The 57,671-nt window shown below is 43.8% G+C and carries 51 protein-coding genes, 2 pseudogenes and 1 riboswitch (1 of these 54 cut by a window edge); of the genes and pseudogenes, 12 read left to right on the top strand and 41 right to left on the bottom strand.

Going from position 1 to position 57,671, the window contains the following annotated elements; translation table 11 throughout:
• The 18 genes and pseudogenes from ABDB98_RS03305 to ABDB98_RS03220 form a co-directional block, all read right to left on the bottom strand.
• On the bottom strand, window positions 1-109 hold the 5' portion of the coding sequence (locus ABDB98_RS03305; RefSeq protein ID WP_076982558.1) for a Fur-regulated basic protein FbpA. The gene continues 65 nt to the left of window position 1, outside the view; 109 of the gene's 174 nt are visible here — the first part of the coding sequence; its start codon is at window positions 107-109; its stop codon lies off the left edge, out of view.
• A 137-nt stretch (window positions 110-246) separates the two neighbouring features.
• The gene (locus tag ABDB98_RS03300; RefSeq protein ID WP_045926631.1) at window positions 247-1,029 is read right to left on the bottom strand and encodes a hypothetical protein; all 783 of its coding nucleotides are present in this window, start codon (window positions 1,027-1,029) and stop codon (window positions 247-249) included.
• 197 nt (window positions 1,030-1,226) lie between these two features.
• Entirely contained in the window at window positions 1,227-2,549 is a 1,323-nt protein-coding gene (locus ABDB98_RS03295) for an NCS2 family permease (RefSeq protein WP_060963404.1), read from the bottom strand.
• Between the two features lie 131 nt (window positions 2,550-2,680).
• Window positions 2,681-2,782, bottom strand: a riboswitch (purine riboswitch).
• Window positions 2,783-2,904: 122 nt separating this feature from the next.
• Window positions 2,905-4,347 (bottom strand): DUF4179 domain-containing protein, encoded by a 1,443-nt coding sequence (locus ABDB98_RS03290; protein WP_438421357.1) that lies wholly within the window; start codon window positions 4,345-4,347, stop codon window positions 2,905-2,907.
• Window positions 4,329-4,862 (bottom strand): sigma-70 family RNA polymerase sigma factor, encoded by a 534-nt coding sequence (locus ABDB98_RS03285; protein ID WP_438421356.1) that lies wholly within the window; start codon window positions 4,860-4,862, stop codon window positions 4,329-4,331. Before ABDB98_RS03285 ends, ABDB98_RS03290 begins: the two co-directional genes overlap by 19 nt.
• A 103-nt stretch (window positions 4,863-4,965) precedes the next feature.
• Window positions 4,966-6,507, bottom strand: a complete 1,542-nt coding sequence (gene guaA / locus ABDB98_RS03280; RefSeq protein ID WP_007408887.1) for a glutamine-hydrolyzing GMP synthase — start codon at window positions 6,505-6,507, stop codon at window positions 4,966-4,968.
• Window positions 6,508-6,670: 163 nt separating this feature from the next.
• Window positions 6,671-8,878 (bottom strand): DUF4129 domain-containing transglutaminase family protein, encoded by a 2,208-nt coding sequence (locus ABDB98_RS03275; RefSeq protein ID WP_438421355.1) that lies wholly within the window; start codon window positions 8,876-8,878, stop codon window positions 6,671-6,673.
• Between the two features lie 18 nt (window positions 8,879-8,896).
• Window positions 8,897-10,081, bottom strand: a complete 1,185-nt coding sequence (locus ABDB98_RS03270) for a DUF58 domain-containing protein (RefSeq protein ID WP_438421354.1) — start codon at window positions 10,079-10,081, stop codon at window positions 8,897-8,899.
• Entirely contained in the window at window positions 10,081-11,043 is a 963-nt protein-coding gene (locus ABDB98_RS03265; protein ID WP_438421353.1) for an AAA family ATPase, read from the bottom strand. The genes ABDB98_RS03270 and ABDB98_RS03265 overlap by 1 nt, the downstream gene beginning before the upstream one ends.
• A 138-nt stretch (window positions 11,044-11,181) precedes the next feature.
• A pseudogene (locus ABDB98_RS03260) lies at window positions 11,182-11,522 on the bottom strand (cation transporter dimerization domain-containing protein); the annotation flags it as partial.
• A gap of 19 nt (window positions 11,523-11,541) precedes the next feature.
• Entirely contained in the window at window positions 11,542-13,026 is a 1,485-nt protein-coding gene (locus ABDB98_RS03255; protein ID WP_438422106.1) for an ABC transporter substrate-binding protein, read from the bottom strand.
• Window positions 13,019-13,738 (bottom strand): aspartate/glutamate racemase family protein, encoded by a 720-nt coding sequence (locus tag ABDB98_RS03250; RefSeq protein WP_060963411.1) that lies wholly within the window; start codon window positions 13,736-13,738, stop codon window positions 13,019-13,021. Before ABDB98_RS03250 ends, ABDB98_RS03255 begins: the two co-directional genes overlap by 8 nt.
• Window positions 13,739-13,870: 132 nt before the next feature.
• The gene (locus tag ABDB98_RS03245; protein WP_438421352.1) at window positions 13,871-14,896 is read right to left on the bottom strand and encodes a TauD/TfdA family dioxygenase; all 1,026 of its coding nucleotides are present in this window, start codon (window positions 14,894-14,896) and stop codon (window positions 13,871-13,873) included.
• Window positions 14,897-14,959: 63 nt separating this feature from the next.
• Window positions 14,960-16,204 (bottom strand): ATP-grasp domain-containing protein, encoded by a 1,245-nt coding sequence (locus tag ABDB98_RS03240; RefSeq protein WP_438421351.1) that lies wholly within the window; start codon window positions 16,202-16,204, stop codon window positions 14,960-14,962.
• A gap of 25 nt (window positions 16,205-16,229) precedes the next feature.
• Window positions 16,230-17,477 (bottom strand): MFS transporter, encoded by a 1,248-nt coding sequence (locus ABDB98_RS03235; RefSeq protein WP_438421350.1) that lies wholly within the window; start codon window positions 17,475-17,477, stop codon window positions 16,230-16,232.
• Window positions 17,464-18,726: an ATP-grasp domain-containing protein gene (locus ABDB98_RS03230; protein ID WP_438421349.1), complete on the bottom strand. Its 1,263-nt coding sequence runs from the start codon at window positions 18,724-18,726 to the stop codon at window positions 17,464-17,466. The genes ABDB98_RS03235 and ABDB98_RS03230 overlap by 14 nt, the downstream gene beginning before the upstream one ends.
• A gap of 84 nt (window positions 18,727-18,810) precedes the next feature.
• Window positions 18,811-19,854, bottom strand: coding sequence for an amino acid--tRNA ligase-related protein (locus ABDB98_RS03225; RefSeq protein WP_438421348.1), 1,044 nt, complete (start codon window positions 19,852-19,854; stop codon window positions 18,811-18,813).
• 280 nt (window positions 19,855-20,134) lie between these two features.
• Window positions 20,135-20,445 (bottom strand): annotated as a pseudogene (locus ABDB98_RS03220) (transporter); the annotation flags it as partial.
• A gap of 212 nt (window positions 20,446-20,657) precedes the next feature.
• Between ABDB98_RS03220 and gabP the strand changes: the two are divergent.
• From gabP to ABDB98_RS03200, 4 genes are all read left to right on the top strand, one after another.
• On the top strand, window positions 20,658-22,043 hold the full coding sequence (gene gabP / locus ABDB98_RS03215) for a GABA permease (protein WP_060963417.1): 1,386 nt from the start codon (window positions 20,658-20,660) through the stop codon (window positions 22,041-22,043).
• A gap of 108 nt (window positions 22,044-22,151) precedes the next feature.
• Window positions 22,152-23,690: an outer spore coat copper-dependent laccase CotA gene (gene cotA, locus ABDB98_RS03210; RefSeq protein WP_438421347.1), complete on the top strand. Its 1,539-nt coding sequence runs from the start codon at window positions 22,152-22,154 to the stop codon at window positions 23,688-23,690.
• 207 nt (window positions 23,691-23,897) lie between these two features.
• The gene (locus ABDB98_RS03205; RefSeq protein ID WP_029575254.1) at window positions 23,898-24,113 is read left to right on the top strand and encodes a cold-shock protein; all 216 of its coding nucleotides are present in this window, start codon (window positions 23,898-23,900) and stop codon (window positions 24,111-24,113) included.
• A gap of 98 nt (window positions 24,114-24,211) precedes the next feature.
• Entirely contained in the window at window positions 24,212-24,370 is a 159-nt protein-coding gene (locus tag ABDB98_RS03200; RefSeq protein WP_047476356.1) for a hypothetical protein, read from the top strand.
• 33 nt (window positions 24,371-24,403) lie between these two features.
• On the opposite strand, the gene ABDB98_RS03195 is transcribed toward ABDB98_RS03200, so the two are convergent.
• Both ABDB98_RS03195 and ABDB98_RS03190 read right to left on the bottom strand, forming a co-directional pair.
• On the bottom strand, window positions 24,404-25,447 hold the full coding sequence (locus ABDB98_RS03195) for a TolB family protein (RefSeq protein ID WP_438421346.1): 1,044 nt from the start codon (window positions 25,445-25,447) through the stop codon (window positions 24,404-24,406).
• Window positions 25,448-25,512: 65 nt separating this feature from the next.
• The gene (locus ABDB98_RS03190) at window positions 25,513-25,881 is read right to left on the bottom strand and encodes an RlpA-like double-psi beta-barrel domain-containing protein (RefSeq protein WP_016937044.1); all 369 of its coding nucleotides are present in this window, start codon (window positions 25,879-25,881) and stop codon (window positions 25,513-25,515) included.
• A 360-nt stretch (window positions 25,882-26,241) separates the two neighbouring features.
• On the opposite strand from ABDB98_RS03190, the gene ABDB98_RS03185 reads away from it, so the two are divergent.
• From ABDB98_RS03185 to ABDB98_RS03170, 4 genes are all read left to right on the top strand, one after another.
• A complete protein-coding gene (locus ABDB98_RS03185) occupies window positions 26,242-27,282 on the top strand; it encodes a 2,3-butanediol dehydrogenase (protein WP_438421345.1) in 1,041 nt (346 codons plus the stop codon).
• Between the two features lie 187 nt (window positions 27,283-27,469).
• The gene (locus tag ABDB98_RS03180; protein ID WP_045926857.1) at window positions 27,470-27,967 is read left to right on the top strand and encodes an RNA polymerase sigma factor; all 498 of its coding nucleotides are present in this window, start codon (window positions 27,470-27,472) and stop codon (window positions 27,965-27,967) included.
• On the top strand, window positions 27,967-28,827 hold the full coding sequence (gene rsiV, locus ABDB98_RS03175) for an anti-sigma-V factor RsiV (RefSeq protein ID WP_438421344.1): 861 nt from the start codon (window positions 27,967-27,969) through the stop codon (window positions 28,825-28,827). Before ABDB98_RS03180 ends, rsiV begins: the two co-directional genes overlap by 1 nt.
• A gap of 265 nt (window positions 28,828-29,092) precedes the next feature.
• A complete protein-coding gene (locus tag ABDB98_RS03170; protein ID WP_438421343.1) occupies window positions 29,093-31,021 on the top strand; it encodes an acyltransferase family protein in 1,929 nt (642 codons plus the stop codon).
• Between the two features lie 41 nt (window positions 31,022-31,062).
• Here the strand turns inward: ABDB98_RS03170 and ABDB98_RS03165 are convergent, their stop codons facing one another.
• From ABDB98_RS03165 to gutB, 8 genes are all read right to left on the bottom strand, one after another.
• Window positions 31,063-32,067 (bottom strand): SPFH domain-containing protein, encoded by a 1,005-nt coding sequence (locus ABDB98_RS03165; RefSeq protein ID WP_438421342.1) that lies wholly within the window; start codon window positions 32,065-32,067, stop codon window positions 31,063-31,065.
• A 26-nt stretch (window positions 32,068-32,093) separates the two neighbouring features.
• Window positions 32,094-32,855 carry a TPM domain-containing protein gene (locus ABDB98_RS03160; protein WP_438422104.1) on the bottom strand — a complete coding sequence of 254 codons (762 nt, stop codon included), beginning with the start codon at window positions 32,853-32,855 and terminating at the stop codon, window positions 32,094-32,096.
• On the bottom strand, window positions 32,855-33,880 hold the full coding sequence (locus tag ABDB98_RS03155) for a TFIIB-type zinc ribbon-containing protein (RefSeq protein ID WP_060963425.1): 1,026 nt from the start codon (window positions 33,878-33,880) through the stop codon (window positions 32,855-32,857). The genes ABDB98_RS03160 and ABDB98_RS03155 overlap by 1 nt, the downstream gene beginning before the upstream one ends.
• Window positions 33,881-33,930: 50 nt before the next feature.
• Complete coding sequence (locus tag ABDB98_RS03150; protein ID WP_060963426.1) at window positions 33,931-34,617, bottom strand: PspA/IM30 family protein; 687 nt, start codon at window positions 34,615-34,617, stop codon at window positions 33,931-33,933.
• 118 nt (window positions 34,618-34,735) lie between these two features.
• Window positions 34,736-35,050 (bottom strand): DUF4306 domain-containing protein, encoded by a 315-nt coding sequence (locus ABDB98_RS03145; RefSeq protein WP_269773922.1) that lies wholly within the window; start codon window positions 35,048-35,050, stop codon window positions 34,736-34,738.
• 232 nt (window positions 35,051-35,282) lie between these two features.
• Window positions 35,283-36,245 (bottom strand): carbohydrate kinase family protein, encoded by a 963-nt coding sequence (locus tag ABDB98_RS03140; protein WP_438421341.1) that lies wholly within the window; start codon window positions 36,243-36,245, stop codon window positions 35,283-35,285.
• Between the two features lie 101 nt (window positions 36,246-36,346).
• A complete protein-coding gene (locus tag ABDB98_RS03135; protein WP_438421340.1) occupies window positions 36,347-37,723 on the bottom strand; it encodes an MFS transporter in 1,377 nt (458 codons plus the stop codon).
• Window positions 37,724-37,796: 73 nt separating this feature from the next.
• Window positions 37,797-38,858 (bottom strand): sorbitol dehydrogenase, encoded by a 1,062-nt coding sequence (gene gutB, locus ABDB98_RS03130; protein ID WP_438421339.1) that lies wholly within the window; start codon window positions 38,856-38,858, stop codon window positions 37,797-37,799.
• A 200-nt stretch (window positions 38,859-39,058) separates the two neighbouring features.
• Between gutB and ABDB98_RS03125 the strand changes: the two genes are divergently transcribed.
• Window positions 39,059-41,536 (top strand): NB-ARC domain-containing protein, encoded by a 2,478-nt coding sequence (locus ABDB98_RS03125; RefSeq protein WP_438421338.1) that lies wholly within the window; start codon window positions 39,059-39,061, stop codon window positions 41,534-41,536.
• Between the two features lie 197 nt (window positions 41,537-41,733).
• Here ABDB98_RS03125 and ABDB98_RS03120 read toward each other — a convergent pair whose 3' ends face one another.
• The 4 genes from ABDB98_RS03120 to groES all read right to left on the bottom strand — a co-directional run bounded on the left by ABDB98_RS03120 (window position 41,734) and on the right by groES (window position 48,369).
• On the bottom strand, window positions 41,734-42,123 hold the full coding sequence (locus ABDB98_RS03120; protein WP_438421337.1) for a hypothetical protein: 390 nt from the start codon (window positions 42,121-42,123) through the stop codon (window positions 41,734-41,736).
• A gap of 1,596 nt (window positions 42,124-43,719) precedes the next feature.
• Window positions 43,720-46,035 (bottom strand): glycoside hydrolase domain-containing protein, encoded by a 2,316-nt coding sequence (locus ABDB98_RS03115; protein WP_438421336.1) that lies wholly within the window; start codon window positions 46,033-46,035, stop codon window positions 43,720-43,722.
• A 373-nt stretch (window positions 46,036-46,408) separates the two neighbouring features.
• Complete coding sequence (gene groL / locus ABDB98_RS03110; protein ID WP_003155941.1) at window positions 46,409-48,043, bottom strand: chaperonin GroEL; 1,635 nt, start codon at window positions 48,041-48,043, stop codon at window positions 46,409-46,411.
• Window positions 48,044-48,084: 41 nt separating this feature from the next.
• Window positions 48,085-48,369 (bottom strand): co-chaperone GroES, encoded by a 285-nt coding sequence (groES, locus tag ABDB98_RS03105; protein ID WP_003155970.1) that lies wholly within the window; start codon window positions 48,367-48,369, stop codon window positions 48,085-48,087.
• Between the two features lie 236 nt (window positions 48,370-48,605).
• On the opposite strand from groES, the gene ABDB98_RS03100 reads away from it, so the two are divergent.
• Window positions 48,606-49,340: a CPBP family intramembrane glutamic endopeptidase gene (locus tag ABDB98_RS03100; RefSeq protein WP_060963432.1), complete on the top strand. Its 735-nt coding sequence runs from the start codon at window positions 48,606-48,608 to the stop codon at window positions 49,338-49,340.
• Window positions 49,337-49,528, top strand: a complete 192-nt coding sequence (locus tag ABDB98_RS03095) for a YdiK family protein (protein ID WP_003155975.1) — start codon at window positions 49,337-49,339, stop codon at window positions 49,526-49,528. Before ABDB98_RS03100 ends, ABDB98_RS03095 begins: the two co-directional genes overlap by 4 nt.
• Before the next feature lie 37 nt (window positions 49,529-49,565).
• Here the strand turns inward: ABDB98_RS03095 and tatC are convergent, their stop codons facing one another.
• From tatC to moaC, 4 genes are read right to left on the bottom strand one after another with little or no spacing between them, the layout of a single operon-like run.
• Window positions 49,566-50,327 (bottom strand): twin-arginine translocase subunit TatC, encoded by a 762-nt coding sequence (tatC, locus tag ABDB98_RS03090; RefSeq protein ID WP_095241917.1) that lies wholly within the window; start codon window positions 50,325-50,327, stop codon window positions 49,566-49,568.
• Between the two features lie 6 nt (window positions 50,328-50,333).
• On the bottom strand, window positions 50,334-50,504 hold the full coding sequence (locus ABDB98_RS03085; RefSeq protein WP_003155981.1) for a twin-arginine translocase TatA/TatE family subunit: 171 nt from the start codon (window positions 50,502-50,504) through the stop codon (window positions 50,334-50,336).
• 18 nt (window positions 50,505-50,522) lie between these two features.
• On the bottom strand, window positions 50,523-51,170 hold the full coding sequence (locus tag ABDB98_RS03080) for a redox-sensing transcriptional repressor Rex (RefSeq protein WP_060963434.1): 648 nt from the start codon (window positions 51,168-51,170) through the stop codon (window positions 50,523-50,525).
• Entirely contained in the window at window positions 51,167-51,679 is a 513-nt protein-coding gene (moaC, locus tag ABDB98_RS03075; protein ID WP_003155986.1) for a cyclic pyranopterin monophosphate synthase MoaC, read from the bottom strand. Before moaC ends, ABDB98_RS03080 begins: the two co-directional genes overlap by 4 nt.
• Window positions 51,680-51,818: 139 nt before the next feature.
• Between moaC and ABDB98_RS03070 the strand changes: the two genes are divergently transcribed.
• Entirely contained in the window at window positions 51,819-53,747 is a 1,929-nt protein-coding gene (locus ABDB98_RS03070; protein ID WP_438421335.1) for an ABC-F family ATP-binding cassette domain-containing protein, read from the top strand.
• Between the two features lie 222 nt (window positions 53,748-53,969).
• On the opposite strand, the gene tsaD is transcribed toward ABDB98_RS03070, so the two are convergent.
• Genes tsaD through thiL form a run of 5 tightly spaced genes read right to left on the bottom strand, consistent with a single transcriptional unit; the run spans window position 53,970 to window position 57,608 of the window.
• Entirely contained in the window at window positions 53,970-55,010 is a 1,041-nt protein-coding gene (tsaD, locus tag ABDB98_RS03065; protein WP_438421334.1) for a tRNA (adenosine(37)-N6)-threonylcarbamoyltransferase complex transferase subunit TsaD, read from the bottom strand.
• On the bottom strand, window positions 55,003-55,458 hold the full coding sequence (gene rimI, locus ABDB98_RS03060; protein ID WP_016937067.1) for a ribosomal protein S18-alanine N-acetyltransferase: 456 nt from the start codon (window positions 55,456-55,458) through the stop codon (window positions 55,003-55,005). Before rimI ends, tsaD begins: the two co-directional genes overlap by 8 nt.
• 10 nt (window positions 55,459-55,468) lie before the next feature.
• A complete protein-coding gene (gene tsaB, locus ABDB98_RS03055; protein ID WP_060963438.1) occupies window positions 55,469-56,158 on the bottom strand; it encodes a tRNA (adenosine(37)-N6)-threonylcarbamoyltransferase complex dimerization subunit type 1 TsaB in 690 nt (229 codons plus the stop codon).
• A complete protein-coding gene (gene tsaE / locus ABDB98_RS03050) occupies window positions 56,139-56,615 on the bottom strand; it encodes a tRNA (adenosine(37)-N6)-threonylcarbamoyltransferase complex ATPase subunit type 1 TsaE (RefSeq protein ID WP_045926870.1) in 477 nt (158 codons plus the stop codon). Before tsaE ends, tsaB begins: the two co-directional genes overlap by 20 nt.
• Before the next feature lie 15 nt (window positions 56,616-56,630).
• Entirely contained in the window at window positions 56,631-57,608 is a 978-nt protein-coding gene (thiL, locus tag ABDB98_RS03045) for a thiamine-phosphate kinase (RefSeq protein WP_438421333.1), read from the bottom strand.
• Between the last annotated feature and the right edge of the window lie 63 nt (window positions 57,609-57,671).

Raw genomic sequence — 57,671 nt, 5'->3', positions numbered from 1 at the left:
TGTATCCGGACAGTTCCTGAACATGGTTTTGGTATAACCCTGAGCGGATCAGCTTTGTCCTCAGATGCTGTTTTTTCCGATTAATGGCTTCTCGCAACAACGGGGCCATCCTCATCATCCTTTCCGAATCATAAAGATTAATGCCGCTTTCCAATTTCTGTTGCTCCCATCATATATCGGACGGCTTTTCAAAACAACACGCTATATTAGAAATATTTGTAAACATTGTGAAAGACAAATTTCGACTTACAAAGGGATCAGCGAGGCAGTAAAGTACTCTGAAATAAGCGGCCATGTCACAGCCGTAAAGACGAGCATGATGATGACCGCCGCAGAAATACAGTACATCACGTCGACGGCAGGATTCTCAGCCGATTTGTACAGAATCTGCACAAACTGCACCATCGCCGATGCAGCGAGAAATAAGGTCAGCGCCGTAAACACCACGGTGATAACCGGCAGATTCAATATCGCGAAAATCATCCACACGATAGAGCAGACGACAGCCGGAACAAGAAGTGAGCCGACTCCCGCGGCCGCATCCCGCATCGTAATTTTCTGTTTCAGCAGATAGCGTGATACAAGCCAGACCGCGCCGGCCGCAGCGGCAAAAAAGACGAGCGAATACACGAGAACGACGGTAAAGCCGTCAAAAAACGTGTGATGCCGTTCCCCGTATCCGAGCGGTCTCTGCTGGCTCGCCCTCAGCTGAAACCAATTTCCGATTGAGAAAAAAATACTGAATACAAGCATTGAAATAAGAGCATATTTAAAGCGGGAAAAGCCGTCTTCTCCAACGACCTTCACCGGTGATGTCAAAATGCGCAATGCGAAACGGCAATAACGTTTGACCGCGGCCCATACAGAAGCGAGTTTTTCCGTAAAAGCCGGAGCCGGGCGCCGTTCCTTTTCTTTCTTCTTTTGCTTTTGATAACGTCCCGCTTTTCTGGACATTCTCGAGAGCGGTTCTTCATCAGTTCCCTGATGCTGTTTTTCTTCTTCCAACGTTTCTTTTCTTTCTTCCGTCATGTCAGCAACTCCTATCAAAAAAATACGGCGGAATTTGTTAAGCAAGAAAATAAAACACTTATATAAGGTACCGAAGCGTCCTTAAACAGTCAAGCGGTTTTCTTCACCCGGACACCCACATGACGTTTTATAGTATGTATTGGTTTTACGGAATAGGACAAAAACAAAAAACCGGCTGTCCTCAGCCGGTTTTTCCGTTATTTCAAGAAGATGAAATACAGGATAAAGATGACGAACAGCCCGTACATAATCGGGTGAACGCTTTTTCCTTTTCCTTTGCAGATCATTGTAATCGGGTAGAAAATAAAACCGATCGCAATCCCCGTCGCAATGCTGTACGTCAGCGGCATCATAATCATCGTTAAAAATGCCGGCACAGCCACCTCGAATTTATCCCAGGCAATCTTACCGAGCGGCGCCACCATCAGCGCGCCGACGATAATCAAAGCCGGAGCCGTCACATTCGTGGTGACAACTGACAGAAGCGGCGAGAAAAACATCGCCAGCATAAAGAGAATGCCCGTCACAACAGCCGCGAAGCCGGAGCGCGCTCCCGCCGCAACACCTGAGCTTGATTCAACATAAGAAGTCGTTGTAGACGTACCGAGCACGGCTCCGATAACGATTGAAGTTGAATCTGCCAAAAGCGCTCTTCCTGCGCGCGGAAGTTTGTTTTCCTTCATCAGTCCGGCCTGTGTCGCTACAGCCACCAGCGTACCGGCCGTATCGAAAAATCCGACGAACAGGAAAGTTAAAATGACAATCAGCATTTGTACGGAGAAGATATCCGGAAGGTGCATCCACGCCTGTCCGAAAGTCGGCGCAAGACTCGGCACGCTGCCGACAATGTGTGTCGGAACCGGAATCAGCCCGCAGATCATACCGGCAACCGCCGTCAGAAGCATTCCGATAAACACGCCGCCGTTTACGCGAAGCACCATCAGAATGACCGTCACAATAACACCGAAAACCGTCAGCAGCACAGGCCCGCTGTGAATATTGCCGATAGATACCAAAGTCGATGAGTTCGCTTCAATAATGCCCGAACCCTGCAAACCGACAAATGTAATGAATAAACCGATACCCGCGCCGACCGCCAATTTCAGCTCAGGCGGAATCGCATTAATGATTTTTTCCCGCAATCCCGTCAGCGAAAGCGCCACGAAGATAATTCCGGAAATCAAGACGCCGGAAAGCGCAGCCTGCCATGAAATCCCCATGCCGAGGACGACAGAGAAAGCAAAAAACGCGTTTAATCCCATACCCGGCGCAATCGCGATCGGATACTTTGCAATGAGCCCCATTAAAATACATCCGGCCGCAGACGCAAGGGCTGTAGCGGTGAACACCGCGCCCTGATCAATTTTTAATGCTTCCGGAAATCCTTTCACACCGTTTAAAGACAATGTCAGCGGATTGACGAACAGAATGTACGCCATTGACAAAAAGGTCGTTAAACCGCCGATGATTTCATTACGATAGCTTGTCCCCAGCTCATCAAACTGAAAAAATTGCTTCAAGCCAATTGCCTCCTTCATTCTCTCCCATTTATTCTGCCCGTTATCCGCCAAATAAAAAACGCCCCAAATACATTTGGGACGCTTGACTACATACGTTCAGTCTGAATAAATAAGAATGGATTATTTATATCAAACGATTGAGATTGATCCGTAGTCAAGCCATTTACGGTAGCTTGGTAGAAACTTGCGGGCCATATCCCCGCCATTATACGATATCTGCATATTTGATTTCTGAGTCTATTGTATCAATTCAATTTTGAAAACTCAATAAAAAAACGAACAATCTTGTTTCAAAAAATTAGTTTATTCGTTAATTGACCAATAATGGAAGACGGCAAAAGCCGCCTTCCTGACATCATTTTCCGTCCGCAGGCCGCACCGGCACCGAGAATGTGATCCCCTTGTCATCCGCCAGCGAGTTCATAACCGTTTGATTGACGTACAAAGCATACGAACCGAACGAGAAATCGCGCAATGAATAGCCTTTATCGGATGAATCATCTAATTCAAAAACGGATTCCATTTCACCCGTTTTAAGATTCGTGACTTTCGCCTTATTCCCTTTCAGATAATAGCCTTTTTCATACTCATTAAGCGATGGCCAGGTTTTCATTTTTTTCGTATTGCCGAGACCGATTGATTCACCAGTATTCATCAGTTGATTTTCATCCGCCTTGCTGTAATTGATACCGGTGAATTGATAATCAACGATTACCCGTCTGCCTTGCTGTTTGATCCTTTTGATGGTGATGCCGACATGATGATGTTTCGTTTCATAGCTGGCGGGCAATTTTGTTTTCAGAGGGACGATTTCTCCCGGCTCTGATTCTGATTTTACATCACCCGTTATGAAAAGTGTTTTCGCTTTCGGGTCTATCGGTTTGCTGAATTGAGTTTGGCCGCGTACTCTTTTCCCGCCGCCGGGAAGGTTCTTCCTGCTGCCAAGTTCAATAGCCGCCATCGTCATTTCATAATGGTTTCCTGCATCATCCGTTGCTTCGTGAATCGAGATGGTATCATTTTTAGCTGCATCTTGAAAGTCGACTGAAAATAAGAGAGCCGATCCCATCGTTCCGTTTTCCGCCCGGATATCGAAAAAACGGTATAGTCCGTGATTTACATTCACAGCTTTCGTTCCTTCAAGAGAAACGGACTTTTGTTTTTTAATCGGGAGTGTAAAGCGCCAGTTTCCGGGAATATCCTTGATTTGTGTAATGACAAGCGGAAGCTTATCACCGTCTTTCATCTTTGGGCCGTCCGCAAAAAAGCGAAGCTGCCCGCCGTACTGCCCGTCTTTCATTTTTTTCATGCCCTGACTGTCATAATCCAAAGATAATATATTCCGGCTGTCTTTATAATCGACTTCAAAAGGAATATCCTCCTCATCAGATTTCAAATTGTCAACGGTAAAATTGTAAACGAGCTGTCCGCTGTCGTAATACACACTTTTCACTGTAACTGTAATCCCGCGCGATTCCGCTTTCTCGTTCAGTTTTGTCACCAAATTGCTTTTAAACAGCGCAGAACCTGCTTTATCCTGAAATACCCTGTAAATCTGCCCGGCAACAGGGATGTTTCCCATAGCCGTATTAACGGAGGGCATGAACAAGCCTGAGGACAGATACAGAATAAACAAAGCAGCAGCAACCGCGAGGCCGTTTATCACTTTTCGTCCCCATCTCCGTCTGACGGCGCCTTCTTTTCCGGCACGGACAGCGGCGCTATGTATCACGTTTTTCAATTCAGCTTTCGGCACGTCAATGTCCTGATACAATTGCTTCATTTGATGCTTTTCCATATTTGTTTATCCTCCTTTTCCAGCTCCTGCTTCAATGCTTTTCTCGCTCTGTGGAGATGCGTTTTTACAGTGCCTTCCGCCATACCGGTCTGTTCAGCGATCATGGCAATCGAGAAATCTTGAAAATAATAAAGCTGAATGGTCAGCTGTATATGTTCGTCAAGCGTTTCCATGGCATTCCGAAGATCTATGTATTCTTCAATGTCCTTATTCTCCGCGCGTGTATCATGTTGCGGCTCAAACGGAATGACGTCTCCGTTCTTTTTCCTCATCGCGAAAATCGTATTAAGCAAAATCCGGATCAGCCACGTTTTAAAATATTTCGGCTCCTTCAGCTGCGCGATATGAAGAAAAGCCTTGTAAGCCGTTTCCTGCACTGCGTCCAGCGTATCTTCTTTGTGATGCAAATAGAGATAAGCTGTTTTATATAAAGTATCTTGATGGGTTGTGATCAGTTTATCAAAGGCTGAGGCATCACCTTTTTTCGCCTTTTTGATCAATCGTTCTTCCTTCACCTTATCCACCTCCTATGCTGTTAGATATGAATCGGGCCAAAACGGTTTCAAAAAGATGAAAAAAAAACGCCTCTTTTTAAAAAGAGGCGTTTTTTATCTTGATTTATTCCCACTCAATCGTTGCAGGCGGCTTGCTCGTAATGTCATAAACGACGCGGTTGATGTGTTTCACTTCGTTGACGATCCGTGTTGAAATCACTTCAAGCACATCCCAAGGGATACGCGCCCAGTCAGATGTCATACCGTCGATTGATGTTACGGCACGGATACCGATTGTGTAATCATACGTTCTCGCATCTCCCATGACGCCGACGCTGCGGATGTCAGGAAGAACCGTGAAGTATTGCCAGATGTCGCGCTCTAGGCCGTGGTTCGCCACTTCTTCACGCAGAATCGCGTCTGATTCCCGAACGATTTCAAGTTTTTCTTCCGTTACTTCGCCAAGTACGCGGATGCCAAGGCCAGGGCCAGGGAACGGCTGACGCCATACGATATCATCCGGAAGACCGAGCTCTGTGCCAAGCGCGCGCACTTCATCTTTGAAAAGGGTGTTCAGCGGCTCGATCAGTTCAAACTGCATGTCTTCAGGAAGTCCGCCGACATTGTGGTGAGATTTGATCGTTTGCGCCGTTGCAGTACCGCTCTCGATAATATCCGTGTAAAGCGTTCCTTGCGCAAGGTAATCGATGCCTTTAAGCTTGTCCGCTTCATCATCAAACACGTAAATGAATTCGTTGCCGATGATTTTGCGTTTTTGCTCAGGATCAGAAACACCTTTCAGCTTGTTTAAGAATCTGTCTTTCGCATCAACTTTAATGACATTCATATTAAAGCCTTCGCTGAACGTTTTCATGACGCCTTCCGCTTCGCCTTTACGAAGCAGGCCGTGATCGACGAAAATACAAGTCAGCTGGTCGCCGATCGCTTTATGAATCAAAGCAGCCACAACAGAGGAATCTACACCGCCGCTTAGCGCGCAAAGAACCTGCTTGTCTCCGACTGTTTCGCGGATTTTTTGCATTTCGATTTCGATAAAGTTTTCCATTGACCATTTGCCTTCACAATCGCAAACGCCGAATACAAAGTTTTTCAGAAGATCATTGCCATATTCAGAGTGGCGCACTTCCGGGTGGAACTGAACACCGTACCAATTCTTGTCCGCTTTGCTCATCGCTGAATTCGGGCAGTGATGGCTTGTTGCGTCAACAGTGAAGCCTTCAGGAACTTCTACAACCAAATCGCCGTGGCTCATCCACACAACCTGTTCTTCCGGAAGATCTTTGAACAAATCAGGAGTTCCTTGAATCTGAATGTTCGCTTTTCCGTATTCGCGCTGGCTTGCCGCCTCGACTTTCCCTCCGAGATAATGAGTCATCAGCTGCATGCCGTAGCAGATGCCTAATACAGGAATATCGAGTTCAAAGATTTTTTCGTCACAGCGGAAAGATCCTTCATCATATACACTGTTCGGTCCGCCTGAAAGGATAATTCCTTTTGGATTCATTTCTTTGATTTCCTCAGCTGTCAACGTATGGGGATGCAGCTCGCTATATACGCCAAATTCACGGATCCGGCGGGTAATCAGCTGGTTATACTGACTGCCGAAATCAAGAACAAGAATCATTTCATTCACTAACTTCGTCATGGTTGTCACCTAATCTCCTCTAAGTTTTTGACACAGAAAAAACGGAGGACAAACGTTCAGCCCTCTGTCGCGCAAGACTTGTCCGGAAGCCCGGCTTTTTAACGCTCCCGGGCTCCCATTTAACATTCATTTATTCTAACAACAGGACGATATACGGTCAAGACTATCTTGTTTTAATTATATTTTCCCACAACTGTCCCGATTCATTCCAAAGCTCCGCGGCATTATCCCTGCGGTATAAGGCCCGCTCATAGCGCAGCGTCAGCTCGGACATGTCGTTTGTACCGTATGCCTCGTCAATCCTCGCGGCAAAATCGCGCAGCGTTTCTCCGTCTCCTCTGCTGAATCCTTTTCGTTTCAGCTGGCGGAGCAGCGCGGCATATGCGTCGAAAAAGACGTCTTCATCCGTACGTCGCTTCAGTCTGGCTGCTGCAGCGTACGGAATCCAGCGCGCGCGGAGCAGCCAGGCGAGCGCCGCCGCGGCTGAAATCACGATGATGACGGCTGCATACGGCCACAGCTGTGCCGCGGTATTGTTGCGGATCACAGGATGCGGTGCCGCACTGTTCTCCCGCTTTTTCGGTACTTCTTCTTTTTCAGGCTTTGTTTCCTGACGCTGCTTGTCAGACGGTGTATCCGAATTCCCCGCTGAGCTTCCGCTGTCTTTTCCAGCTGTTTGATTTTGCTCTGACGTAAACTCCGTCGGATTGGTGAAGCCTTTCGTCGGCTCAAACGTCACCCAGCCCTGATCGGGAAAATACACTTCAACCCACGAATGGGCGTTGTTGTTTGTGACTTCATAAATGTGGCCGTTATGGTCGCCTGCGCCTTTATACTCGCCGGATGTATAACCCTTCACCCAACGGGCGGGAATTCCCGCAGATCGGAGCAGCACGGCCATAGCCGATGAAAAGTTATCACAATATCCTCTTTTCGTTTCAAACAGAAATTGATCGACATAATCCTGATTGTGCTCCGGAATGGCGACATCCTGCGTATCATACGAAAATGCGGAAGATCCCAGATAGTCCTCGACGGCCTTCGCTTTATCAAACATATTATGATGATTCCGCGTCAGCCTGTCCGCAAGCTGTCTCACTCTTTCCGGAACGCTGTCCGGAAGCTGTAAATACCGATCATTGAATTGGTTCTGCTCACGGTATCGTTTCACTTTCACTTTTCTGAGATCATTCAGCTTAAAGACGGGCGCGTGAAAAGTCACCGTGTACCGTCCCATATTGCGGATGTTGCCCACTTGTTCACTGATCGGCGTGATTTGCTCGGTGTTTCCGTTCATTTCAAGCTGAATCGAGTGCTTCGGTTTAATATTGGAGAGGCCGATCGGATACATGACGTGATTATAAAGATAATTTTCATCAATGGACACCTGCGCCGTATAGCGTCTCGTCTGCACACTCCGATCAAACCATATGTCTTCCACATTGCCGCCGTTCAGTTTATAGGACATGCCCTGGTCGGTCTCCACCCAGCCTTTTCCCGTATATGTATCTTTCGTTTCCACCCGGAAGTACGACCGCTCTTTTCCCTTCCATGTAAAAACCGGCGTATCGTCCTGCTGAAAAGGGCCGCCCAATGTTTCATCATGATTGCCGTAGCCGATTTTGCTTTCAGCGGCGGGCACTTCTTTGTGATTTGTTATTTTTTTCAGAAACGGCACGGGGTCCGGCCAATTCGGATCTGATTTCGGAGCCGCCAGACCGAACACGACGGAAGCGCAGATAAACAGCGCCAGCGGCAGAAACCATTTGATAATCAATCTTTTTTTAAATGCTATGTGTTCTGTCAGGCGGATGCGCTCCATATACAAAAGCCCCATCATCAAAAAGCCGATAAAGACAATCCGGATGACAGCGTATGCGGCATCATAAGGAGTAAATGTATCAAGTACGGTAATATACGCCACCGTCATGATAAAAAAGAATAAGATTTTCCGCTGATAGATCACCCAATAATGCAGCAAATACACAAGCAGCCATAAAAGCACAAAAAACAGCAATGTGCGGAATGACGGGTTCATATCATTCCATCTTCCGGTTCCGATGTGCCGGACATTCAGCATCACGTCCCGCAAAAAAGAAGCAAGCCATTCCGGCTGAAAAACCGACCCTTTATAAAACAGCATGTGAATACTGATCAACGTAAACAGAATGCAGGACGGCACGGTGACGTACCACCTCATCCGGAAGAATGACAGCAGAAATGCCAAACCGATAAAGACGATGAAAAAACCGGTATGCTTTGTATCCGTAAAATTGTGCAGCGGCCTGAGCCATTCCCACAACAATAAAAAAGCGAGAAAATAAAACAGCAGCAGACTCAGCCTGCTTCCCTGGTTCTCGTCATGCGGCATGGCGCGCCACCTCTCTTTCTAAACAACATGGGACACCCGTTTGTCCCTGATCATTTGCACCTTGATATTCTTTTGAGCGAAGATGAGAGCGAGATTCCGTTCTTTTTCAGAAAGCACGGCATTCGTTTCTTTCGCCAAAAACACCGTCATGTCAGCGCGGACGGACTCAGCCTGTTTGAGGAGATCTTCTGTAAGACTGCCCGTCACGACGGCAATAAAAGCCTTGCGGACGCGCGGATCCGCCAGCTCTTTTCCTAAACGCCCGCCTGCACCAGCTTCTTCCGATTCAGAAGCTGATGCCAGGTAACGCAGCACATTTCTGAAATGCTCTTCTCCCTCCCGGACGGGAAAAACAGTCCGGTCGCTCCCTAATGAAATAAATCCTGCGGGAGAGCCCTTCACAAGCGCGGTGTAAAGCAGAGATGCTGAGGCTGACACCGCGGCTTCAAATGAAGGAGACGGATTGCAGTCCAAAACGAAAATCATATCCGTGCTCTGCAGCGGGTCAAATTCCTTCGTCATCAGTTCATTGCGGCGCGCGGACGTTTTCCAGTCGAGAGCGGAAAACCGGTCGCCCGGCTGATAATTTCTGACGCCCGCGGCTATTGCGGAGCGGTGAACCTGAAACGGCGTGCCGGCACCCGCACCCTCTTCGCCTGATGCAGCCTGCTGCTTATCATGAACAGACCCGTACGCCGGGAATACTAAGACCGTGTCCGTTACGGAAAATGAAGCCGTCTTGTCCAAGAGCCCGAGAACATCTCCCGTCCGCACTCTTATCGTATGGAAATGATGCTCCCCGCGTGGCGCCTGCGGCAGCTCATATTGTAACGTCAGCTTCTTTTGAAACCACGGAAATATGAGCTGTTTTGCACTGCGCCTCTCGCCGAGCGTTTCCGGCATCACGTCTTCAATGACCATATATGTCAGCGGAAACGGCAGGCGTCTCGTCAGCCTGATGGTGACAGACAGTCTGTCACCAGAGGTTAACCGGGCGGAAGAAATCTCACGCGCCGCCTGAAACGCCCGCAGCGGATACACGGCGACCAGCCCGGCGTAAACGGTAAACGGCAAAAACGCATAAAATAAAAACCAGCTCACAAATCCGCCCTGGAACATGGCATAAGAAAAGACCGCCGCCATCAGTACGGCCAAAATAAGCAGCTTCCAGCCGTATAACAGCCAATGTACTTTCTTTCTCATTAGCGGACCGACATCCTTTGAACGGGAACTTTTTCCGTTTGCATGATGTCTGCGATAACCGCTTCCGGCGTGACATCATTAAATTTCGCATCGGCAGTCAAGATCATTCTGTGCGGCAGCGTATACGGAGCCAAATACTGGACGTCATCAGGAATAACATAATCGCGGTCATGAAGCAGCGCGTACGCCTGCGCGGCTTTCATTAATGAGATCGAACCGCGCGGACTTACGCCCAAATGGACGGAAGGATGCCGGCGGGTATGCTGAGTGATGCCGACGATATACGCTTTAATTCCATCATCTACCCGCACCTGCTCCAGTTTTTGCTGGAGGGTGATGAACTGTTCTTTAGAAATGACGGGCTCGAGTGTTTCGAGCGGATTGCGCCCTTCCTGCAAAGACAGAACCCGAAGCTCCTCCTCGGCAGTCGGATAGCCCATGCGCAGCTTAAATAAAAACCGGTCAAGCTGCGCTTCAGGAAGCGGATACGTTCCTTCATATTCAACCGGGTTTTGTGTCGCCATGACGAAAAACGGCTCAGCCAGCCGCATTGTCTTTCCGTCAATCGTGACATTACCCTCTTCCATCGCCTCAAGCAAAGAAGACTGCGTTTTCGGCGAGGTTCTGTTAATTTCATCGGCCAGCACGATGTTCCCCATAATTGGTCCGGGGCGGTATTCAAATTCCATCGTTTTCGTATTATAAATAGAGACACCCGTCACATCTGACGGCAGAAGATCCGGCGTGAATTGAATCCTCTTAAAGTCAGCACCGATCAGCTTGGCCAAAGCGCGGACCATCATCGTTTTTCCGACTCCCGGCACGTCTTCCAGCAGCACATGCCCTTTTGCGAGAATGGCGGCCAGGCTGAGTATGGCGATGTCCCGTTTTCCTATGATGATGTTTTCAATATGCTCAACGGCTTTCTCCAGCAGCGGATGCAGCTCTTCTTTATAAGCCATTCTTCTCCCCCTAGTCATCTCTCAAATTTCAATTATTGTAACCTAACTTTACCACAAAATATAATCAGTATAAAAAAACGTTTCAGCGAATTGTGTCCAGTCCGAAAAAGCAAAAAAGCTCCCTTTAAAAAGGAAGCTTTATTTCAGCTGGAGAGGCTCCATATGAACATGTGAATGGCCGATGGCGTGTTCCTCTTTCATCCTGCGTTCTGCCTCATTTGCGAAATCATGGCTCTCTTTAATATTCAGATCAGACGGCACTTCAATGACGAGATCAATATGAACGGAGCTGCCAAGATATCTCGCTTTAATATCTTTTAAACGGCTGACGCCGAGATTTTTCGATCGTCTGTTTATAAGCTGAAATGTCCGTTACATCGAAGCCACTGTCAAAGAGTAGGACGATTCTTTTCAAAATAAGGAGACCGATCACACGCCGTGACTGTATCAATCCAAGCAAGGCAGATTTGCAACTCAATGGTTAAGTTCACCTTAGGATTACATCGTTTCCAATGTTAATGGTTTTATGTATTCATATGCAGGCTGATAAAATTGATCAAAAAAACTTTTTCCATCCATTTTGGATTTACGAAATAGATAAGATTCATAGGTTAAAGCTATCGGAAACACTAAGCTGTTTTCTATAACTAACTCTTCTACTTTTCTATACATTTTATTTCTCTTATTCATATTAATTTCTTTTTTCGCATCTTTGAGGAGACCTCTAATATTCATAAGAGTTCCAGTATTCGCACGATAGATTTCTTTATCACTGCTGAAAAATAAAGATAAATCTTCCGGATCATTATAGTTAAAACTTGAGGAACTGACTAATATATGCTGCTGAGTATCTAAAAGGCTTTCATGTAAGGAAGAAAGTTCTGTTTTAACTACGTCGAATCCTTTTGCACTCAATAAATGATATAGCTTGTTCTGCATTTTACGCAAATGAGAGTGTTCACTATAATTATTGTAAACAATGATACTTAATTGAGGGATATACCCCCATTTCAAAAGATAATTTTCCTTAGCAGCTTGAAAATTAAAATTTATTAATTCTTCCTCATGATTAGGCACATCCAATATAGTTTCAGGTAAGAAACTATGAGCAGGCGAATATATTGACCTCTCTGTTTTCGGTATGCTGGATAATATATCTTCTTTGTTTAATGCTAAGTTAATTAAACTTCTTAATTCCTTCCACATCTTATCTTTATCATGTAAAACAAAATATTCTATAGCTATTGTGACGCTTATAGGGCTTTTCAAAATGTCAAACTCGTTTTCTGTTTGATTTTCCACTTCGGCTAATAAATCAACTTGACTTACGTCTGTATATACCACAAACTGTAATTTGTCAAAAGAATCGATTCTTTCCTCAAAGTAATCCTCATTCTTTTTTAAAGTCAAAACCTTAGAGTCTTCACTTAGGCTTTCATAGCAGTAAGCTCCAACTCCTATGGGGTTGTCTTTCCACACCCAGAGATCATTTTCTAAAAACTCTTCTCGCGGAACAATACTTAAGGCACTTCGAGTGAAGTATTTTAGAAAAAGCAAATTTAGATGTTTCAATTTTATTTTTAGTCTGTAATCATCAATAACCTTTATGCCGGAACACATATTCGGAACATATTTATTTGTCTGACTTACCTCTTCGTAACCTTCTATATCGGATAGTAATTCTGAAAAGGTAGATCTTGCCCCCTTCATCATTCCTCTGCATAAAGAAAACTCAATATCTCGAGCTAAAGCTTTTCTGTCATTGTGAAAGTAAATATCTTTTCTAAGTACAAGGAGGTATTCATTATCACAATCATTAATTTCCCATTGTTCAATAATGTTAGGCAATAAATGCCCTTCTTTGGACATCTTAAATAATGGAGGAAAAAGAGCTCTGCATATTTCATAATCACATGAATAAATATTAAAAGGAGAGATATTTTTAGAAATAGCCGAAACCCCAACTTTCAAGGTACTATTCATTCTTCCCACTCTCCAAGCCCTCTTTTATATATCTTTCTACTAGTCTTCTCGCTAATATCTGAGAAGAATCATATATCTTGAGTTTAGTATGATTCGTACAAAAAAATAAATCAGTACAAGCACAAACTACTTCATTTATCCCTTCTGTTAAAAGAATATCTTCTATCGTTTTCCATTCATCCGTTACTTTTGAACAAACTCCTAATGTTTTAGTTTTTAAAATTAATTCATCAACTCTTTTTTGATACTCATCGTTCCAAAATACATTTTTACCTTTTAACTTTAGTTTTTCTTGATATAAATTGCTTTCCACAGTCCCTCTTGTAGCAAGTAAGCCGACTTCATTTCCTTCATTTTCTAATTCATTTACTGTTTCATCAATTATATTTAATATGGGTATACTTGTCATTTGGCACAATTCTTTATAATATGAATGAACCACGTTACAAGGTATTGCTATAATCGAACAATTAGAATTGTTTAGTGAGTCAATTCCGACTTTTAATGCCTTTAACATCTCGCTGTCATCAATCGCTTTTTTAGGATGAAAAGGTGTTGGCAGCGAATATATTATCATATGGGGAAAATCATTATCGAACTTTGCTCCATATAAATTTTCACAGCAGTCCAGAACAGATTCTAAAAATGGACCTGTTGATCTTGGTCCCATCCCTGCAAGAATTCCAATTTTATAAACCTCACTATTATTCATTCTGGTTCTCTCCTTGTTAATATCTTAGAGGTTAACAATTTAAATAAACCATACACTTAGTTAAACAATAAAATTTATTCTAAGTGTATGATTTAAGAATTTTATATTAAGCTAACTGCATAAAACGATAATTTACTTTAATTTGAGTTCATATTTTAGAGGTATGCATACATGACTGCCAGGGCTTCTGCTAAAACTAGATCGGCCTAGATCATTCACTGTAAACATTCTTTGAAGCCAACGATCATTCCCATCGTATTGTGGGGTAAAGGATGAGCGAGCGTGCGCTGCTAATCTGTTGTCGATAATAATAAGGTCCCCAGGACAGAGAGGTACTTTTATAGAAACCTTACTTAATGCTTCTTTTAATAATTCCAATGCCCATTTTGCTTCTTCAGTTATTCCTTCCATTAAGGAACAATGAATGACCATTTCTGGTGCTTGAATACTGCCTGAAAGCACGGGTATGATCTTTGATAAGTCATCCGAATTAAATGAAGCAGGCGGGCTTAATTTATACAGAGGCTCTCTTAATGTTAATACTACTGAACTTGGCAGTAATTCTAAAGCATTAACTATAGAAGCAGTTTCTGTTTGTGCTTCGTTTTTATGGTCTGATCGTAAGCAATATAAAGCAAGGTGATCAGGTCTGTATGGATGTATAGCGTCTTCAGTATGATAAGTAAAAAAGACTTTCGATCCAGAGTTTTCCAAACCGCTTTCTTTCCCCTTAATCGGACAAATATCATGAATGAGTTGTCCATTTTTTTCATCAGCATACCCAATCGGCTCACCCATATACAGCATGAATAGCATGAGACATAATTCACTAACAAAGGAGATCTTATCCAAAGAGGGATTGCCATCATCAGGAGTCTGAGGTAAACTATCGTCTGTAGGCAAGTTTCTAAATAAAATCGTTCCTTCTCTGTTAGAATTTCGCTTAAAATTAATTAGAGCACTCTTTACTCTGTCTGGAAGATTATGCGAAACAAATTGTAATCTATTTAGGGCAGAATTATTAATAACATTTGGATTGAAATTAATTTCCTTAATTAAGTTCTCAATCAGTTCTTTTTCAGCCTGTGATATTTCTAAAACTACACCTTCACTCATACCTAGAGACAAACTTTTTTCTTCGGTAAGCAAGGTTGACAATTTAATCTTCCCCTTCCAAAACTCAAGTTAATGAATCTTATAAAATTATTTTTTATTGTAATATTACTGTTTTACAAAGCTTTTATATTCATACTGATGTTCTTTTATAGCATTCATGACATCTTTATAAACTTGATTTGTTTCCCCTTTAAAGATGTATCTGGCCGGAATCTTCAAATATCCGCCGCTTCCATCCAGTACTTCTCCTTTACTCCGTAAATACTCTTCTACTAAAGTTGACAATTTCCCTTTAAATGAAGTGTTTTTTTCCATTAAACAAGGCAGTTCTGCTGGAAAAGGAATTAAGAGATAGCCTGAAGATACTCCTTCATCCAGCCGCACATCCGAAACTTCTTCCCCTAATTCAACTTTTAACTGATCAGTTACAGCATCTCTGCCAATCAATAGACTTACACATCTTGGGATATCTGCTCCTCCCATACGGGCTCCAATTTCCATAAAAATAGGTTCGAGCTTGTCACTTTTCTCATCTGCAATTATTTCAAGATGGAACATAGTATTGTTTATTCCCAAGGCATTAACGGTCTTTTGGGTAAAGTCGATGAGCCCCTCATATAACATAGTCTCATTCTTATCTACAGAAACCGATCCCAATGGACTTTGTTGAAAGAATTTTATTGGCGGATTGATATACCGAAACGGAATACAAAATTTTAATTGATTATCCTTTACTAATCCATCAACGTGAAATACTGTTCCCTCACAATATTCCTCGCATTCCAAGTCCTTAAATTCTATGTGTGGCAATATTTCGTCATACTCCTCTTGATTATGAAGAATATGAACTCCTTTACTAGCAGCCATTCTCCTAGGCTTTATGACAATAGGAAAGCCTGCTTGGTTAATAAATTGTTCTAACTCCTCTACACTATCACATTTACTAAATTTAGGAGTTCTTAAGCCAGATTGGCTGACAATCTCTTTCATCCTTACCTTATCTCTGGCATTTAGAGCCTGTTCAAAAGATAGACCCTCTAATCCCTTTTCATCTCTTAATTTCCCTGAATTCAATATATCCCATTCACTCAGAGCTATTAACCGATCTATACTTCCACCTTTTTTTTCAATCGTTTCAAATGCTGTACGAATGTTATCCAAAGAGTTAATATCCTCAACAAGCTCTATGATAGAATTTTCTAAAATATTTTGAGTTAAACCCTTATTACCTTCAGCGTCAACAATATAACTTACTTTATATTCGTTATGATTCATTATCTTTTCATAATCAGGTTTTTCAGAATCCCACCCTACTGACCAGCGATTAATAATACATATGTGTTTAGTCATAATACTTGTCCCCTTTATCTTCATATTATAATTCTAAAACATCTTTCTGGGCAGCATGACGTTTATTATAAAAATAATAAGTAAATATTGTGGAGTTGACTATAATCCAAAAAATCGAAACTCCTAATATTACTTCTTGAGGTCCTGTAATTTTAGTAAAGGTAGAAGTTATTAATCCAGCAAGGGGCAGGCTTAGACGATTAAAGAAAACAATAGTTCCCATACTCTTACCTAAATGATGTTTCGGTATTAACTTAACTCGTTCTGTTCTTAGAAATACATTAAAAATCCCTATTCCACAAACCAAAAGGGCGTAGCCGATAACATAAATGTAAAATTGATTGGCTATTCCCAAAATGACGCCAGATAATGTTAACAACACAATAGATGCTATGCCTATATTATTAATACTCTTACTTTTTTTCAAAAACACAGGAATTAACAAAACCACTATAGATCCCGTGATCCCGCCAAACATCGCCAATAATGAATACTCTCTAGAGGTTGCACCAAGAACCCCTTGGGCTACAGCTGGATTTAAAGCCATTACAGTCCCCATCACAAGATTAATAAGCATTGTTGCCAGTACCAACAGCCGAAGAAAGAAATTTTTAGCTATAAACTTAAACCCATCCCCAATTGTTACTAGAACTCGTTTAATGGACTTCGTTTCCCTAACAACCAGATTTTTAGCCTTATTGGGAAGACCCAGTACTCCGAAACCTGTCATTGCAAATGCAATACCAGTAATAATAAGAAAATCCATCTCTTTTATAAATAGAACCAATATACTTGCCAAAGCTGGTCCCATCACTTGGGAACTAAGCTCCAATCCTTGGATTAACGATTGGATGCGGGGAATATCGTTATTATCAAAGTTCCTCCCGATAGTTGTTTCTAATGTGACAAAGTTTAATGAGTTTAAAATAGCGAACAAAGATGCTGCAACTGAAAGTATAATAAATGTTTGGCTTGGCATATAGATTAATAATAAGAAACCTGATATGGAAACTAATGCTCGCAGGCTATCGCCAATAATATAAAGTTTCTTTTCTTTATAAGTATCTACAAGCACTCCTATAAAGGGGAGTAATAATACTGCCGGCAGCCACTCTATAAGGAATGCTAATCCTGATTTGGACGCTTCTCCGGTGTATTGAAAAATTAATAAAGGGATAGCAAATAGCAGAAGTTGTTCGGATACTGTTGATACAAATCTGCACCCAAGGAACAAAATCAATTTAGATGTATAGATACTATTAGACTTTTTCAAGATAGTCTAAAGGCTCCTTTAATTCCATATTATAGTACACAGGTTTTATCCATCCGTTATGTAGAGTTTTTACTCTTATAGAATCTACATCTTTAATTACGTCTTCCTTTAGTCCAGAAAGCATTCCCAGCCAACTCCAATTACTGCTTCCCATAGCGGAAACGATGTCCCCTAAATTTTGGGCCTGTGTATGCTTAGATTTCATATTTTCCGCATACTTAATTTCAAGTACTCTATCTTGATTAGGAATTCCGTAAGCTATCCCTAAGCTCTCCTTACATTCTCCTCCCCAAAAGGCCGTTGGAATGATCTCTTTTTCATTTAGGACTAACTCCATTGATTGTCGGTAAATACTATGTGGTTCAATTCCGTATGAACAAGCTATAATCTCAGTAATATTTGCTCCGCCAGGCCTTCCAAAGTTACAATCTATTAATTTAACTTGATTTTCTGAAACAATAAATTCAGTATGAAAAAATCCTCTGCTATACCCGCTTCTCTCCACTAGAGTTTGAACAATCTTGCACAATTCTTTCTGAGCTATAGAATGATAAGGGAATATGAATACCGATTCTGCATTTTCCGTCTTCCTTCTGCCAGTTACTCCGATTGGAATTACTTTACTCTCTAAAACGTATCCCTCTAAGCTTACAAGCTCTCCGTCTATTATTTCTTGAACGACATATTCGTCAGGGTGCAGATGCTTAGGTAAGGTTTTATCAAATAATTTTTCTATATTCTCAATATCATTTTCATCCTCTAATACACTTATACCTTTAGCACCAGCTGCAAAGGATGGTTTTAGTATCAATCCATTCTGTGAAGCAGATAACATTTTTTTTATCTCTGAATAAGGAATCGCCCCTGTAGTGAAAGAAAGTGATAGCGGCGTAAATTCTGGGATAATGTCATTGACATACGCCTTATCCTTAAGTAATTCAATTTTTGGATCAATTCCCTTTATATCTAAAGCGCCGCATAATTTAGTGCAAATTTCTAATTTACTATCTAAAAAAGAGATAACTCCTGCAATGTCCTCTTTTGGAAAAGTTCTTATAATCTCATACAGCTCTTCAAAAGAATTAGTATTACAATTAATAAACTTATAAGATGTAAGTTGAGAGAGTGCATCTCCTTCCTGACTATTTAAGTTTGTCAAGAACAGAACATTCAGATTCATTTCCTTTGCCGCTTTTACAATATACTCTGGCCCAATAACAGAAGAATCAATAACAAATAAGGTTTTCACGTTTTCTAATTCTCCCTTCTATACGACTCAAAAGAAAGAAAAGGGTTAGAATTTAATTCCTTACCCTCTCCCTATTAGAAGTTATTATTTTTGATTAGGACGTGTAATCGTCGTGTTTGGACCTGCATCATGATATTGAATGAAATCTAAAATACTTTCTGCGCCAGAGATAAACTTTAACAATCTCTCCAGTCCAATTCCAAATCCAGCTGTTTGTACTTGTGATTTATCTTTCCATTGCGCATATTCCGGATGATAAGAATTGCCGAGCGTTTTTGATTGGTTAATAATCTCCTCTCCGCTAGTTGGACGGATACCCCCGGTAGTTAGTTCACCGTAGCCAAAAGGCAACATTAAATCGTAAGTTTGAAAAACACCTTTTGGACTTTCGTGATAAATTGAATCTCTAACTCCTGCTGGATAGTTATAAATCCAAAAAGGTGTGTCGAATTGGTTAGAAAGAAGTGCGTCTTCTTCAGAAGTAAGATCCCCTTCTGAATCTTTAGATCGTCCTACTCTTTCTAAGGCTTCTTCAAATGTTATTCTAGGATATGAGCCTTTTACCAAGCTCTCTGTGTTGCGTTTTGCTAAAGGAGTTAACGTCAAATTATCATTATTATCAATTAGAGATAAAATCTTATTGCCTGCTTCATAGAGAATCTTCTCCCCTAAATCGAAAACATCTTCCATTCTCTCAGTTCTCCATTCAATTTCAAATTGAAAGAAGGAATAAATATGTTTTGCAGATAGCTCTTCCCCTTCCATCAATAATCGAAGGCATGGGGCAAGGCAATAAACCTTAGGTAAATATTCCGTTGCCATCTGTTTTTCTACAACATGACTGACACTCATATAGTAATACTGTTCACCTGCCACCTCAACTTTTGAATTAAAGGAGGAGTCATGATCCCCATTTTCTCTAATGTCAGGTAAAGTTTTATCCCCTAGTACGATTACTGAATGCTTGGCACCTGGCTCATATCTTCTAGAAAAGGGAGTCGGAACAATTTCGTCAAACTTAAATAAATCCATTGAATTTCTCAGCGACTTTAAAAGAGTTGAAGTCCACGCATAAGTTTCATTATAAGCGAGTTTTCTAGTATCTAAATTTTCAATTTCAACCTTCATTTGTTACACCTTCCTATTCTGAATATTAGTAAATAAACATAATTAACCTTTAAATTTAATTACAAAAATAAGAATAAATTGTATATTTGTAATTAAATACATTTACAGAAAACAGATTATTATAACAAAATGATTCTGTCAATTAAAAATATATTAAATAGTCCAAATTATCTGTTCTCTCCTGTAATTCCGATAACGTACTGATACTGACGAATGCCTCGAAATTTATTATCACCAGCTGCCTAATATTGTCTGGCAGACTACAAACATAGGGCTGCATGCCCGCTGTCGTCCAAGCTTTTGGCATCTCTTGTCTAGCAGAAAAAATAGATTCCAACGGCACTAGCAGTCCGACAACCATCACAATAAAAGATTCAATAAGCGATGCGATCGTTTCCGCCCGAAAGTGGCCGTGAATGGATGCGACTATCACAGCCACCGAAACAATAATGTCAGTTATTATTAAACCTCTGCAGTAAGTGCTTCTGAGTGAAAAACATAACCGATGATCTTTGCAGATAGAACAGGATAAGCAGCAATAGTGACCATTGTCCCGGATTCTCCCTTTTTCAGTTCATCATTTCTCTTCATATTAAAAAACTCCTCTCTGCTCGCATTTTCCTATTATTGAGATACATCACTGAACCACAGTAGGTCTATAGAAACACCTTGCGTCATTTTCTGCGTACGGATGAGAAAAGAAGTCACATTTTCTCACATCATTAACAAATGTCTCATGCATTTATGATAGAATAACATTTGTCGGAATATTCAGCATAAAACAACCCAAAAGGAGGCAAAGAATGAATCAGCCTAATTCTTTATCGAAGGGATTAAAAACCCGGCATATGACCATGATTTCAATTGCCGGCGTGATCGGCGCCGGATTATTTGTCGGAAGCGGATCCGTCATTCATTCCACCGGACCCGGAGCGATTGTCTCCTACGCATTAGCAGGACTATTAGTGATTTTTATTATGAGGATGCTGGGGGAAATGTCCTCCGTTAACCCGACAAGCGGTTCGTTTTCACAGTACGCACATGACGCCATCGGGCCGTGGGCCGGTTATACCATCGGATGGCTGTATTGGTTTTTCTGGGTCATCGTCATTGCCATTGAAGCCATTGCAGGCGCCGGAATCATACAGTACTGGTTCCCCGGGATTCCGTTATGGCTGACGAGTCTGCTTCTGACCGTACTATTAACACTGACGAATATTTATTCAGTTAAATCGTTCGGCGAATTTGAATACTGGCTTTCCTTAGTGAAGGTAGCGACGATCGTTGTCTTCTTAATAGCGGGATTTGCTTTCATTTTCGGAATCGTCCCCGGCAGCAAACCGGTCGGGCTGGAAAATCTGACAGGCAACGGCGGATTTCTCCCTAATGGCCCAAGTTCCGTTCTGCTCGGAATCGTCGTCGTCATTTTCTCTTTCATGGGATCTGAAATCGTCGCAATCGCAGCGGGAGAAACGTCAAACCCGGTCGAATCCGTCACAAAGGCGACCCGCTCAGTCGTCTGGAGGATCATTATTTTTTACGTCGGTTCCATTACGGTTGTGGTCACGCTGCTTCCGTGGGATTCAGCCAATATTTTGGAAAGCCCCTTCGTTGCCGTTTTGGGACATATCGGGGTTCCCGCAGCCGCTCAGATCATGAATTTCATTGTCCTGACAGCCGTTCTGTCCTGCCTGAACTCCGGGCTTTATACGACGTCACGGATGCTGTATTCACTGGCGGCGCGAAATGAAGCGCCGCGGCGTTTTATGAAACTGAGTAAAAGAGGCGTACCGGTCCAAGCCATTATCGCCGGCACCTTTTTCTCCTATATTGCCGTTGTCATGAACTACTTTTCTCCTGACTCCGTATTCTTATTTCTGGTCAATGCATCAGGGGCGATCGCACTGCTCGTCTATCTCGTCATCGCCGTCTCACATCTGAGAATGAGAAAGAAAATCGAACGGACAAACCCTGAATCTCTTAAAATCAAAATGTGGTGCTACCCATACTTAACCTACCTGACGATCATTGCTATTTGCGCCATCTTGTTATCTATGCTGTTTATCAGCTCAATGCGGTCTGAATTTCTGCTGACAGGATTTATTACACTGCTGGTGCTCGCCTCCTATGTATTCCGCAAAAAACAAAAACCGAAAGAGAGCGCTTCCGCAAACCGGGTTGCGCAATAACCGAAACACCCGTCCTCAAAAAAGGGCGGGTGTTTTTTTAACCAACTTGTTCCAGGCGGCATTATCTATAGTACAGGAATTCAATAAATGATAAGGACAGGATAAATAATGGCACTTGAAAAATTTGCAGATGAACTGCCGATTATCGAAACACTGGAGCCGCAGAAGAAATCAGACGGCAGCACGTATTACGAAGTCACAATGAAGGAATGCTTTCACAAGCTGCACCGCGATCTCCCGCCGACCCGGCTGTGGGGGTATAACGGTTTGTTTCCGGGTCCGACGATCGACGTTAACCAAGGTGAAAGCATTTATGTTAAATGGATGAATGACTTGCCGGATAAGCACTTTCTGCCCGTAGACCATACCATTCACCATTCAGAAAGCGGCCATCAGGAACCCGATGTCAGAACCGTCGTCCATTTACACGGAGGAGAAACGCCGCCTGACAGCGACGGCTATCCGGAAGCCTGGTTCACACGGGATTTTAAGGAAACGGGGCCTTATTTTGAAAAAGAGGTATACCATTATCCAAACAAACAGCGCGGGGCGCTATTATGGTATCACGACCATGCCATGGCGGCCACGAGGCTCAATGTGTACGCCGGACTTGCCGGGATGTATATCATCCGTGAGCGAAAAGAAAAGCAGCTGAAGCTTCCCGCCGGAGAGTACGACGTACCGCTTATGATTTTGGACCGCACGTTAAATGACGACGGTTCCTTGTCTTATCCGAGCGGGCCGGATAATCCTTCCGAAACGCTGCCTACCCCTTCAATCGTCCCGTTTCTTTGCGGAAATACCATTCTCGTCAACGGAAAAGCATGGCCGTATATGGAAGTCGAACCGCGGACATACCGTTTCCGCATTCTTAACGCCTCAAATATGAGAACATTTACTCTCTCGCTCAATAACGGCGGCCGGTTTATCCAAATCGGTTCTGACGGCGGACTGCTCCCCCGCTCTGTCAGAACACAGACCATCAGCTTAGCCCCGGCAGAGCGGTATGATGTGCTGATTGATTTCTCCGCTTTTGACGGAGAACATATCATTCTGACGAACGGCACCGGCTGCGGGGGCGACGTCAACCCGGATACCGACGCCAATGTCATGCAGTTCCGCGTCACAAAACCGCTAAAGGGAGAGGACACAAGCCGGAAGCCTAAATATCTTTCAGCCATGCCTGATGTGACCTCAAAACGAATACACAATATCAGGACGCTTAAACTCACAAATACGCAGGACAAATACGGCCGGCCGGTTTTGACGCTTAATAACAAGCGCTGGCATGATCCTGTGACAGAAGCGCCGAAGCTCGGCACAACGGAAATCTGGTCGATTATCAATCCGATGGGGGGAACCCATCCGATACACCTGCACCTTGTTTCCTTCCAAGTCCTTGACCGGCGTCCTTTTGACTTAGAGCGTTATAACAAATTCGGCGACATTGTGTATACGGGCCCCGCCGTCCCGCCTCCTCCAAGTGAGAAAGGCTGGAAAGATACCGTGCAGGCGCACTCCGGAGAAGTCATCAGAATCGCGGCGACATTCGCTCCTTACAGCGGACGCTACGTATGGCACTGTCATATTTTAGAGCATGAAGATTACGACATGATGAGACCGATGGACATCATGGATAAGCAGTAAACAAGAATCACCCCTTTTTTCCGGAAGGGGCTTTTTTTATTTATCCAAAAAGAAAAAATAAGAAGCCGCTTATTTGCATATACTGTAATAACAGGAAGACGATGCACCCTCATTGGAAATATGGATAGAAAAAGGAATTAGGAGATTAGGGAAAAGTATGAGACAATGAAGGAGTGCACGAAAATTCATAAGGGAAGAAGTGACTTTATGTCTTACTACAACAAACGTAATCAGGAACCGCTGCCTAAAGAAGATGTCAGTACGTGGGAATGCACGAAAGAGGACTGTATCGGCTGGAGCAGAAAGAATTTTGCCGGCACCGGCAGTGATACCCCGACTTGCCCCCTTTGCGGCAGTAAAATGATCGACGGCGTCCGTTCGTTGGTGAATCTCCAAAACAACAATCAAACGGCATCAAGTTAGACCTCCCTTTTACGAGTCTCAACATAGAGAAGGCCTCCATATCCCATGAGAGGCCTTTGCGTTATCATGTCCTTTTATGATGAAAAGGAGCAATGAACATGAAAAACGATCAGCAGCAAAAAGACCTGAAGGAAATGGCGAAACGGAAGAAAAAGAACCTTGCCGCACAGTCATTCATCGAAACACTCCATTTTGCCGTTCCGATTCTCCGTTTTTTCAAATGGCTCGCCTCAGCCGCAGCCAGCTTTGTTTATTAAAAAACACCCAGCTGGCGCTGAGTGTTTTTTTCATTATTGGATAACGGAAAAGCTGTTGATAATGCCGCTGTCATTTTCCCAGACTTTTTCACATTTTTTCGTATCCACATGATAAGCATAAATGGTCCGGACCTTCGCGTTCCGCCCCGTTTCATCCTTCAAGCGCTTAGCGCCTTTGGCTTCCGCCATGAAATAAATGATGCTGCCGTCTTTCGAAAACTGCGGCTGGGCATCTATCAGCGGAGAGAAATCCTTCCCGTTTGTAATAATCGTTTCATCTTTTTTCGTTTTGACATTCATCAGACGGATGGACGCTTTTTGTTCCGTCCCTTTTTGTGTATAAGATGTAAAGACAAGGTTCTTTCCGTCCGGTGACATCGCCACGTCGCTGATAAACTGTTCAAGATTGGTCAGATCCTTAAGGTTTTTGTCCGCCCCTGCTGCAAACCGGATATTCGTCGGTTCAGGGTCAATCCCCTTCTCATTTGCCTCATCCGTTTTTTTATAATCCTCTTTAACGGAATAATGCAGAAGCGCAAAATCGTTTTGGCTGCGGTTATAAAAGAAGCTGCTCACACTGTCGTCTTTCTCATCCGCCGCCGGATACAGATTTTGATAACGCTTCGTTTTCAAATCAAAAGATGCGAGACGGAAAATATCTTCATCCGCTTTACCGAGACGGAAATAAATGTGCGTCAGGTCCTTTGATAAAAACAGACTGTCAGCGCTCGCCGATCCTTTATAAAGCACCGTCTTCTTTTTCGTCTTCAGATCAAGCTTATACAGACGCATTTCATTTTGATCATTATTACCGACAAAATAGAGCGCCTGGTGGGCGTCATCCAGCGCAAACGCCGGATATGCCGAAAGCTTTTCCTCGTACAGCATGCGGCTGTCTTCATAATATTTCGTCATCAGATCTTTGTCTGTAAGGGAAACAAGCAGCTTGTCATGGCCGCCGGAAACAACGGCTTTTCCGCCGCTGCCGCTTTTTCCTTTGATCAGCAGAACGGCTCCGATGACCGCCGCCGCCAAAACAGCGGCTGCGAGGATCCAAATCCATCGTTTCTTCTTCATTATCAATCTCTCCGTCAATCAGAAAAAGCAAGAATCACTCTCCTTGCTTTTTAAGATGGTCTATTTTAATAGCTGTAATGTCCGGATACTCTTCCTTTGCTTAACGGATATCCGAGCGCTTTGAACGCTTTCGGGCTGACATCCAATACGGCATTCGGCAGACGGCCTACATCATTTTTGTATACTGTGATAACCTTTTTCGGTTTTGATTTCGCATAAGCTCTGATTTTCGTTCCGTTTCTCGGAACGTCAAATCCTAATTTTGTCGCGCAATCCCAGTGTCCCAGTTTTTTACCGGACGATCCTTTTTTACCGACTCCATTATACCATGTAATATTTCCGTTCACTTTTTTAGCACTTGCATCAGAAGAGAAACTGATCGCTCCCAGCGTGCTTCCTGCTAAAATCAATAAGGCTAAGAATAACTTCTTCAAGCTTTCATCCTCCTGATTCTTTATTCTAGGCAAAATTATACACCAAGAAGACGTTTATAATATTTCAATCACTTTACATGTTCATTACAACGTGACGGAGACACGCACTCAATTGATGACACAAACTTCTGTTCTATATAATTCCATGGTAAATTATACTACAAAATTTAATACATTAGCGTTATAATATTCATAGAGTATTTCTGCATTCAATATGGACTTTTTATAAGGCCTATTGATAGTTGCGTAATATGATATAGTTTGTGAAATCAGGCTTCAGGAAGCATTTCTTCCTTTTAACCGTGGTTCATATTGATCATGTACCTATACTCGTTTCTATCAGACTAGGAGTGATAATCAATGAAAGCGGCAAGATGGCACAATCAAAAAGACATTCGAATCGAAAACATTGATGAACCTAAAGCAGAACCGGGAAAAGTCAAAATTAAAGTCAAATGGTGCGGGATTTGCGGTAGCGACCTTCATGAATATCTGGGAGGCCCGATCTTTATTCCGGTCGGCAAACCTCATCCGTTAACAAACGAAATGGCGCCCGTCACGATGGGTCACGAATTCTCAGGAGAAGTCGTGGAAGTAGGAGAAGGCGTCAAAAATTTCAGCGTCGGCGACCGTGTCGTCGTGGAACCGATTTTTGCCACACACGGACATCAGGGAGCCTATAACCTTGATGAACAAATGGGATTCTTAGGCTTAGCCGGAGGCGGCGGCGGATTTTCTGAATATGTGTCCGTTGACGAAGAATTGCTGTTTAAGCTTCCTGAAGAGCTTTCTTACGAACAGGGCGCGCTTGTTGAGCCGTCAGCAGTAGCGCTTTACGCCGTCCGCCAAAGCAAATTAAAAGCGGGCGACACGGCAGCCGTTTTTGGCTGCGGACCGATCGGACTGCTTGTGATTGAAGCCCTGAAAGCGGCCGGCGCAACGGATATTTACGCGGTCGAACTTTCACCGGAACGCCAGGAAAAAGCGAAAGAACTCGGCGCTATCATCATTGATCCGTCAAAAACGGATGATGTCGTTGAAGAAATCGCTAAACGCACAAACGGCGGCGTTGACGTTTCTTATGAAGTGACAGGCGTTCCTGTCGTTCTCCGCCAGGCGATCCAGTCAACAAACATTTCCGGTGAAACGGTTATCGTCAGCATCTGGGAAAAAGGAGCGGAAATCCATCCGAACGATATCGTCATCAAAGAACGGACCGTAAAAGGCATTATCGGATACCGTGATATCTTCCCTTCCGTTCTCGCACTGATGAAAGAAGGCTACTTCTCAGCAGATAAGCTCGTCACGAAAAAAATCGTGCTCGACGATTTGATTGAAGAAGGCTTCGGCGCTTTAATCAAAGAGAAAAACCAAGTGAAAATCTTAGTCAAACCGAACTAAGCCGTTCGGCAAAATACCAGACACATTCGAAAAAGAGCCGCTCAGGCTCTTTTTTCGTCTCTTCCTCTTCCCTTCCTTTTCCTTTTAAAAATGATCCGCTCTGCGCAAACTATTTTTTACCCTGTCCCGTCTATCCTTAGGCAGCAGCCTATGATACGTATTTTTTAAAAAGGAGCCCTTTGAAGCAATGAAGAACGAAACAGCCAAAGCGTCGCTTGTGACGTGCATAACTGAGCGCAAAGAAGACTTTTACCGGCTTGCGTACAGTTATGTAAAGAACAAGGATGACGCGTTAGATATTGTTCAGGAATCAATTCAAAAAGCGCTGACATCGGTCGAATCCGTCAAAAACCCCGATGTCATCAAAAGCTGGTTTTATAAAATTTTAGTGCGCACGGCCATTGATTTTCTCCGCAAACAGAAAAAGCTTAAAGTGATGGACGATGAAACGATCGAGTTTTTAAGCCGCGGAAAGGAAGATCACTACAAAGACACAGACCTTCACGAAGCGCTTGACGACCTGCCGCATCCATATAAAACCATTATCATTCTGCGTTTCTTTGAAGACCTGAAATTAGAAGAAATCGCAGACATCACGGGGGAAAACATCAATACCGTTAAAACACGCCTTTACAGGGGGCTGAAGCTTATGCGCATTCAGCTGACGAAGGAGGATCTTTCTTAATGGAAAAGAGATTAGAGCAATTAAGGGAAGAGTACAAAAGTGTGCCCATTCCTAAAGAATTGGACATCATTGTCGAAAAAGCCCTTCAGCCAAAACCGAAGAAAAAACGAATCGTGATGTGGCCGACATCCGCGGCAGTCGCTGCGGCCGTCTTATTTACCGCCGTTGTCAATATCAATCCGGATGCCGCACAGGCCATGTCCAAAATCCCCGTCATCGGCAAAGTCGTCCAAGCCATCACGTTCGTGGAGATGAAAGAAGAAAAGAACCAATCAAGCATTGATGTGAAAACACCCGCACTGTCCGGCCTTTCCAATCATAAACTTGAAGACAGCATCAACCGGCATTATATGAAAGAAAGCAAAGAGCTGTATCAGGAATTTATGAAGGCGGCCTCAAAAAGCAAAAAAGGCCACCTCAGCATCTACAGCGATTATGAAACCGTGACTGATACAGCGGATCTGATCTCAGTCCGCCGTGATATCGAAAAAACACAAGCTTCCGCTTATACGCAAAGCCGATACATCACGATTGATAAAAAAAATGAGGCCGTGCTTACGTTAAAGAGTTTATTCAAAGATGACCGTTATATCAAAGTCATCAGCCAAAATATTAAAGAACAAATGAAAAAGCAGATGAAAGAAGACCCGAATAAAATCTACTGGGTCGAAGATGATGATATGGCGGAGCCTTTCAAATCCATCCGCGCTGACCAAAACTTTTATATTACAGATCAGCACAAACTTGTCATCTCATTTGATGAATATGAAGCGGCACCCGGATATATGGGCGTTACAGAGTTTACAATACCGACCTCTGTCATCTCCAAACTGCTTGTCGGAGACCGCTACATCCGGTAAAAGAAAAAAATCCATGATATCCGCAGATCATGGATTTTTTCTTTTTCCCGCAACAGCCATTGCGCAAGGGAACCCTTTCATATAACAGACGCCGGACAGGGGCTGAAAAGTTTAAGAGAATCAGAACATTTCATTCATTTTTTCTGAAACAAAATCCCCTTCCGGATGCGTCTATTTAACGGAACAAATGGAAGACTGTACAGAAATCTGCCATAGCCATCCGCAAAACAGCGAGAATTTCCGCACATATTATTGGAGGAATACCATGTCAGACAAGTCACTGCACCACCGCTATATTCCCGGACTGGATGGACTTCGCGCCTTTGCCGTCCTCGCCGTGATCGCATATCACCTGAATTTTAGGGCCGACGGCGGTTTCATCGGTGTTGATATCTTTTTTGTTTTATCGGGATATTTAATTACATCTATTATATTGCCTGCCCAAGGCAATGACATCACCCTTGATTTGCGTGATTTTTGGGTGCGCCGGATCAGACGGCTTCTGCCGGCGGCTTATCTCATGATTATCACGACAGTCATTTGGGTCGTACTGTTTAACAGCGAGCTCCTGCATACCGTACGCGGAGATGCGGTCTCCTCACTTTTTTACATAAGCAATTGGTGGTTTATCTTTCATAAACTTTCTTACTTCGATAGCTTCGGCTCCCCTTCGCCATTAAAAAACCTGTGGTCGCTGGCGATTGAAGAACAGTTTTATATCATATGGCCCTTTTTGCTGCTTGCGGGAATGTACATATGTAAAACACGGGCCCGGCTTGCAGCCGCGGTCATGTTCCTCGCGTTATGCTCAGCAGTCGTAATGAGTATGATGTATGTGCCCGGCGGAGATCCGAGCCGCGTTTATTACGGGACGGACACCCGTTCATTTGAATTGCTGATCGGCTGCGCTTTAGCTTTAGTATGGCCGATGAAACGATTATCTTCCAAACGGCTGCCGAGCAGCATGAAACACCTGCTTCACGGGGCAGAGCTTGCCGCCTTTGCCGCACTGGTGCTTTGCGTCTTTTACACGGATGAATATGAACCCTTCCTGTACAAAGGCGGCATGCTTTTGATCAGCATCACCGCAGCGGTTCTTGTTGCATGTATATGCCATCCGAGCAGCTTTATAGGATATGTCCTTTCATGGAAACCGCTTCGCTGGATCGGAACGAGATCATACGGAATCTATCTTTGGCATTACCCGGTTATCGTGCTGAGCACCCCGGTGCAGGAAATCGGAAATCCTGTTTATTGGCATTGTGCCGTCAGAATCGGCGTCACTTTCATTTTGGCCGAGCTTTCTTATCATTTCATTGAGAAGCCGATCCGCACTGCGGGCTTCCGGCCATTTTTACGCCGCGTGTTTCTGAACCGCTTTCTGGAATGGAAGACGTCCTCTGTCATCAGCAGAATGTCGCTCGGCCTCATTCTTGCCGCCATTCTCATATTTGCGGGCGGGCTGTCAGGGATAGCCGAAGAGAAAAAACAGCCGCAATGGACGTACGCGCAAAGCGAGCAGCAAGAAACAGCCGTCGCTTCGCACAAAACGGCCGATCACGATCAACCTGTTAAAGAAGATGACAGCAAGAAAAAACACGGCGGCGAAAAAACGGATACCGTATCAGACAACAACAAGAAAAAAACAACAGGCAAATCAGATACGAAGAAGACGAAAGACAAAAAGGAACAGTCATCTCAAAAAACGGCTGACCCAAAACAAACACAGCCTCAGCAAGACGTGCTGGCCATCGGTGACTCGGTGATGCTGGACATTGCGTCATACCTGCGGCAGTCCCTTCCTCATGTCACCATCGACGGAAAGGTAGGAAGACAAGTCTCTCAAGCACTCCGGCTCACTTCGGAATATGCGTCATTTAATCAGCCGGACAAAGCGGTCATCATCGAGTTAGGAACGAACGGCTATTTCACAAACAGCCAAATTGAATCACTGATCAGCTCCTTCTCAAAAGCCGATATTTATCTTGTCAACACGCGTGTGCCCCGGCAGTGGGAAAGCAAAGTAAACGAGTCATTGCGCCGGCAGGCCGAGTCACGCAAAAATGTGACCCTTGTCGATTGGCACGCAAAAGCATTGCAGCACCCTGAATACTTCACACCGGACGGCGTCCATCTCATACCCGAGGGATCAAAAGCGCTGACATCCCTCATCGTCCAAACCATGAAATCATGACAAAAAAAGAGGCCCCCAAATGGCCTCTTTTTCGTATATCGTCAGGCAAGCTTCTGTCCGCAATTCGGGCAAAAATTCGCGCCTTCTGTTTTCGTTCCGCAGTTCGGACAAAATTTCGGCTTAGCCGCTCCTTCTGAGCCGTTTGCCTGCGCCGTCCCCTCATTTTGCTGACTTTGATTCTGCTGCGGCTGGTTCTGCTGATTTTGATTCATTTGGTTCATCATTTGATTGGCCATATTCATCCCCATCATCATGCCCGCCATGTCGGAGGCAGCACCGCTTCCGCTCATTTTGCCGGATGACATTCCGTCCGTCATGGAAATCTGCTGATAGCGGTTCACATCGCCCACCATGCCGTAAGAAGCGTTTTTCGTAATCATATCCTGCACTTCCTGCGGATAGTTAAAGCTCATAATATTGAAGCCGGTAATCGACATCCCGTCTCCGATCAGCTGCATATCAAGATCTTCTTGAATCCCTTTTCCAATTTCAAATGAATTCGACTGCAGATTGAACATGTCTTTTCCTTCTTTTGTGATCCACTTCATCAAAAGCTGATCCAGAATAGACGTAATCCGGATTTTAATGTCATCCACTAAATAGCTGTCCTTGACACCCGCAATCTTATCAATCAATCCGATGTAGTCAATGACCTTGAAGTTAAATGTGCCGTTTGCTCGGATCGGCATACCGCCCGGCATTCCCGCCGCCGGAATGTTAATGGCGTTTTTCGTGCCCCACTTCACGGTGAACTCCTTCGTATTCACAAACAGCACTTCAGCCCGCATGCCGCTGTTAAAGCCAAACTTAAATCCTTTTAATGTCGATAGAAACGGAATGATTTCTGATTCGATATCATAATCGCCGTCATCACGGAAAATCCCTTCAATCTTCCCGTTGTATAAAAAGATGGCATCCTGTCCCGGCCGGATGATCAGACGGCTGCCTTTTTTAATTTCACGGTTGTTCCATTTATAGAAAACCATGTCGTCTCTGAATTCTTCCCATTCCACCACATTTGCTAACTGATTTCTGAAAAAGCCCATGTATGTTCAAATCCTTTACGTTAAATTTAAAAGCTTCCCTTGCTTCCGCTGTAAGACGTGCCGCCTCTCGTGACTCCGCTGTCATTGTCATTATCTTTGTCAGGCTTTCTTTCTCTTGTCACGTCCGTTCGGATATATGTGTCGTGCTGGTCCAGCACTTCAGACGTATCGTGATCCATATACGTGCTTCCGGTGACGGTGACCCTGCCGCCGGAATTGTACACCATCACTGTGACGGCGATACCGGCTGCGGCTGCGGCGATCATCAGCTGAAACCACCATGTGAGCAGCAGATTGTCAGACTTGCTGTCCGGGCTTTTCCCCATATCTTTATAGGACATTTTAATGTAGGTCTGAAATGCCTTTTCATAATGACCTGCGGAAATGTCTGACGAAATCGTATTCCTGATCGTATTCAGCCGGCTGCTGTTCAAATACGTCTCCGCCTTTTTATACCCGGAGATAAATACTTCCCGGTCCTTCATATCAATGGTCAATATCGCCGTGCTTCCGCTAAAATGACTGTCATAAAAATCACCGGCATACTGCTCGATGTCCTTACCGCCCGTTCCGTTTGCGGTAAGAATGATAAAATCGGTATGGCGCTTTGCCCCGAGCTTCCCCGCCAATTCCTCAAGTTTCTTCGTTTCATCCTTCGTTAATAAATGAGCATTGTCATAAACATATTGCTTCTGTTCCGCAGCAGACGCTGTTGTATGTAAAGAAAAAGACAGCATCAGAAAAAGGACGAAGCACAAGAGACACGCTTTTTTCATCGATCCTCTCATCAAAAACCGCCTCCTATCATAAGGGAGACAAGTCTTAATGCTAAAAACGCACCGGCGGTTATGCCGCCGAACCACGCGGCCACTTTTCCGGCGCTGATCGGCGGTTTGCCGACAACCTTGCCCGTCTGCCCGTTCATTGCGAAAATATGTTCAGTCCGTTCAAAATCGTAGCTGACCATCCAGACCGGAAGCAGTACGTAAAAGCTGCTGATTTTATCGGTCTGAATCTGCTCATCCGTTATGTCAGCCGTCGTATAGCCGGAGAAGGTGGATCTGATATAAGAATCAATATAATGGCTGATTTTATCCTTCGCCCGCGGAAAGAGATCGTCATCGGTATAATTGTACTTTTCCGCTATATAACCAGCTAAATAAGCCGTATTAAACTCCTTCAGCTCACTGTAAGCGTAAGGCTCCAATTTGTCCATTAATTCATCATTCATTTTTTCTGAAGCGTCGACCGGAATTTTGAGATAATCGAGATTGATATCACGATACGCGTTGTAATACTCAGTCTCCGTCACCCGGTATTCTCCTTCATCATAATGATGTACTCTCGTACAAACGGCATTGACCTGAACCTTGCTGTTTAAGTCAAACATCCAAAACGGCACGTACATACCGGTTATGCTCTTCACCCGATCGGCAGTCATAAATCCCCTCGGTGTCAGCCGGCCGTTTCGGCACCACTTTTTAAAAGCGCTCATGGCCTCTTCTTTACTGATCGTAAAAGGAATCACCATGGAAGGCGCGAGGTTTCCTGATAATCGGTCGGCGAGAACGGCGGCTCCTCCGCAAAATCCGCACGTTGTGGCCGTCGTTTCCGCCTCAGTCATCAGAACCGCGCCGCAGTTCTCACAGCGGTACTCGTTCGCCTCATTTTCGGAAAATCTCGTCGTAATATACTCCTTTGGCAGGCTTTCAATCTGATCCTGCCGCCCGCAGCTGTGACATGTCAGCATGCCGGATGAACTGTCAAAGACCATATCATCTCCGCAGTTCGGGCATTTATAAGAAATGATCATTCTGTTTCTCTCACTTTCTCTTTATATCGGACAAAGCTGCAGCCCGCTTTCTATTGGTCTTTACTGAAAAGCATTTTCTGCTTGAGCGCCGCCAGTTCATCATCAACACTGCTTTGATTGCTGTCATATTTAGCCGTCAGCTCGTCAATATCGTCTTTCGGAGACGCGTTCAGCTCCGCCATCGCATTGGCATGATCAAGCGCCCGGTTGACCTTGTCTTCCATTCTGCCGAAAGCGGTCAGCGATTGGCCCGCATTTGACACAGAGGACCCCAGTTTATTCATTCTTTCCTGTGTTTTCGCCACAGACCACTTCGCTTTGATGGCATTTCGCCGCGACTCAAGCTCTCCGATATCAGCAACAAGCTTGTCATGCATTTTGCGCATTTGAGACGCGTTGGAAGAAGCGAGCTGATAAGCTGTTTGCAGCTCAGTCAGTCTTGATTCAACAGCCGCTTTCCTTTCCAAAAATGTCCGCGCATCGGCTTCATTTCCTGCCTGTAAAGCTTTCATCGCGTAGCTTTCCATCTTTTCGGCATCAGCCTGACATTCCGTCAACGCTCTTTTCGCCCGCTGTTCCTCAGCCATGACAGAAGCCGTCTCCGCTTTCACTTTTCCTAAATCACTGTTCAGATTCCGCAAATATTGATCAACCATTTTCTCAGGGTTTTCAGCTTTATCCAGCAACGCATTGATATTACTTGACATAATGTCTTTAAATCTTCCTAAAATACTCATTTTTCATTTTCCTCCTAAAGTTAAATAGTAACAAGTTCACAGTTATATATACTGATTTTTTTCGAAAAAAGTTTCAATTTCTCATGAATTTATGTATTTTTATAAGAAAATAGTCTCATTAAGCCCGTTTTTGCCGGCGGATATTCTTCATAACCAAATACAGTGAAAACAAAAAATAAATAAACAGCCCGATCATCAATCCGCTCACTAACGGATAATGCTTAGCAGAATACACGAAGAAATCCAGCTGCGATATCTGCTCGGGTCTTGTAATTGTATCCGTCCCATTCAGCAGCTTTGAAAATTTAGCCGTATAATTCCAATCAAACGAATCAGTAACAAGCTCACTCCCCTGATACCAATTCACAGCAGCGAGACAGAAAAAACAAAAAACAGAAAACGCGCATTGCACAATAAGAAAAATATGTTTCATGAACATTCCTCCGCAGTCCAATCTTTAAAGGCCGTCACCCTATACATGACGGCAGCAGCAGAAACTTGGTTTTACTCGGGATCTGATAAAAACGTTATTGTATGTACTTCACAATGGTTCAATTTACTGGATATCTCTATAGAGTATACCGTATATCGAAAAGGGTTTCAGTCCTAAATAAAAAAGGATGCTTCCCGAAGTCCGATGACTTTCAAGAAACATCCTCCATATTTTAAAGTGATACTTCAACCTCTTTTAAGGTCGGCAAAGCATCGATCGCACCGATTTTGGTGCACACGAGCGCCCCTGCCTTATTGGCAAATGAGACAATATCACGCAGCTTCGCAAAATCAGCGGCTGCCGTCTGAATCTCATCAATGCGCGCCAGCTGATACAGCGCCGCTCCGACAAACGCATCTCCCGCTCCTGTTGAATCAATTGATGTCACCGGAATACTCGGAATGATGTCAAGATCCTTTCCATTTGAAAGAAGGGTCCCGCTTTTTCCGAGTGTCACCGCCACAATGCCGGCCCCGATCTCGTGAAGGATCGCAACACCTTCTTTATGATCCTTCGCACCGCTGATGATCTCAAGCTCCTCGTCACTGACTTTCACAAAATCACTTACGGCAATTGCTTTTTTTGCGGTGTTTATAAACTCTGAAACTCTTCCCTTCCATAAATCCTCCCGGTAGTTAGGATCGAAGGAAACAAACTGTCCATTGTCTTTCGCAATCGACATCAGCCGTAAATAGGCTGAGCAAAACGGATCAGATAACAGTGCCGTCGCTGAGCCGAAATGAAGGATTTTCGCATCGTTGACCCTTTCCTGATCAATATCCTCAAGCGTAAACAAAGCGTCCGCTCCTCTGTTAAACACAAAGTCGCGCTCCCCATTTTGTTTTAATGAAACAAACGCCAGCGTTGTAGGCGCTTTCTCATCCATGACGAGCATAGAGGTATCGACGTGTACGGCATCTAATGTCTGCTTCAGAAAATACCCGAACGGATCCTTGCCTGTTTTTCCGCTGAAAGCCGCGTCTCCGCCCAGTTTGGCAATCGCTGCCGACACATTCGCCGGTGCCCCGCCGGCACTTTTTAAGAAATTGCGCCCTTCCGTCAAATCGACATCCACATCGGTACAAAAGAAATCAATTAATAATTCTCCAATACAAATAACAGATTGGCTTCCCACATTATCACACTCATTTATCAATTCTCGATTATAGTTTCAGTATAGTGCTTTCTGTCATAAATACAACCGTTTACATTGAATATTTTAAATTTTACATATACTTATCTTGCAGCTCTTTGCTCCAGATCAGACATCATCTGCTGATATTTTTTTTCAGTTAAAGGATAAAAAGAAATAAGAATAATGGACAGCAGAATGAACAATCCCGGAATGAGCGCATTCATATTTTTAATCGCATTCAATGACGATGCCGCCTGTTCGGTATTCGCGGCATACCCGGCGATTCCGAGATAAACGGCCGAAAATGACCCGGCTAACGCAACGCCGAGCTTATTGATAAAACTCATGCTCGATATCACCACGCCATCAGCCCGGACCCCGGTTTTCCATTCTGCATAATCGACACAATCGGCAACCATTCCCCAAGCAAGGGTATTCAAAGGCGTCGTGAAAAATCCAGAAACGAAAAGCCAAAAGAAAATAAGCGGAATCGAGGAATACGATGTAAACTGAAGGCCCGCATAAGAAATCAGCGATAGCGCCGCCGTGATGATCATGACCTGCTTCCGGCCCCGCTTCTCAGCAAAGAAAGGAATAAACAGATTGCTGATCAGCGCCGCTCCGAAAAACAATACGGTTCCTAAAAACACAAATTCCTTATGGCTGACGTTATACGTAAAATAGTACACCATCGTGCTGAGCTTAATGTTAAACCCGATCGCAAACGCTAAAAATGAAGAAACCAAAATAAGCAAAGGCTTATTTCTGAACAAAACAGATAACGTTTTTTTCATTCCTTGTTTTTTTCTTTTTTCAGGCTGAATCCGCTCCCGTACAGTAAAGAAACTGAACAGATTCAATGCGATGCTCACCGCCGCATAAATAAGCGCCGTCATCTGGAAACCAAACGCCTGGTCTTTCCCGCCGATGGCGTCCGCAAGCGGTGCCGCACAGGAAATCGATAACAGAATTCCGATATAAACCAAAATCATCCGTGTCGTCGTCAGAACCGTCCGTTCCTCCACGGAATTCGTCATCCGCCCCGTTAAGCTGTTGACCGGGATCGTCTGCATGCTAAAGGACATCCCAAGCAGAATATAGGTGATGTACGCGTATACCATGTTTCCCGTCTCGCCGAAATGAGGGGTCGTGAAGCATAAGAACGTAAATAGCGCAAAAGGAAAAGCCACCCACAGCAGATACGGCCTTGCCTTCCCCCATCTAGTATTCGTCTTGTCTAAAATCACGCCCATAATCGGGTCAAAAATAGCGTCCAGCACCCTTACGATCAGAAACAAAGCTGCAATAACCGCAGGCTTAATGCCGCCGACGTCTGTATAGTAGAATAATAAGTATGCGTTTACAAACTGAAAGATCACATTGTACGACATATCGCCGAATCCGTATCCGATCCGTTCCATCCAGGACAGGCCGCGATGTTTCATCTTTATTGCCGCTGCTTTTTCTGTTTCAATCATCATATCCCACCCCAAGAATCCGTTTTCATTTTTGATAAGCAAGAGGGAGAATGCAAAGATCCTCCCCGTTCACTCAGCGATTTGGATACACCATCACTTTTAAGCATTCATTTTTGTATTGAAGGGCGCGTTCCATCGCCTCTTGAGTCTGCTCAAGCGGATATTGGTCCGTTATAAGATGCTTTGTGTCAACAATGCCGGAAGCGAGAAATTTGATTCCCTTCGGATACGTATTGGCATAACGGAAGATTCCGTATATATCAATCTCGTTATCCGCAATAAACGGCACATTGAGCGGAATCTCGTTCTGAGAAGGCAAACCGACAATCGCCAGTTTTCCGCCCCGGCGCACGGAAGCCAGTGCGGATTGCAATGCCGCCGGATTCCCCGCTGTTTCCCAGGCAGCATCAACACCTCTGTCATTTGTGATCGTTTTGATTTCTTCACCGGCATCCTGTTCACGGACATTGATGACATGCGTCGCTCCCATTTTCTTCGCGGCTTCTAACCGAAGCGGCTCCAAGTCGGTCACAATAATTGTGCCTGCCCCGTATGCTTTCGCTGCCGCAACAGCCATTAATCCAACAGGCCCCATTCCCATAATCGCAACCGTTGATCCGGGCTGAAGCTTCGTTCTCGCTGCCGCATGAATACCGACAGAAAACGGTTCAATCAAAACCGCATCTTCATAGGAAAGTGAATCCGGAATCAAAAAAACAAAGTCCTGACGCATTTTGATGTATTGGACAAACGCGCCGTCAATCGGCGGCGTCGCCAAAAACTGTACATCCGGACAAAGATTATAACGCCCCTCCTTGCACGCCTCACAGCGTCCGCATGTGACACCCGGTTCGACAGCGACCCGGTCTCCTATTTTAAATTGATCGACAGACGATCCGACGGCGGCAATTTCTCCCGCGCATTCATGACCGAGGATAAATGGTTTTTCCACTACATAATTGGCGATTCTGCCATTTGTATAGTAATGCAGATCAGATCCGCAAATTCCGACAGCCATCACCTTTATCAATACTTCATCATGATTGATCTCAGGCACGGGCAATGTTTCGATTTTGATTTCTCTCGTGTTATGCATAACCGCCGCTTTCATGTTTTGAGGCACTGTGTGAGTCATTTTGCAAAATCCTTTCTCTGCTCTGAAATGTAAGTGCATACATTTTTGTTTTCTCTGTTACTGCCCCCATTTTATCTGCTTTTCAAGACGTACAACAGCCTTTCCTGCTGTATAAAAGGACAGCGGCACTGTACTTTTTATTTTTTCATATACAAAAAACACTGAATTGATAAAATAGTACTAATAGGAGGTGCAGGCTAATGGCTGAACTTGAAAACCGGGCACAATTTGCAGAACTGCTGGCGCCTGCCGTCAAATCACTGAAACTTCATCCTGATTACAACATCAAAAGGACAAAGAACGTAAAAGCAAGACAGTCTTATATAGACAAAATTGCACTCCGATTAGGCGTATCCTCTAACACGATCAAAAGCTGGATCGGACAGATGGGCGCAAACTACATTCCCGGACGAATTGACGACGGAAAGCTGTTCGGCATGATCTGGATTATTATAGAAAAGACCGACATGGATCCTGAATGGCTGACAGGCCTTCTGGAAAACACCACGATTCCTGTCATTACACCCGCATTGCCCGTTTGGACGGCGTCTTGTCTAAAAAAAGCAAAAATACGCCGGAAAGACGGATCATTCGGAGCACCGACTGATGAAGATGTTGAAAAAGCAGTGAAGCGGCTGTTTCATGACAGACCAAGCCATAAAACGAATGCGCTTACAGAACAGTCCGTCACGCATAACTTACCATCACGTCGGACCGGAAACTTTATCGGCCGCGGCTTTGATATAGAAGCGATCCGGCAATGGATGCTTTCTCCGTCACCGGTCTGTTTAATCACAGGCTGGGCCGGCATGGGAAAAACAACGCTCGCTCTTGAAGCAGCCTGCCTTTGTGCCGGAGGTTCTTCAAATTGGCCGGCATTCAACAGCATCATCTGGATCAGCGCTGACTGGAAGGGATTAAGCTTCAGCGATTTTTTAAACACGATTGCCTACCAGCTCGGACGCACCGAACAAATCGACAAATCCATCAACGAAAAACGGTTCGTCGTCCGCAATGCATTAGCCGCTCATGCAAATGAAAAACCCGTGTTGCTGATCGTTGACGGCATTGATACAGCGGAACGTGACATTCACGAATTTATCATCGGCCTTCCGCAAGGTGTAAAAGTCCTCCTTACAGCACGGGAAAACGTAAAACAGACATATCGGGACGGCCTCGGAGAACTGGCTGCCATCCAGCTGAGCGGTCTTGAACAAACGGATGCCCTTGATTTTTTTTGTCAAGAAGTGCACCGCTGTCTGCAAACATGCAATCTCCCGCATAAACGGGAAAAGCTGGAGCAGCTGTTGCAGCTATCGCCTGACCTTAAGAATGAATTTGTCTCGGCAGCCGCCGGCAACCCGAAGGCCATGGCACTCAGCATTGCATACATGTCAGACGACGACATCCCCGCTCCCCAGCTCATTCAAGAGCTTAAACAAGCGGGTTACTCATTATTGGAATTGTTTGAGGTTCTCTTTGGCCGCACATGGGACAGATGTCATGAAGACACACGGAAACTATGGCAGACGCTTTGCTTTTTCGCTAAGCCCCCTGACGAAAAAAGCTTGGCTCAAGCGGCCGGATTAGACGCCCGCCGTTTTCATTACGCGATTGAGCAAATGCGGTCATATGCTTTAATACAGCCGGAACGAAGCGAAGGAAGAATTCAATACGCAGCCCATCAAACCGTTGTCGCTTACGGCGAACAGCACTTATCCGAAAATCATGATTTTGCAAAAGAAGCCCGAAGCCGCTGGGCGCATTATTATATGGATTATGCGGAAACCCATATAAAACGGGAACAGCCGAATTCCATCTATTGGAGCTATCTGCTGGGACGGAATTTAGAGCTAATGAAAAAGGAATGGCCGAATATCTTGAAGGTCATCGAATGGTCGGGCGAAACCGGACAACATGACATCCTGATCAAACTCATCATCCGCATCAGCCACTTTCTAAGCAGAATCAGTCTGCCCCTGCGAATCGAATACGGATTAAAAGCCGCCGATGCCGCCCATCAATCAGGCGAACACACACGGGAAGCCTACTTCAGGATCGACACGGCAGGCTGGGCGCTGATGGAAGTCAACGATTCAGACGGAGCTCTCAGGCAAATAGAAGCCGGCCTGAAGATACTCGAACAATCAGGCGCGCCGGATCACGATGACTTAAAAGTATGGGGAACCGCCCTGCAATCGAGGCTGCTGTTAAAAACCGGAGAACCGGACAAAGCGGCAGCAATGCTGGACGGTATCAAAGATCAGCCCGTCTCCCCCATTATCCGGCACAGGGTTCTTCTGGTCCGCGGCGACCTGAGTTTCGCCCGATCTCATTATGAAGAAGCCATCACATTATACGAAGCGGCAAACACAACCAGCGCCGCATACGGCGGCGAAAAAACGATAGAGGCCTATTTTAACCTGGGCATGGCTTACGTCAAGTGTGATCAACTCGAAAAAGCGGAAAAAGCCTTTGAACAGATGCTCTATGACAAACACAACGCCAATCAAGTTGAACTGATTTACTATCATTACGGAATGGCACAGCTGTTGTACCGAAAAGGAGAAAATACGAAAGCGATAGAAGCTAATCAAAAGGCGATTCGTCTGATTGATTCGTGGGAGCCTGGGATTGGGATTCGGGGTGAGGTGGAGCAAATGGATATTCTCATTTAAAAGACAACTACATTGCGGCTAGCGGTAAGAGCTTTGAAAAACACTCATGACCTTGTTGTTTTTAAAGATAAAAAGGTATCTTTATCAGTACAGTAAATTGATTAAGATACCTTGATTGAAAAATTAATTTTTCACAGAAAACAAATTTCTAAAGTTAAACTTTTTAACAACAAGAGGTTAATACTTATACAGCCGTATTAATGCTGTACTGTAATATAATGTTTTAGTTCACCTGACCAATATCTTCCTCCCCAATCCTGTCCAACTCGCACATCATACTTACCTGCAGGAAGATTTTTCGTTGAAAAACTCACACGAAAATTACGTGAACCAATACTATGCGAAATATCTTTTCTGGCAAATACTTTACCTTTATTATTTAAGATAATTACTGAAAAGCCATTATCTAAATCCCTAGCCAAAGTACCCGTAACTACAATGGAAGTAGCACTTTTCGTATATGTATTAGCATCTGTTTTAAATTTGATTGTACCTTTCGAATCCATAGCTAAGGCTTCTGACCCGCCTGCGAAAATGGCAACTCCCAAAAGTACTGCTGTAAACAGGGTCATTACTAACTTTTTCATCTTTTGAATTCCTCTTTTCTTTTTAATATTTTAAATCCACAATTATAATAACATATTTTCCTAAAAAAAACAGAGGTTTTTCCATATCTTTCTTCCGAGAAATGAATAAGTATGATAGAAATTTATTAATATTAATGCAAATTTAAGATTCTTGTGAAATGAAGCTTAAAATTTGAAGTATCAGATCTATAAAAGCTTTGCCAAGGTGTCCAATAAACCCATATACACGAATAAAAGATTACAAAGTGCTAGACAAATACACTTTTATAAAAATTTTTTTCAAATCTAGTAGGCGGATGTGAGGATAATTTGTTCGCACGCCTTTTATTTGCATGCTCGAAATAACGAATTAGTTATTATTTCCATCTGCAAAATTGCGTTTTATTTTTTCATAGGATTTTTTCCCTGAAACTTTAAGTGATTTTTCCAACCTCTTCTTTTCTTATGGTTTTCCCATACATGCAGGGTGATGACTTTTCGACGGAGCTTTGATTTTGTGCAGTTCTAAAGCAGGGGGGTATGTGAACACATTTAAGAATTGATCTATATCATCGATAGCCTTTTCGGTCAGTTATTGTGTATGTGAATTTTTGTTTATCTTTTCGATTGTTTTCTTGTGCATTTACTCTTGTTGGACATTGGCTTTAAAATATGTGAAGACACGTTCGGCCAATATATTATGAATAATGGCCTGAAGTACAATTTTATCAAAAACATCTTGTAAGTTGGTTGTATTTCATAAAGTTAGTGCATTTCTTCCAGTTTATAGTGAGTTGTGCAGAATATTATATCGTTGATATTCAACCCAAGAAACCATGTGTTACGCACTATTAAATAATAAATTTTATCTTTAGAACTGTCTATCTAAACGGATACCACGAAGATATCCGTGAATATCATTTAATGAAATCAGCAGATTCCTTTATTTCACGATATTAGGGTTTAACTTATTTATGATGAAAAAGATTTATGTATTAATCAATTTTTTAAAACAGTGAACCTCTTTGTACGATTCGCTTAGACAAATCAAATTCAGCTTATGCTGAAAAGAAATTCTTGTGTTTAATATTAAAAAAGAAACCTGCCTTTGAAGTCTGCTATTTTCACAAAATGGATATTCCATTGGGAAATAAAAGGACTGTCGAGTTTTTTAGAGCTTAGTCTTACTTTTAGTAATCTTTCATAGCTTCGGCATACTTCTTAAATCTAGTATGGTTATACATAATGGTTACTTCCCCACTAAACCCGCCATCAAAAGGCCTGCTACGATCAATAATAAGAATAAAAGAATACAGAGTGCCAGGATAAAAATAGAAAGATACTTAGCAATCCCTTTAGGGGCTTTTAATGCTAGAAGCCCCCCCACAACTATCCCTAGAATTCCAAGCGCCCAATGGATATGGGGTAGAAAACACAATGTGAATAACAGCATGATAAGTGACACTATCCCTAAATATTTCCTCATGTTTCCCCCTTTCTCTTTCCTTCCATAAAATCAAAAAGAAAATTGAACTTATAATTTGTTGTATCTTCTTAAGATCTTAAAATATAGAGTACCATATTTTTCGAAATGTATGGTACTCTACTCTAAATTTTCTATTCACTTGCTACAAGGTCTAATATTTTATCAGCAAAAGCATTTGCAATCATTTCTCCCTCTTCTTCCGTATAATAAGGGACTTCCATTTGCATTGAACCCCTTAGGGCTACCCTTGCCGCTGTAATATCAGGATTATCTCCAATCATAATATTACTCGCATTCAGTCTCAAATTATTTTCATTACTATTAAATTTATTTTTATAAAACAGCTTATATCTTGAGAAAACAAGACTATCATAATACTCTTGAACTGCATTTAAAATTGGCTTAGTGTTGTTATTTAATAAGATCTGTGCGATGTTAATAGCATCGATATCTCCAAGAAAATCAGAATTATCAAAGTTACCGGCCATTGTTTTTGTACCGATTAGGTCGTAAGCAGCTTGATATGTTCTTGTTTCAATATCGCCGCTATACTTATCTCTATATTTATATACATCTGCAGCAACAGTAAATAAATCACCACCCCACCCTGCTAAATCTTGCTGTGTAGTTCCAACTAATGGAAGATTCGCATACAATAGAGCAGATAATGTAGCCATAAGATGAGGAAAATCAATAACTTCAGATTTTGAAACAGGATCAGTTGCATAGACAAAACTATTTTCCCCTACAGCATTAATCACATACTCTTCAAAGTCTTTATCAAATTGGCCAGAAGTTAATGTCCATATTAAAGATTCATATCTTTTGCGACGATAATAGTTGGTTGTAAGCTTATTCGCTTGATTAATATCATTGTTTGTATATTGAAGTCCTAAAAGTTGAATTTCATATAATTGCTTGTATAGCTCTTGATTGAGATCAGTTGAGAAATCAAGACTTGAAGCCCCCTTATCAAGTCCCGACTTAATATTATTGTCTATTTCAATTTTACTGTCTCCTGAACCAACACTAATAGTTGAAATTTGATCGAATGCCCAATTCTTCGGCAATGGATAGCCTAAATTTGCACTAAATCCCGTGGACATATCACTTACAAAACTGGTTGTTGCCCAACCTTTCTCCGATACTTGACTGCAAACATTCCGAGCTCCATATATTCCAACTTTATAACGGTTCCCCAGATATTTCATTTGTTCATTGATACCCTTAAAGTGTGGAAGAATTTTGTTAGTTATATCATCTCCTAAAGCGTCAAAATCCACGGCAAAATATATTGTTGTTCCATTTTTAAATCCATAATTTTTGGCAGCTGTAAAAGCATCTTGAGCATCTCTTTTCCCTTGAGCTTCACTGAAATATCTTGAATTATTCCCATAAGTTTGATATATCGGAAAAACAGTTAAACCAGCATTAAAAATAGTTTTTAATTCGCCAGGTTTTATTTTTTTCTCCAATCCTCCTGGAATGTCTACAAGATAACGACCAATACTTTCATAGCCTGCATTCTTTAAAGCTTTAGCTCTAGCAGGCGTAACTTCTGTTATACAATCACAAGCTGTACCCTTGCGATTAGGATCTCCTTTACTCTGCAACAAAGAGAGCCAAGTTTGTTTTCCTGTAACTCCATCGGCTGGCAACTTAACAAACTGTTGGAATTCACTTACTACATTTTTTAATAGTGTACTGTACTGTCCATTGAATTCTCCCGGATTGAAACTATTTACATATAATGCATATTGAAGGAGCTTAACAAAGTTTGCATTAGTACTCCCTATGCTAAGAGTTGGTAAAAGGTTGGTCGTAGAAGGCCCTATTGATCCCGTTTGTAGAGAGGGAGCAATTCCCTCTTCTGTTTGAATACCGTATATTAAAGCTTTATTAGTCCCTCTTTGGTAGTAACCATCACAGGGCTGGACTCCAGATGTTTTGTAATATTTTGAATTAAGATCTCTTTGCATTTCTCTAATTCTAGAATTACCACCTGATGTGAGCACATAAGCATCCATAGTTAAAAATGCTTTAAATATATAGGAATAAACTTTCCCATCACGAATAGGCAGTCCCGCATCAGTTTGTAATTTAATTACTGCAGCTTTAGTCCCTTCTCCAAAAGTTCCTGTAAATCCAGTTGGATTGTAACCTTTACAATACATTGCTCCTTGAAGAATTAGTACAATTCTTTTTCCTTTGTCATCAGTAGGAATACGCCCAATTTCCATTTCTCCCCATGATTTGTAAGCCACTTCAGTTCCTGGTCCAAAATTATCAGCAGGTGTAGAGATTCCAAGTTCAATTTGCAAAGCCCTAGTTAAAGCATACATCGTGGACCAACCAGTTTTCCCACTTTCAGGGGCTGGAACGAAGCCAGGCTTTCCAGAGTAAGCAGCATTTACCCATAGTTGTACTTTCTGAATCATTTCATCCATTATGATCACCTCTTTTATAGTATTCATATCTAGGTGGCAAGCGTATGACAAGGAAACCCTTCACAGTTGAGAAGGGTTTCATCATACTATGGCAAAATTCATCAATAGGCTTTTTTTGCATTAAAATACTTATAAATGAAAAATTAAGACATTTTAAATTAATACATGCAATTATTGAAAAAGGTAAGCGGAGTCAACAATAAAATATATACCTACTTTTCACCTTATAAATAAAAAAGGATGCTTCCTCTAAAGTCCCAGCAGACTTTTGGAAGCATCCTCAATAAATGTTATCTTTTTGCTGTTTTTTCAGCAGATTGGGGTGATAATAAACGGTCAAACCCTTGTTATATCAAGGGTTTTCGCCGTTTAATTACATCATTCCGCCCATACCGCCCATGCCGCCCATGTCAGGCATTCCTGCACCGCCGGCGTTTTCTTCCGGTTTGTCAGCGACAACGGCTTCAGTTGTCAGGAGCATTGCTGCTACAGACGCAGCGTTTTGCAGAGCAGAACGCGTCACTTTTGTCGGGTCAACGATACCTTTTTCGATCATGTTTACCCATTCGCCAGTTGCAGCGTTGAAGCCTACGCCGATTTTTTCGTTTTTGAGGCGCTCAACGATGACAGATCCTTCAAGACCAGCGTTGTGCGCGATTTGACGGATCGGCTCTTCAAGCGCGCGAAGCACGATGTTGATACCTGTTTGCGCATCGCCTTCTGCTTCAACTGCAGCGACTTTGTTGTATACGTTGACAAGCGCTGTACCACCGCCGGATACGATGCCTTCTTCAACAGCTGCGCGAGTTGAGTTGAGGGCGTCTTCGATGCGAAGTTTACGCTCTTTCAGCTCAGTTTCAGTCGCAGCGCCGACTTTGATGACAGCTACGCCGCCGGCAAGTTTCGCAAGACGCTCTTGTAATTTTTCTCTGTCGAATTCAGAAGTTGTTTCTTCCACTTGAGCGCGGATTTGGTTAACGCGTGCAGCGATTTTTTCAGTATCGCCGGCGCCTTCTACGATTGTTGTGTTTTCTTTCGTTACCACAACTTTAGAAGCGCGTCCCAATTGTCCGATTTCAGTAGATTTCAGGTCAAGACCTAAATCTTCTGTGATCACTTCTCCGCCTGTAAGAACGGAAATGTCTTCAAGCATTGCTTTACGGCGGTCACCGAAGCCAGGAGCTTTAACGGCAACAGCGTTGAATGTGCCGCGAAGTTTGTTGACAACGAGTGTAGCAAGAGCTTCACCTTCAACATCTTCAGCGATCAGAAGCAATGGTTTGCCTTGCTGTACAACTTGCTCAAGCACAGGAAGGATTTCTTGAATGTTTGTGATTTTTTTGTCTGTGATTAAGATGTAAGGATTGTCAAGAACCGCTTCCATCTTATCAGAGTCAGTCACCATGTAAGGAGATGCATATCCGCGGTCGAATTGCATACCTTCCACAACTTCAAGCTCAGTTGTGAAGCCTTTAGACTCTTCGATTGTGATGACGCCATCGTTTCCTACGCGCTCCATTGCTTCAGCGATAAGGCTTCCGACTTCCTCATCAGCAGCAGAGATCGCAGCAACCTGAGCGATAGACTCTTTGCCTTCGATCGGCTTAGAAATTTCTTTTAAGTTTTCGATTGCAACAGTTACGGCTTGTTCCATACCTTTACGGACGCCGACAGGGTTTGCTCCCGCAGTTACGTTTTTCAGGCCTTCACGGATCATAGCCTGCGCAAGAACTGTTGCAGTCGTTGTACCGTCACCGGCAACGTCGTTTGTTTTGCTGGCTACTTCAGCTACAAGCTTCGCACCCATGTTTTCAAACGCGTCTTCAAGTTCAATTTCTTTTGCGATTGTCACACCGTCATTTGTAATTAACGGAGAACCGAATTTTTTCTCCAGAACCACGTTGCGTCCTTTTGGCCCTAAAGTTACTTTTACAGCGTCAGCAAGCGCATCGACACCGCGAAGCATAGCGCGGCGTGCTTCTTCACTAAACTTAATATCTTTTGCCATGTTAACGAAACCTCCTCGAATTTTTAAAAGTATTTATTTGCTTAGCCGATAACAGCTAAAATGTCGCTTTCACGTAAGATTAAGTATTCAGTACCTTCGTATTTCACTTCAGTACCGGCGTATTTTGAGAAGATAATGCGGTCGCCCTCTTTTACTTCTAAAGCAACGCGCTCTCCGCTTTCCAACACGCGACCTGAACCGGCTGCCACGATTTTGCCTTCTTGCGGCTTTTCTTTTGCAGAATCCGGTAATACGATTCCGCTGGCAGTTTTTTCTTCAGATTCTACGAGTTCAATGACAACGCGATCACCTAATGGCTTTAACAATGTAATAACCTCCTCAATAGTATGAATATGTAATTTTAGCACTCAGCTCTAAAGAGTGCTAACACAATTATTATAATAAAGAATCTCACTTCCAATTTCAAGTCATAAGAATAAAAAATTTTCACGCTTACATCATTCTCTCTTACAGCGATTTTCTCCTTTTTTCACGTCTGGTTCACTTATGTTACAATAAGAACAAATAAGTTGATTTTATAGGATAAAGGAGTACATATCATTTGAGAAAACAGTATTGGTATATCATTTTGACATACGTTATCATGCAGCTTTCCGCATTGATCGGCATTCCTTTAATGTACAAATTCGGCTATGCGGGCGGGCATCCTACGAATGCGAATCTCACCATGGCTCAGGGGATTTATTCCGTCGTAAGCTTTTTTATCTGCCTGATTATCGTTCTCTTGATTTTGAGAACCGCGCCGAAGCAGACATTAAGAAACGGGAAGAAAGCATCCGCCGGCATGTCCGTTCTCTGGGCGGTCGCGGGAATATGGCTCGCTTTATTTTCTCAGGGTATCGCCGGAATGATTGAGCAGTATGTCTTTCACGTGAACAGCGGTTCCGAAAACACGAAAGCCATTCTCAACATTATAAAAGCCATGCCGCTCATGATTATCGTTTCTTCTATCGTCGGGCCGATTCTTGAAGAAATCATTTTCCGGAAGATCATCTTCGGTGTATTATATGAAAAAACGAATTTCTTTTTCGCCGGACTGATCAGTTCCGTCATTTTCGGCATTGTGCATCAGGACCTCACACACCTGCTGCTATATACGGCCATGGGCTTTACCTTTGCGTTCTTGTATGTGCAGACGAAACGGATTATTGTGCCGATATTCGCCCATGTCATGATGAATACCATTGTCGTGGTCATGCAGCTCGGCCCCGCCCAAAAATATATTGAACAGCATAGTGAACAAATGCAATTAATTATTGGAGGATTGTTTGTATGAGGAACCCAATGACTTGGGGCTTGATTTATTTCGCAGTCGGCTGTATCTTTACGTATTTGGCCGCAAGCTCGCCGGGAAGTATGTGGTCTTTTTATTCCATACTGCTGATGGTTTTCGCCGCTTATAATATCAGCATCTCGTTTAAAATGTTCGCTTTCTCATTTAAAGTGAAAAAAAATCAAAAATAAAGAAAAGCCATTTCTCATCATGGAGAAATGGCTTTTTTTATGCTGATACGTCCTGGTCGGATTCACTGCTGCCGGTCTGCCTTTTCCGGTACGCCGCTTTTGAGATCAGGATACTGATCTCATATAAAATGCAAAGCGGAATCGTAATCATCAAGTGAGACAGCAGCTCAGGCGGCGCAATCATCGCGGCGATCACGAGCAGCACAAAATACGCGTACTTCCTGATCTTCGATAAAAACATCGGCGTGACAACCCCGAGCCTCGTTAAAAACATGATCAGCACCGGCATCTGAAACAGCAGCCCGAACGGAATCGTCAGCTGCAGCAGAAAATGAAAGTACTCGCTGATTCCGATCACTTGGTTGACATCGAGGTCATTCGAGACCCGCTTCATAAAATCAACGACCAGCGGAAATAAAATATAATAAGAAAATGACACACCGCCGACAAACAGCACAATCGAAATCGGAATATAGCTGAGTGTTACTTTGCGCTCCTTCTCATACAGCCCCGGGCTGACAAACGCCCAAATCTGATAGAGAATAATCGGCGAAGTCAAAATGATGCCGATAATAAACGCGAACTGCAAAAAGATAAACAGCGGATCCGTCAGGTTAAAAGCATTAAGGGTGAGCTCTTTTACTTCATCGGCTTTTTGAAGATACACAATGATAGGTTTTGCCAGAAAAAAGCCGGCAATAAAGAAAACCGTAAAGGATAACGCCACAATCAGCAATCGTTTCCGAAGTTCGGCAATATGCTCCACAAGCGTCATTTGATTCACTCTCATACGCGTCATCCTATCTTACTGTTCTTCTTTCTTTTTTTCCTCTTCTTCACCGGCTAATCCCTTAGTGGCGTTCTTAAATTCACGAAGCGTGTCCCCCGCGGCTTTTCCTAACTCGGGAAGTTTCTTCGGACCGAAAATAATCACCGCCACCACACCGATAACAGCCAGGCTTCCAGGACCGATCATGTGCAGCTCCTCCTTTCGTTATTCAATTTCTTCCAAAACAGAATAATGCTTTAAGAAATAAACCAATGATTGAAGCTCTACAGCTAAATCTATATGATGAATTCGAATGTGATCCGGCACATTCAAACGGGCCGGCGTAAAGTTTAGGATTCCCTTGATTCCGAGCGACACGAGCCGATCGGTGATTGACTGCGCGGCAACCGCCGGAACGGTAAGAATCGCCACGGGTTCATCCTTAATGTGAAGTTCTAAATCATTAAGAGCATAGACAGGCACGCCGCCTACCTCAGTTCCTATTTTACTCTGATTCACATCAAAAGCCATAGATATTTTTGTGTTATTATTTTTTGTGAAATTATAGTGAAGAAACGCCGTCCCTAAATTCCCGACACCGATCAAAATGACGTTCGTCGTTTCATCCTGATCCAGTGTTTTTCTGAAAAATGACAGCAGGTAATCCACATTATAGCCGTATCCTTTTTTGCCGAGCGCCCCGAAATAGGAAAAATCCCGGCGGATCGTGGCCGAATCGACTTTTACCGCATCGCTCAGTTCAGCAGATGAAACGCGCTGCTTTCCTGACGCGTGTAAATTCTTTAAAAAGCGGTAATAAAGCGGCAGCCGTTTTGCTGTCGCCTGCGGAATTTTTGATTGATCCTTGTTCATGATTGGTCCTCCACTTTATACTCAGATGCATCTCTTTTAAAATCACCGTTTTTGCCTCCCGTTTTTTCCATGAGGCAGGTCGGGCCGATGACCATTCCTTTATCCAGCGCCTTGCACATGTCATAAACGGTCAAAGCGCAGACTGAAGCCGAAGTTAGCGCTTCCATTTCCACACCTGTACTCCCTTTCGTTTTTACGCTTGCCTGTATATGAAGAACGGCTTCGGAATCCTTTTCCTCCCAGCCGAATGAAATGTCGACGCTGCTTAAAGAAAGCGGGTGGCACATCGGGATAATCGCTGAGGTCTGCTTTGCAGCCATGATTCCGGCCACCTGTGCGACAGCCAGTACGTCTCCTTTTCCGATCTCGCGGTTTTTGATTCTGCTGTACACGTCATGCTTCATGTGTACGCTGGATATCGCAGCGGCAGTACGGACTGTTGAAGATTTATCGCTTATATCCACCATGCGGGCACGGCCTTCTTCATTAAAATGAGAAAATCCATTCATATTTAAACTCTCCTTACTTCTGATCATACACTATTTTCTCCCTGATGTCTTATCCTATAATGTTCCAATTCTGATGTATTGTTTGCTGACAGCAGGTTGATAAGCTACACTTAACTTATTATAACAGAGGTGAAATAATATGATGATCTTACAAATTAATCAGCTGTCCAAATCTTTTGGCGCTGATCCTATTTTAAACAATATAAAGCTTGAAGTCAGATCTCGGGATCGCATCGCCATTGTAGGCAGAAACGGAGCCGGCAAATCAACTCTCCTTAAAATTATCGCAGGTCACCTTTCATATGAAAAGGGTGAATTAATCAAACCGAAAGAATTAACGATGGGATATCTTGCCCAGCACACAGGCTTGGAATCCCAGCTTACCATAAAAGAAGAACTGCTGAGTGTTTTTGATTTCCTGAAAGCAATGGAAAAAGAAATGCGTTCTATTGAAGAAAAGATGGCTACGGCCGCCCCCGCGGAGCTTGAGACACTGATGAAAACCTATGACAGGCTTCAGCAGGACTTCAAGGATAAAGGCGGCTATCAGTATGAAGCGGACGTCCGTTCTATCCTTCACGGCCTCGGTTTCGGAAAATTTGACGATTCCGTGAAAGTGCAAAGCCTGAGCGGCGGTCAGAAAACAAGACTTGCACTCGGCAAGCTTTTGCTGACCCAGCCTGATCTGCTTATTTTGGATGAACCGACGAACCATCTCGACATCGACACGCTTACATGGCTTGAGCATTATTTACAGGGATATTCAGGCGCCATCCTGATTGTCTCCCACGACAGATACTTTCTTGATAAAGTCGTCAGCCAAGTGTACGAGGTCTCACGGACAGAAAGCAAAAAATACCTCGGCAACTACAGCGCCTATTTAGAACAAAAAGCTGAGCAGTATGAGAAAGACCTGAAGCTGTATGAAAAACAGCAGGACGAAATCGCCAAGCTCCAAGATTTTGTCGACCGCAATCTGGCCAGAGCATCAACAACAAAAAGAGCCCAAAGCAGACGAAAGCAGCTTGAACGGATGGACGTCATGGCAAAGCCGCTCGGTGATGAAAAATCAGCCGCCTTCCGTTTTGACATTACAAAACAGAGCGGAAACGACGTCCTTCGCGTACAGGATGTTTCCATCAGCTATGACGGCCAGCCGCCGCTTTTGAAAAACCTGACCTTCGGCATTACAAGAGGGGAAAGCGCCGCCCTCGTCGGACCGAACGGGATCGGCAAGTCAACCCTGCTGAAAGCCATTAACAATATGCTCAGTCCGAAATCCGGGTCGATCACGTACGGTTCCAATGTCACAATCGGCTATTATGATCAGGAGCAAGCCGAACTGACCTCATCCAAACGCGTCTTGGACGAGCTGTGGGATGAATATCCGGACATGCCGGAAAAAGAGATCAGGACATGCCTCGGCAACTTTCTGTTCAGCGGAGACGATGTCCTGAAACCTGTCCGTTCTCTAAGCGGCGGTGAGAAAGCAAGAGTTGCGCTTGCCAAGCTGATGCTGCAAAAAGCAAACTTTCTCATCCTTGATGAACCGACAAACCACCTTGATCTGGACAGTAAAGAAGTGTTGGAAAACGCCCTGATCGACTATCCGGGAACCCTGTTATTTGTATCGCATGACCGCTACTTTATTAACAGGATCGCCACAAGAGTGCTGGAGCTGTCTCCGGATCATGCAGAAGAATATTTGGGTGACTATGACTATTACACCGAGAAAAAAGCCCAGCAGCTGGAATTGGAAGAAATGAAACGGCAGGAAAAAGAGCAAGCACAACCTGCCGGCAAGGTCAAACAGGACACAAAAAGAACATACGAGGAAGAAAAAGAATGGAAAAAGAAAGAACGGCAGCGCCTGAGACGCATTGAAGAAATCGAAGCAGCGGTCTCATCCGCCGAAGAGAAAATCAGCGCCAATGAGGAGCTGCTGTGCGACCCTGACGTGTATCAGGATCATGAAAAGGTACAGACCATTCACTCAGAGAACGAAGCTCTGAATCAAGAGCTGGAACGATTATTAGCAGAGTGGGAAGAACTCTCCTCAGAAGAATAGAAAAAGTCAAGCACCTCTTTAAGGGGTGCTTTTTTATCCACAGCTTTTCTCCTTTCCTGCTATTTAAGTAAGCGCTTTATACACACTATCCACAAAATTTTCTGACTTTATCCACTTTACTAACAACTTTTAGATCCTTATCCAGCCTGGATTTCTGAATATATTCACAATCCTGTGGATATGTTAGAATTATCTGTTAATAAATTAAAAAAGCCTCACGTTTTACAACGTGAGACGATCAAAAGATGTTAATTCCAAGCCGGGCTGTCCGTTCATATCATATGAACCCCGGATTCCCTTTTCAAAAGCAACGGTTCCGGCAGCCGCAATCATCGCTGCATTGTCCGTGCATAAAGAAAGCGGCGGGATAACAAGCTCAGGATCTCCCGGATGGCTGAATTCCTGCTGCAAAGCGGCTCTCAGCCCTTTGTTGGCGGCTACGCCTCCCGCAAGCAGCACTTGTTTAACCCCGTATTCTTTCGCAGCCTTAGAGGTTTTTGCCGTCAGTACATCAATGACACTCTGCTGAAAACTTGCGGCAAGATCCTCAGGAGGAATCACCTCATTTTTTTGCGAGGCGTTATGGAGTGTGTTAATCACGGCTGATTTCAGCCCGCTGAAGCTGAAATTGTAAGATCCCTCATCCAGCCACGCACGCGGAAGCGGAATAGAATCCGTTCCCACAGCAGCCAGCTTATCAATCTGCGGCCCTCCCGGATAAGGAAGCCCCATCGTTCTTGCCACTTTGTCGTAAGCTTCGCCTGCGGCATCATCCAGCGTTTCTCCGATAACCTCGAATGAACCGTGCTCTTCCATATAAACCAATTCCGTATGTCCGCCCGACACAACCAAAGCAAGCGCCGGGAACTGAAGCTCCTCTACCAGTCTGTTTGCATAAATATGGCCCGCAATGTGATGGACGCCGACTAACGGTATTTGATGGGCAAAGCTTAACGCCTTTGCCGCATTGACTCCGATTAACAGGGCTCCGACAAGTCCGGGTCCTTCCGTTACCGCAATCGCATCGAGATCACCAAAGCCCATCTCCGCTTTTAAAAGAGCTTCCTCAATCACTAGGGTAATCTGCTCCACATGATGTCTGGACGCAATTTCAGGCACGACCCCGCCGAACCGTTTATGGCTTTCAATTTGCGAAGCGACTACGTTTGAAACGATTTCTTTACCGTTTTTCACGACTGAAGCCGCTGTTTCATCACAGCTTGTTTCAATTCCTAATACATAAATATCTTGTTTTTCACTCATGTAATGTCACCCACATTAATAACGCATCTTCCCCGTTATCTGTATAGTATTGTTTTCTGATTCCTCCGGCCTGAAGACCGAATTTTTTATATAAGGATTGGGCGGGATGATTCGAGACCCTGACTTCGAGAGAGAGCCTCCTTGCCTTTTTTTCTCTGCACAGTTCTACCGCAGCGCGAAACAGAGCTTCTCCCAATGATTGGCCCCGGTATTCCGGCTTAATGGCTATGTTCGTAATCTGCGCGTCATCTATAATAATCCAGATTCCGCAATACCCCGCCAGACAGCCGTCCTTTTCAATGACAAGGTAGTGCGCATACGGATTTTCCAAAAGCTCATGATAAAATGAATCCTTCGTCCACGGAGAAGTGAAGGATGCTGTTTCAATTTCATAAATTTGATCAATATCTTCCGGCCGCATGCTTCGAATCGCCGTTTTCGTTTTCATCCCCATCACCCTATTTTTGAGATTCCATCCATTTCGCTTCAGCCTCTGCCAGACGCAAATAATCCGGAACAAGGCTGTGGACATCCGCTTCTTCTTTTTCCAAGCCTAAAAACGCCAGCTCTGACGGCCGCGGATTATGCTGTGCAGCCGTTCCCATCACTGCTTGAGATGTCAGTTCATGCAGAATGGTTTCTTCATGAATGGCTGTATCATGCCCTAAAAATAAAACCGGAGACGCTTTTTCTTTCAGCATGCCGAGCCAATCCGTCAAAAGCACATTCTGATCAGGAAGAACGGATTGTAATCGGCCGTCCTGATATTCATAAAGTCCCGTATACACCTGTCCGCGTCTGGCATCAAATAACGGGCAGATCAGACCTTGAAAATGCCGTCCGTTCGCCGCCAGCACCTCAAGGCTCGACACAGCGGAAATCGGAAGCTTCAGCGACCAAGCCAAAGTCTTCGCCAGCGTCACACCGATTCTGACACCAGTGTACGATCCCGGTCCTTTCGCCACCGCTATTTTCGTAAGGTCCTGCGGTGTTAGGCCGCAATCCTCCAGCAATGAATTGACAGCAGGCATCGCCCGCACGGAATGATTCTTTTTTAAATATGTAATATACTCCGCCATCACCGTTTTCTCACGAACGAGCGCGGCACCCAGCGTGTAATTTGACGTATCAATTGCCAGTATTGTCATGTTTATTAATCTCCTCACAAAGCGTTTCATACCGTGTTCCGCAAGCCGTAAAGGTAATGTCCCTTTCCTCATCACCGGCTCTCTTGATGACGATCTGCAGCCGTTCAGCGGGCAGCTGATCCTGAATTAAATGAGCCCATTCAATTAAACAGACGCCTTGTCCTTCAAAATATTCTTCAAGGCCTAAGTCTTCGCTTTCATCCTCCATGCGATACACATCCATATGATATAGAGGAAGCGAACCATCATGGTATTCTTTTATAATTGTAAAGGTCGGGCTGTTTACCACTCTAGTGATCCCCAGTCCTTCGGCAAACCCTTTTGTGAAAGTCGTTTTTCCCGCTCCCAAGTCGCCTTCCAGTGTCAGAATGTCTCCCGGCTTTGCCAATGAAGCGGCAAGCTTGGCTACGGCTTTCGTTTCTTCAGGGTTTTTCGTTCTCCATTGTAATGTCTTCAAAGTGAGTCACCCGTCTTATTTAAAATGATTGTATCCTTTTTTCTCAAGGACGATTTGTCTCTGATCATTGGCTGTCAAAAGAACACTTGCTTCCTTCCGTTCAGTCACCGCTCCAATCTGCGCAATCCGAATGCCTGATTGCGTGCAGTAATCAAGCAAAGAGATCCACTCCTGCTGAGAGACCGTTCCAGCCAATTCATAATCTTCTCCGCCGAATAACACCCATCTCTTCCACTGAGGATCTGCCTCAGGCAAATCCGGATGCACCGGCAGAAGCTGTTCTTCAATTTCTATCGTAACTGAGCTTGACTCAGCTATTTCATGCAGTTCACTGGCCAATCCGTCACTGATATCATTCAGAGCCGCGCGTTGAAGCTGAGAGCAGAAGCGGCCGACCTGAACCCTCGGCACGGGCCGTTTATGTTTTTCGATAAAATAATCACCCGTATGAAAAGCAGAAGGAGGCGTTTCTCTTAATAAAAGAGACAGCCCCGCTGCGGACGAGCCGATTTCTCCCGTAACAAACACAACATCCCCGGGTCTTGCCGAGCTTCGCAGACAAGCTCGATTCTTTTCGACTTCTCCGATGACCGTAACGGTAATAACGGCTTGACCGGAAGCGGAAACAGTATCTCCCCCGATCAAATCCATCCGGTATAGTTTCGCCAGTTCCGCCATCCCTTCATACATTGCCTGGACATCAGCTTTCTGCCAGCAGGAGGGAACAGCAAGAGACACCAGATAAAACTTCGGAATGCCTCCCATCGCCGCCATATCACTAATGTTAACAGCGAGCGCCTTATAACCGATATCTTGAGGAGAGGAGTACTCTGATTTAAAATGGACACCCTCCACCATCGTGTCTAAACAGACAATTTGCTGCATATGAGATGACGCTGTATAAACCGCACCATCATCACCGATCCCAACATCGACGGAAGGATGATAATACGAATGCGGAGTAATACTGTGAATCAAATCAAACTCGTCCATGTTTCTCCCGTCTCCCTTTCTGACGCTCTTGTAAAATACAGCTCTTTCTAGTGTATCGGATTA

It is taken from the genome of Bacillus siamensis (assembly GCF_051628075.1).
Taxonomy (GTDB): Bacteria; Bacillota; Bacilli; order Bacillales; family Bacillaceae; genus Bacillus; species Bacillus siamensis.
This window is presented reverse-complemented; position numbering and strand designations above follow the sequence as displayed.

Bases quoted from the DNA above. Each gene is read 5' to 3' on its own strand.
- ABDB98_RS03300 (WP_045926631.1), bottom strand. From the start codon at position 1,029: ATGACGGAAGAAAGAAAAGAAACGTTGGAAGAAGAAAAACAGCATCAG.
- ABDB98_RS03290 (WP_438421357.1), bottom strand. From the start codon at position 4,347: ATGGAAAAGCATCAAATGAAGCAATTGTATCAGGACATTGACGTGCCG.
- guaA (WP_007408887.1), bottom strand. From the start codon at position 6,507: ATGACGAAGTTAGTGAATGAAATGATTCTTGTTCTTGATTTCGGCAGT.
- ABDB98_RS03275 (WP_438421355.1), bottom strand. From the start codon at position 8,878: ATGCCGCATGACGAGAACCAGGGAAGCAGGCTGAGTCTGCTGCTGTTT.
- ABDB98_RS03270 (WP_438421354.1), bottom strand. From the start codon at position 10,081: ATGAGAAAGAAAGTACATTGGCTGTTATACGGCTGGAAGCTGCTTATT.
- ABDB98_RS03265 (WP_438421353.1), bottom strand. From the start codon at position 11,043: ATGGCTTATAAAGAAGAGCTGCATCCGCTGCTGGAGAAAGCCGTTGAG.
- ABDB98_RS03255 (WP_438422106.1), bottom strand. From the start codon at position 13,026: ATGAATAGTACCTTGAAAGTTGGGGTTTCGGCTATTTCTAAAAATATC.
- ABDB98_RS03250 (WP_060963411.1), bottom strand. From the start codon at position 13,738: ATGAATAATAGTGAGGTTTATAAAATTGGAATTCTTGCAGGGATGGGA.
- ABDB98_RS03240 (WP_438421351.1), bottom strand. From the start codon at position 16,204: ATGACTAAACACATATGTATTATTAATCGCTGGTCAGTAGGGTGGGAT.
- ABDB98_RS03225 (WP_438421348.1), bottom strand. From the start codon at position 19,854: ATGAAGGTTGAAATTGAAAATTTAGATACTAGAAAACTCGCTTATAAT.
- gabP (WP_060963417.1), top strand. From the start codon at position 20,658: ATGAATCAGCCTAATTCTTTATCGAAGGGATTAAAAACCCGGCATATG.
- cotA (WP_438421347.1), top strand. From the start codon at position 22,152: ATGGCACTTGAAAAATTTGCAGATGAACTGCCGATTATCGAAACACTG.
- ABDB98_RS03205 (WP_029575254.1), top strand. From the start codon at position 23,898: ATGTCTTACTACAACAAACGTAATCAGGAACCGCTGCCTAAAGAAGAT.
- ABDB98_RS03200 (WP_047476356.1), top strand. From the start codon at position 24,212: ATGAAAAACGATCAGCAGCAAAAAGACCTGAAGGAAATGGCGAAACGG.
- ABDB98_RS03195 (WP_438421346.1), bottom strand. From the start codon at position 25,447: ATGAAGAAGAAACGATGGATTTGGATCCTCGCAGCCGCTGTTTTGGCG.
- ABDB98_RS03185 (WP_438421345.1), top strand. From the start codon at position 26,242: ATGAAAGCGGCAAGATGGCACAATCAAAAAGACATTCGAATCGAAAAC.
- ABDB98_RS03180 (WP_045926857.1), top strand. From the start codon at position 27,470: ATGAAGAACGAAACAGCCAAAGCGTCGCTTGTGACGTGCATAACTGAG.
- rsiV (WP_438421344.1), top strand. From the start codon at position 27,967: ATGGAAAAGAGATTAGAGCAATTAAGGGAAGAGTACAAAAGTGTGCCC.
- ABDB98_RS03170 (WP_438421343.1), top strand. From the start codon at position 29,093: ATGTCAGACAAGTCACTGCACCACCGCTATATTCCCGGACTGGATGGA.
- ABDB98_RS03165 (WP_438421342.1), bottom strand. From the start codon at position 32,067: ATGGGCTTTTTCAGAAATCAGTTAGCAAATGTGGTGGAATGGGAAGAA.
- ABDB98_RS03160 (WP_438422104.1), bottom strand. From the start codon at position 32,855: ATGAGAGGATCGATGAAAAAAGCGTGTCTCTTGTGCTTCGTCCTTTTT.
- ABDB98_RS03155 (WP_060963425.1), bottom strand. From the start codon at position 33,880: ATGATCATTTCTTATAAATGCCCGAACTGCGGAGATGATATGGTCTTT.
- ABDB98_RS03150 (WP_060963426.1), bottom strand. From the start codon at position 34,617: ATGAGTATTTTAGGAAGATTTAAAGACATTATGTCAAGTAATATCAAT.
- ABDB98_RS03145 (WP_269773922.1), bottom strand. From the start codon at position 35,050: ATGAAACATATTTTTCTTATTGTGCAATGCGCGTTTTCTGTTTTTTGT.
- ABDB98_RS03135 (WP_438421340.1), bottom strand. From the start codon at position 37,723: ATGATTGAAACAGAAAAAGCAGCGGCAATAAAGATGAAACATCGCGGC.
- gutB (WP_438421339.1), bottom strand. From the start codon at position 38,858: ATGACTCACACAGTGCCTCAAAACATGAAAGCGGCGGTTATGCATAAC.
- ABDB98_RS03125 (WP_438421338.1), top strand. From the start codon at position 39,059: ATGGCTGAACTTGAAAACCGGGCACAATTTGCAGAACTGCTGGCGCCT.
- ABDB98_RS03120 (WP_438421337.1), bottom strand. From the start codon at position 42,123: ATGAAAAAGTTAGTAATGACCCTGTTTACAGCAGTACTTTTGGGAGTT.
- ABDB98_RS03115 (WP_438421336.1), bottom strand. From the start codon at position 46,035: ATGGATGAAATGATTCAGAAAGTACAACTATGGGTAAATGCTGCTTAC.
- groL (WP_003155941.1), bottom strand. From the start codon at position 48,043: ATGGCAAAAGATATTAAGTTTAGTGAAGAAGCACGCCGCGCTATGCTT.
- ABDB98_RS03095 (WP_003155975.1), top strand. From the start codon at position 49,337: ATGAGGAACCCAATGACTTGGGGCTTGATTTATTTCGCAGTCGGCTGT.
- tatC (WP_095241917.1), bottom strand. From the start codon at position 50,327: ATGACGCGTATGAGAGTGAATCAAATGACGCTTGTGGAGCATATTGCC.
- ABDB98_RS03085 (WP_003155981.1), bottom strand. From the start codon at position 50,504: ATGATCGGTCCTGGAAGCCTGGCTGTTATCGGTGTGGTGGCGGTGATT.
- ABDB98_RS03080 (WP_060963434.1), bottom strand. From the start codon at position 51,170: ATGAACAAGGATCAATCAAAAATTCCGCAGGCGACAGCAAAACGGCTG.
- moaC (WP_003155986.1), bottom strand. From the start codon at position 51,679: ATGAATGGATTTTCTCATTTTAATGAAGAAGGCCGTGCCCGCATGGTG.
- ABDB98_RS03070 (WP_438421335.1), top strand. From the start codon at position 51,819: ATGATGATCTTACAAATTAATCAGCTGTCCAAATCTTTTGGCGCTGAT.
- tsaD (WP_438421334.1), bottom strand. From the start codon at position 55,010: ATGAGTGAAAAACAAGATATTTATGTATTAGGAATTGAAACAAGCTGT.
- rimI (WP_016937067.1), bottom strand. From the start codon at position 55,458: ATGAAAACGAAAACGGCGATTCGAAGCATGCGGCCGGAAGATATTGAT.
- tsaB (WP_060963438.1), bottom strand. From the start codon at position 56,158: ATGACAATACTGGCAATTGATACGTCAAATTACACGCTGGGTGCCGCG.
- thiL (WP_438421333.1), bottom strand. From the start codon at position 57,608: ATGGACGAGTTTGATTTGATTCACAGTATTACTCCGCATTCGTATTAT.